This is a genomic window from Massilia sp. LXY-5 (genome assembly GCF_059801075.1).
On the sequence record NZ_JBNNEH010000008.1, the window covers coordinates 1 to 57,671 of the forward strand.

A 57,671-nucleotide genomic window follows, 5' to 3' on the forward strand; every position below is an offset into this window, starting at 1 on the left:
ATTCCGGCAGCAGGCGGGAAAGTCACGCCTGTCAGGCACGAATACGGTCAGCAGGACGGTTCGGGGCAGGAAGAGAGCGGTGCGTACTTTTGCGCACGTTTTTGATAGCAGTGAACTATTATGATTCTGGTACCTGCGGGGCCGCTATGGAGCTCGGCCATCTCGGGGTAGTGCTGAACTTTACCGACTTCAGTCCCATTGCTATTCCCGGTGCAGAAAAGCTGAAGGAAGGCAAGTTCTTTGAACGTCAGATCAGCAGCGGAACGCGGAAGATGTTTTCTGCGAGAGTGGTAGCGCCATGGTTATATGGAACAAAAACCTGCTACGTTAGCTGGTCATATATTCCCGCAGCTGACGCCGATTACGAGGCCAATATCGGATGGAGCGCGTCACAATGCTTCGTGCGGACCGACCGACTTGTCCGGGATGAGAACAATCGGCTAACGGCTTCGCCCGAGCCGTCTTCCAAGCTCGAGCCAAGATGTGCTCGGGGTTTCAATTGATCCGTAAGCTAGGACCTCAGCAACTGCCTGGCGCAACGCCATGGCAGGAACTCGTCAATGCGGTTGACGGGATGGTCAGCGATGTGCGCCAGCACATGGCGCAGCCAGGCTTCGGGATCGACCCCGTTCAGCTTTGCCGTACCGATCAGCGAGTAGATCGCCGCAGCGCGTTCGCCGCCGCTGTCGGCGCCACTTGAAGACCATATTGGTGTTCAGGCCGTGTTCCGATGCCAGCTGCGCGACCGGTACATTTTCGCCGCACGCCTTCTCGGACAGTTGCCGCTTAAACGCAAGCGGACAGTTGGGCCGCCGTTTTCGCCCCTGACCTGACTCTTCGATACTCTTCACAGTAGTCTCCACCAAAATCTAGTGGGCACTATCGTGGAGTGGGTCAATGTCGATGCCTAGACGGTGGTGGAATGACGCTGACAGTTTGCTCGCACTCTAGACGATTTCGAAGAGCACGACGCAATCCGTTTGCCGGACACTCAACGACTATCCTGTCGAGCGCATCTTACCGAAGCAAACCAGCTGTGCATGGCGCTTCGTTGCCCCGCAAAGCCCGCCTTATCGAAATCGGTCTGCGCGTCCTCGTTCACAATCCGCGTTGTGAAGAACTGGCTTGAGTGCGCCTTTGCTAAGTGTGACGACCCGTTCGATGCTTATCCCGCTTGCTGCTTCTAATCGGTGACGCATTTTGTCGCTGCTTAGGTCTATCCGACCTACTCAACAGCGGTACCCGGCCATCGTCCGGGCGAGCCCGACGTTGAATTCGGCGAACTAATTAGGCCCTTGTCAGCGCGCCGATTCGTGAGATCCGCGAGCGCTGCTTTGGGCTGCATGAGCGGCCGGTCGGCGACGATTCCACCCTGCGTGATACCTAGATCCCACGGTTATTGACGCATTTTTAAATACGCCACGAACCATCGAACCGCCTTCATGGAGTGAACGATCGCGCATTACGCGTGTGTCCTACAGGAAACCTCCGCCTGATGCGTATGGATAAAAATCAAGCTTTCTGATCGCTCATCCGGAGGGTTTGATCCAACTAAATATAAAAATTTCAACACCTGCCAAGATGTATAGACATTGCAACACGGCACTGCTGAAGAAGTTGAAGCAAGCAACCCAAGACATAGCGGCATCACGGGGCTTGGCCTGTGAAAGACACATAGACGTGGGCGATCCTGAGCGCTTGGCACGTCTCTCTATAAAACGTATGTAGACCCTACCGAGCAGCATCCTTACTTGTAAACCGGAGAAGTAACTAAATGAATATGTGCACGAGAGTTGGACAAGCCGTCATGAAAGTCCGGGGCCTGATCGCCGCCGATACGGTACGCAAGCGCGACACCAACCGGCGAGCAGCGCGCTCCATGGCGTGGATGGCCGTGTTCATTGCGACCCTTATTCCTGGCATTGCGCTGGCCGGGGCGGCCGGTCCCTGGGACACGATGGGCAATCAGGTACTGGCGATCTTTACGGGCGGTTTGACACGGACGATCGCTATCATCAGCGTCATCGCCTGCGGTATCGCCGCGCTTGCTGGCAAGCTTTCGTGGGATTGGGCTATCAAGATTATCGTCGGCATCGTGCTCATTTTCGGCGGCGCCTCGCTCGTCGACTATCTGATCGCAGCGGCCAGCTAAGCCAATGGACGACGGCGCGCAAGACGTTTATACCGACGAGCTTTTCGTCGGCTTGACGCGCCCCACCACCATGTGGGGCATCCCTTACACGGCCTTCGTCATCGAGTTCATGGCAACCACACTGGTGTTTCTTGCGGTGGGCAATCCCCTGTACTTGTTGCTGGCGGCGCCCATGCACGGGGTGCTCTATGCGGTTAGCGCCAGCAATCCGAAGGCGTTCGACGCGCTTTTTATTTGGCTTAAAACGATCGGACGCTGCCGCAACAGTCACTTCTGGGGCGCCGCCAGTTTTTCTCCGGTGTCCTACAAAAAATGGGAAAAGTAACCGTGCGTCCGCGACCACCTACACGATCGAGCATGGCAACCACCACCTTCAAGTACGCCGACGCTATCAATAAGGAAGAGTCAGCCGGTACAGATTTTATTCCGTACGCTGGGCACGTTACCGAGCAGGTCGTCAAGCTCACGACAGGCGACTACCTGTTGACCTTCCGTCTCCAAGGCGCCGCGCACGAGAGCGCGGACGTAGGGGACATCAACATCTGGCACGACCAGCTCAACAACCTTATCAAAAATCTGGCGTCGCCCAACGTGGCGCTGTGGACCCACGTCGTGCGCCGCGAATACCGTGAATATCCTGGCGGCGAATTTTGTCCAGGCTTCGCGCGCGACTTGAACGACAAGTACCGCGCGCACCTGGCCGGCCAGCGCAGTCTCATCAATGAACTGTATGTCTCTGTGATTTACCGGCCGCAGCCAAGCAAGGTCTTGAAGTTGTTCGACTTGATCGGCAGGAAAGCGAGCGCAGAGTTGGCCGAGCAACAGCGGGACGAGCTGGAGGCATTGCGGGAGATCGTCGACACCGCGCTCGCTGGCTTGGATCGTTACGAGCCGGACGTGCTTGGCTGCTATGAGCGCAATGGCGTGATGTTTTCCGAAGTGCGTGAATTTCTCGCGTTCTTGGTCGATGGCGAGTGGCGACGCCAACCGCTGACGTTTGCGGAAATGGCGGACACGCTGGCGACCGCACGTGCCATGTTCGGTAAGGGCGGTTTGCTGGCATTGAAGGGACCGACCTTGACGCAATACGGTGCGATTTTGGGCATTCAGGACTACGCATCGGTCACCTGTCCTGGCTTGATGAATGGCCTGCTGAGCATGCCGTTCGAGTTCGTCATGTCGCAGTCGTTCACTTTCCTCAGTAAGCCTGTAGCGCTGGGACGCATGAAGCGCCAACACGCCCGCATGGTGAACGCCGGCGACGTGGCCACCTCGCAGGTGGATGCGATCGAAACCGCGATGGACGAGCTCGTGTCGGGAAGGATTGCGATGGGAGTGCACAATTTTATTTTGTTCATCCGCGCCGGTGATCAAAAGACGTTGGCCGAGTCTATCGGCGAGGCCGGTAACGTCATGTCGGACGCTGGCATCAAATGGTATCGCGAGGATGTCGGTATCGCGGGGGCCTTCTACGCGCAACTGCCGGGCAATTTTGCGTTCCGGGTGAGCGTCGGCGACATCAGCAGCCGCAACTTTGCAGGATTCAGCTCATTTCACAACTATCCGATCGGCCACATCCGCCACAACCAGTGGGGGCACGCGGTAACGGCATTTCGCACGACATCCGGCGCGCCGTATTACTTCAACTGGCACAAGGGCGAGGACGGCACTGAGGCGAAGCGTGCGGCCGCACTCGACCCGAACCACAAGGACCTCGCCAATACCATCGTGATCGGCAAGTCCGGCACCGGCAAGACCGCGCTGCAGATGTTTCTCCTTGCGCAGTCATTGAAATTCGATAATCCCAATCAAAAGGGCGGTAACACGCTTGCGGCCGTATTCTTCGACAAAGACCTTGGCGCCTCGGTCGGCATTCGTGCCCTCGGTGGTCGCTACTTTCCCCTCAAGAATGGCGTGCCATCCGGCTGGAACCCTTTTCAGCTCGCGCCCACCGAACGCAACCTTCACTTCCTCGAGAAGCTGGTTCGCCGCTGTGCCTACCGCGCCGATTGTCCTTTCACGCCAAGTGATGAGAAAACGATTTATACCGCGATTCGCGGTGTGATGGGCTCGCCGCAGCCGATGCGTCGGTTCAGTGCAGTGCTGCAGTTTCTACCGATGGGCGATCCCGATGGCATTCATGCGCGCTTGTCGCGCTGGGCCGGCAGGGACGCGCCCTTGGGCTGGCTGTTCGATAACGTCGAGGACACGCTCAATGTCGACGACACGCCTATCTTAGGCTTCGACGTTACGGAGTTCTTGCCGAACGACGAAACACGCGAGCCGACCATGATGTACCTGTTCCACCGGATCGAGACGCTGCTCGACGGTCGACGCGTACCGATTTTCTTCGATGAGTTCGGTCAGCTCAGCAAGGACGCGAGCATGCGCGAACTGGTGGAGAACAAGTTGGTGACAATTCGAAAGCAGGACGGCTTTCTCATCATGGGTACGCAGATGCCCGGCCAGGTCATCAAGAGTCCGATCGCAGACGCGATCATCCAGCAGACCGCCACCAAGATTTTCCTTCCGAACCCGGAAGCGGACTACGACGACTATGTCAACGGCTTCAAGCTCACTGAACGCGAGTTCCAGATCATCAAGGATTTTGGTGAAAAATCGCGCCTCTTCTTGGTCAAGCAAGGCGGCAATTCGGTCGTCGCAGAATTCAGGCTGCGCGGTTTCGACGACGAGCTAGCAGTGCTTTCTGGGAACGCGGCTACCTCGAAACTGGTTGAACGACTAGTGGCTGAACTCGGTAACGATTCGGCACGCTGGTTGCCGGAATTTCACAGGATCAGAAAAGCAAGCGCAGAGCCGCAAGCCTCATTGGAGGGGCCAGATTCCGCGCTTATGCGAAGAGCGACTATTTAACAAAAAAGAGGAGAGCCACATGAAGAGACTGTTCAAGGTCGTAACAACTGCCCTCGTCATCGGTATTTCTAGCCAGGTTCAAGCGGGCATTCCTGTCATCGACGGAGCCAATCTTGCTCAGTCCGTCCAACAAGTAGTTTCCTGGGGCAAGCAGTACACACAGATGGCACAGCAGTACACGCAACTGGTCAATTCCTATAACCAGGCCGTTACGACGCACAACAGTCTGAACGGCGCCCGCGGGATGGAGCACCTCGTCAACAACCCGGCGGTGCGGCGCTACCTGCCGAACGAATGGGGGCAAGCCATGAATTTACTGAGTGCGCCAGGTGGGTACACCGGATTGCAATCCCGTATCAACGGCATCCGTTCAGCAGCGCAAATCACGGGTATTGGCGATACGAGCCTGGACCCCAACAGCGCGGCGGGTCGCGCATTCGTCGGCTCCCAGAACCAAGCTGCCATGAACCGGGCGCTCTCTGAAGAAGGCTACGCGCAAGCGAGCGAGCGCATCGCGGCCATTCAAACACTGATCGATAAGGTGGGTGATGCGCCAGATGCGAAAGACGTCGCTGACTTGCAGGCGCGCATTCAGGCGGAGCAAGTCATGGTGCAAAACGAATTGGTCAAGCTGCAGTTGATGGGGCAGTTGCAGCAGGCGCAGCGGGACATCATGGCGCAGCAGGCCCGTGAGATTTCGATGCGCGGGGCCAAAGGTCCAGCAGGTATCCCACGCTTTTAACGAGCAAGACGGCACAAGTAGCGTATCCGTTATTGAGGAGAAATCGATGAAGACCTTTGCATTTACCGCTGTGTTTGGCCTCTGCCTATTTGCTTGCAAGGATAATTCCGTCCCCTACGTCAAAGACCCGAAGAATGTTGTAGTGGATGGACAGCCGATGGAGCACCGCGCCTTCATCGAAAAATATTGTATCGGGAAACCGGATAACGAAACCTGTATCAAGGTGCAGAACGCTGGATCTGCTGCGGCTGTAAAAAGTAAGACTGGTATCCCGCGCTTCTGAAAGAAGGAATTATGTCTGCCCCGAGCGAATACCATTTTTACAGCGACACTTTCACCCAGCTAAATAATGCTTTGACCACATACATAAGCGATGTGGCGGGGAACGTCATCGGAGCGATCAGTGGCGTCGCGTATTCGATGCTGATGGTTTACACCATGCTATGGGGATGGAGCATGCTACGCGGCATGATCTCTGAGCCCGTTATCGATGGTGTCACGCGAATAGTTCGTTTGGCAGTGATCGTAGGTATAGCCCTCAACATTGGGAGATATTCGAGTTTTATCTCGACATTTCTTTGGAACACACCAGATGCAATGGCGGGGGTTGTAGCGAGTGGATATTCAAATCCTCACGATAACGTTCAGTTTTTGGACAAATTGATGTCGAGACTTTATGACCTCGGTAGTGCTTATTATGAAGCTGCATTCGCAAGCTCGGGAATGTTTCCAGACATTGGGAAATTGACAGTTGCATTCTTGATCTGGGTAGTAGCCGTGGTCGCTACGGCCTATGCGGCTTTTCTATTAGCTCTCTCAAAAATGGCTTTGGCGATTCTTCTCGGGATTGGGCCAATGTTTGTTTTGTTACTGGTTTTTGAGGGTACAAAACGCTTTTTCGAAGCATGGCTCGGGCAAGCATTGAACTATGTTTTTTTGGTGATCCTGACCGCTGGTGCAATCAAGCTGATGATGACCATCATCGAGCACTATCTGAACGTCGCCGCAGGTCCTGCGATGGCTGCACCCACGATTGAACAGGCACTGCCGGCAATTGTTCTATGCCTGATTTCCGCCCTCGTCATGATGCAGCTTCCGTCGATTGCGTCGGCACTCGGCGGTGGTGTGGCAATTAGCACGCTCGGTGCTGCGGGCTGGACCTTTGGCAAAGCCTCCGCAACGCTGGGGGCTATGCGGCCTACTTCCCTGAAACGCTCGATGCACCGGGTGGCATCGGACGTACGGATCGCGCGCGGCGCGGCCAAGGCGGTTGGAGGAGTTCCGATGAGCGTGTATCGAAAGATCACGGGAGGCCGCAAGAACACGATCAAGGCGATCGGCTGATCCATCTAAACGAAGCGGCGTCTTCGCGAGGCGAAGCGTCGCTATTTTTACGCGCCTCACTTTGCGAAACGTATCAATCGCAGCGCGCACTAGCCAGTTTTTTGCAGTCCCGTTGAGACCATAACAAGGAGTCGTACATGCGTTTGCCACTCGGTTCGATGGCCGCCCTTTGCCTCTTGGCTGGGTGTTCTCTGACCCCACCGAAGCCCCCGCACTGCCAGGGCGAATTCCGGCCGCTTAATGCGCCGGCGCATCAGGGCGGCACCCTGTCGATGAGCCGGGAAGACAGCCTGACATTGTGCATGAAGGGGAGTGGACATGCTTACCACGGTTGAGAAACAACATTTCCGGCAGTACTTGCAGGAAGCCCAGTCGTGGGAGACGAACCGGCTGATGCATGCCGAAAAGTCGAAGAAGCTGGCTTGGAGTATCGCTGCGATGGCGAGCGGTCTGGCATTCGTATCCGTGATCGCCATCGCCGGCCTCACGCCCCTCAAACAAACCGAGCTGCGTATTGTGCGTGTCAATGAGACGACTGGGACAGTGGATGTCCTCAGCGAAATCCCGAACGCAAAAACGACCTACGACGAAGCAATCAACCGTTACTTTGCGGGCCAGTACATTCGTTTTCGTGAGGGCTACTCGCGTAAGTTGGCGGACGAGTACTACGCCAGCGTGGGCATCATGAGCGCGGCGGCCGAGCAGCGCCGTTATGGCGAGGGTTTCAGTCCTAAAAATCCCCAGTCGCCATTGAACGTCTACGGCGACAACGCGCGGGTAAAGGTCCACATCAAGGGATATTCGTTCCTCAAAAAAGATGTGGTCCTTGTCCGCTACTGGAAGGAGGTCGAGCGCGGTGCGTCCGAACGGCCAACGATCACGCACTGGGCAGCAACCGTGGTCTTCAAATACTCGGGCGCCCCGATGGCTGAGAAGGACCGTGAGATCAATCCCCTCGGTTTTCAGGTGACGGAGTATCGCAACGACCCGGATACGGTGGTCACGGCGGAAGCCGCCCCGTCGATGCCGGTCGCGCAAGCAGCCCAGCCTGCCAGCAGCGTTCCCACGATCTTGCCGGGCGTGCCGCCCGTCGCCCCTGCGGACCAGGTACCGGCCATTGCGGTGGCAAACGGCGGCATGCGCTAACGGGAGGCGCCATGAAACGATTCCTGTGCATCGCCTTGATGTTCCCGACCTTGGCATGGGCTGAGCTGACACCTCCGAAAGGCAAGCTCGATAGCCGTGTGCGGGTAGCCGACTACTACCCCGCCGAGGTCTACAAGATCCGCACCTTCTATGGTGTTTCCACGCATGTCCAGTTCGACGACGGCGAAACCATGACCGACGTTGCCGTGGGCGACAAGGATGCTTGGGACATCGAGCCACGAAAAAGTCACCTATTCATTAAACCCAAGGCGCAAAAGGCAGATACCAACTTGACCGTCGTGACCACCAAACGCGTGTACCAGTTTGCCCTGATCGTCGAGCCCCGGGGTACACGCGACGACAAGGCGTGGAGCGATCCAGATTTGGTGTACTCGCTTTCATTTCGCTATCCGGATCAGGACACCGCACGTTTGACGGCGCAGGCCACGACGGCCGATGCCACGGCCGTCCGCAACGGGATCAAGGTCAAACTGGCCGAGGCCAAGATGCGTGACGAAAATCGCGACTACTGGGTCGCCGGCTCTGACGAGATCAGCCCAACGGCGGCGCGCGACGATGGCCGATTCATTTACCTGACGTTCAGCCTCAACCGAGACATGCCGGCGGTTTACGCGGTCGATGACGAGGGCAACGAGTCGCTCATCAACACGAACGTCGAGGGCAATGAAATCGTCGTCCAGCGCCTGGTACGCAAGCTCAGCTTACGCAAGGGCAAAGCGGTCGCTTGCGTGGTCAACAAGAGCTTTGATCTCAACGGCGGGCGCGACAACACCACCGGGACGGTCGCATCGGACGTCGAGCGCGTCATCAAAGGAGCGCCCTGATGCGTATCTGGGACAAACTGAAAGGCGGTGGCAAGCAAAGCGACCAAGGCACGGCTGAGCCGCTTGTGGAAGACGATTTGCCGAACATGGCGGCAGACGAGGCGAGCGACCCCAGCCTGGCTGATGCGATGCGGCAGGTCCGCGGCGCGCGCGTGCGCGCCACCGAGTCCGCCTTCGAGCAGCAGGTCGAGACCGAGGGATTGCCGTCCGTGAATCGACGTCAGGGCAAGAACAGGATCGTCAACGTACTAGGCATCGTCGTGATTCTGGGTGTCGGCGCGGCGATGATCGTCGCCGTCAATGCCAAGAAGCAGCCAGCTAGAAAGAACCTGGCCGACGCGCCCGAGAGGGTCGTCAATAACCTGCCGCCCTTGGTCGTTCCGCCGCCGCCACCGCCCATACATTTGGCGACTTCAACGCCAGATGGGGCCGCCATCGGGCTCACAAGCGGTCGCCATCTTGGCGTCCCTCACCAGAGTGGGCCTGGCGTTGCGGATGTGGCGGGGGCTGGCCAGGCGCAGCCAATCGCGGTTCAGCGGTCCGGTAAGGCGCCGATCGAATGGAGCGAACGCAAGCTGGTTGGTTCGCTCATTGTCGACATCGGCGCGGGCAACGCTGCAGCGGCGGAGCCAAACGGTGGCGCCGCAGTGTATCCGGTACGGACGAACAGCGCGCAAACAGCGCAGCCGGTCGGGCTTACGTCGCCTGCTGGCGCTGGCCGCAGCGAGCTCGCTGTCCGACTCGAGCCTTCGGAGATGAAGGGTGCCTCGGCTGGCTTGCTACCTGACCGTAATTTTCTGATTACGAAGGGAACGTCCCTAGATTGTGCCTTGGAGACGGCGATCGACACCACCTTACCGGGCATACTCACCTGTCGCCTGACCCGTGACGTGTACTCGGACAACAACCACGTGCTGTTGCTCGAACGTGGCACACAGCTCGTCGGCGAACAGCAGGGCAATGTGCGCCAGGGCCAAGCACGGGTGTTCGCACTGTGGAACCGTGCCAAGACCCCCAACGGGGTCATCGTGAACTTGAATTCCCCCGGTACCGATGCGCTGGGCCGCTCGGGTCTGGAAGGCTGGGTAGACAGCCATTTCGCCGACCGCTTCGGTGCCGCGATCTTGATGAGCTTTATTCAGGAAGGCTTGCGCGCACTCGTCGCGCGTCAACAAGCCAACGGTGACACGGTCGTCTACAGCGGTACTGGCGATGCCGGTGCCAAGGTGGTCGAAAAGATTCTGGAAAGCTCGGTCAACATTCCACCAACCATCGTCAAGAACCAGGGCGACCATATTCAGGTGATGGTGGCGCGTGATCTGGATTTTTCGACCGTCTACGGTTTGCGGAGCAAGTGATGAGCAAGGACTTGCAGACGCTACGAAGGGTCAGCGTGCACGGCACCGACGCGCCGGACATGCTGTACCAATACCTGTCGCCGCTGCGTCCCTATCTGGCCGATGGCGATAACACGGAAATCGCGGTGAACCGTCCGGGTGAACTCTGGACCGAGAGCCGCCGTGGATGGCTGCGCCACGACGTGCCCGAGCTGACCTTCGAGGCTTGCATGCGGCTGGCGCTGTTGATCGCCAATTTTAATAATAAGGCGATCGACACTGGCAAGCCGATCCTGTCTGCGGCCATGATTTATGGTGAGCGCGTCCAGGTCGTGATCCCCCCAGCATGCGAGGAGGACACCGTCTCGCTCACGATTCGGAAGCCGAGCATGATCGACAAGTCGATCGACGAACTGGCCGCGCAGGGCGCCTTCGATGAGTGGGAACCTAGCTGCGCAGCGCTGGCATCGTTCGAGCAGGAATTGTTGACCTTGAAGAAGGACCGTCGCATCAATCAATTCCTCGATCTGGCCGTGCGCAGGCGGCGCAATATCCTTGTGGTGGGCAAGACTGGGTCCGGCAAGACCACACTCGCGAAAAGCCTGGTGCGCAGCATCCCGGTGGCTGAACGCCTGATCACCATCGAGGACGTGCACGAGTTGTTCCTACCAATCCACCCGAACCGGGTCCACCTGTTTTATGCGCGCGAGGAGGAGGGGGGCGCGAAAGTGAGCCCGAAACAAGCACTCGCTTCCTGCTTGCGGATGAAACCGGACCGCATTTTACTGGCCGAGTTACGCGGTGACGAGGCCTGGGAATTCATCAAGTCGATCAACACCGGCCACCCCGGATCGATCAGCACGATGCACGCCAACGGCGCCTTTGAAGCCTTCGAGCAGCTCACGGCGCTCATCAAGGACTCGCGCACCGGCGCCCACCTCGACAGCGGCTATATCCGGCAACGCCTGTTGACGACGCTCGATGTGGTCCTGTTCTACGACCAGTACAAATTGCGGGAGATTTATTTTGACCCTGAGTTCAAGCGACAGCAGATGGCTTAAGGCGTCGCTGATCCTGCTCGGCGTGCTCGCGGCGTGCGTGTTGTGGGCCTACCTAGGCGGTGGCATCTTCATGGTCGCCCACCAACACCGGTTCGAGGAGGCGACACCGCTCACCCTGTACCAGTATTGGTTCCACTACGGTACCGAGCAAGCGGTCGTGCGTTGGCTGTACATCTCCGCAGCGATCGCCTTCGTGGGGACGGTGCTACCGGCCTTGCTCCTGTTCGCACCTGCGAAGCGTAGTCTGTTTGGCGACGCGCGCTGGGCCAAGCCGGGCGAGATCCGCAAGGCGGGATTGCTGGGCACCAAGGGCATCATCGTTGGCATGTACGCGCGCACCTACTTGATGTTCGAAGGCAGCCAGCATGTCATCCTGTCGGCGCCCACGCGCAGCGGCAAAGGGGTCGGCATCGTCATTCCGAACTTGCTGACCTGGCCCGACAGCGTCGTGGTGCTCGACATCAAACAGGAAAACCATGGGATCACGAGCGCCTACCGCCATCGCTATGGTCAACCCTGCTTCCTGTTCAATCCGGCCGCTTCCGACTATCGGACGCACCGCTACAACCCGCTCGCGTATGTCAGCGCGGACCCGAATTTCCGCATCGATGACATCCAAAAAATCGCCAACATGCTGTTCCCTGACCAGCAAGGCGTCGATCCAATCTGGACCGCGACACCACGCTCGCTGTTTCTCGGGATCGTCTTATATTTGCTCGAGACGCCGGGTAAATTAGCGACACTTGGCCAAGTGCTGCGCGAGTCGCTGGCCGATGGCGATGGCGCCAAGTATTTTATGAGCATCATCGCGGCACGCAGCCTTGGCGAGCGGATCGCGCAAACGAGTGCGCAGGACGCTACCACTCAGGCCGCGCGCGACCTCCAAGCAATTTTGGCGGACAAGGGAAAGGCGCCGGAGCACCATCCGCGCATGAGCGAGATCGCGGTCTGGATACGACTCAGTCCAGCCTATCGCGATGCACTTGCCAGCCAAGTCGCGCACATCCGGAAGGACCAGCCGAAGACGCCGGACCTCGTTGCGCTCGCGCAGGCCGTGCCAGTCGACACAGGGTCCTGCCGAATCGGCAAGGCCTTGTCGGGCGCCTGCGTGCGTGCGCTCAATTCCTACATTTCCATCGCGGCCGAAACGACCCGTGCCGGCATCATGACCGGTTTCCGCTCGCGTCTCGAACTCTGGTACAACCCGCTGGTCGACGCCGCCACCAGTGCCAACGATTTCGATCTGCGCGATGTGCGCAAGAAGCGCATGTCGATCTACCTGAGCGTCACCCCGGACAACCTCGATCGCATGGCGCCGCTTCTGAACCTGTTTTTTCAGCAGCTGATCGACCTTAATACGCGCGAGCTGCCGGAACAGAACGACGCCTTGCGCTACCAGTGTTTGCTCCTGGCCGACGAATTCACGGCGATGGGCAAGATTCAAGTGCTGTCGAAAGGCATCAGCTATATCGCCGGCTACGGCTTGCGCATGCTGCCGATCATCCAGAGCCCGGCGCAAATGGTCGAGGTGTACGGCAAACATGCCGCGGAAGCGTTTACGACCAATCACGCGCTCCAGATCGTGTTTCCACCGAAGGCCACTGAATCGGAGACCGCCGAGTCTATCTCTAAATGGCTTGGTTACCAGACCGTCAAAGGCGTGTCGGAATCGAAGGGTACAGCCTTGCTCTCCAAACGCGAAAAGTCCGAGAGTATTTCCGATCAACGGCGGGCGCTGCTCCTGCCACAGGAGATCACGAACCTCGGTAAGCGGTGCGAAATCGTCGTCGTGGAAGACTGTCCTCCGATCTTGGCGCGCAAGATCCGCTACTACGAGGATCCTACGTTCGTGGACCGCCTAAAGCGCGTCGCGCCTTCGCTGGCAGCGTTGGGACGCAAGCTGCCAACCCAGCAGCAGTTGAAGCGCGCGATCCGCAACGGCGAGCTGGCGGCACCGGTGCCCTTGATCGACCTCGACGTCCACCATCGCGCGCTCGGCGAGAGCGCTGGCACCCAGGGCCCAGCGCCGACCTTGGGCGGGCACGGCGCTGTTCTCGGCACGGTCGTCGAACGTCCTGCGACAGCCGACGATGTGCCGCGACTCGATACGCTGGCGTTGACGGATTTCGTCGTGGATTTTTCGGCCGTCGAGGTGCCGGCGAAGGGCGAACTCGATGAGGCGGCATTGGAGGCCTATGCCGACCAATTGTGTAAGGCCGCGGGCATTGCGCTGTAAGCGCCGCGGTTTATGAGGAGAAAACCATGGCGGTAAGCGAAGAGAGTGGAGAGCGTCACCCAAGCGATGGGCCGCCTGATGCGAGCAAGGCGTCCGCGGTTGGTATGCGCGATCGCCAAGCAAATACGGCGCTGGAACGCGATCACGCACAGGTGCTCACGGACGCCATCGCGACGGCGCTGAGGGGACGCACTAAGTCGGAAGCGGTCATCGTTCGCGGCATTCAACAGCGAGCCGACCTGTTCGAGCAAGCTTACGTGCAAGTCAAGCAGGCGGCAATCGACGCTGCGGCGAAGGACGCAATCCCGTCCGAGCGACAAGCACGGCAAGACGAGGAGTTGCGGAAGGTGGAGGTCGAAGTGTTGAGGCCTGAAATGGCGCGCAAACTGGCCGCGCTGGACGCGCGCCACTACGGCAAGTTGCACGACCCGCGACACCTGGACCAGGCCGCGCACGCGATGGCGCGCACCGCGCATTTAAGCACCGAGTACAGGGACGGGCTGGCCGAGAAGGCGCCTGACGTCTCCCACGCTGTGCAGATCGTCATGACGGCAGGCGAGCAGGGAAAGGAGGGCAGGGGCGTCCCTTCGATGACACGTGATCCAGATGCACTGGCGACTGGCGCGGCCGATCGCGCGCGGGTCACCAGCCCAGGCGCGGGGCAGCTGGGCGTGAACGCTGTCGAGCGGGTTATCGAACCAAAGGCGACACGGCCGGCGAACGCGGAAGAATTATCCGCGGCGCTAGAGAAAGCGGAAGCGGGTCAGGCGAAGGAGAAATCAGCGCGTGGGCCCGCCACCAATCAAGTAGCGTCCGACGAGATATTTACTGCTTCGAAAGACGATACCAGACCAATCGTGCCGGCCGAGGTCGAGAACAGGTACCTGCGGGTTGGCGCCAAATTCTATTTTCCTGGAAAGGGAAATGTCGTTGCGTTCGAGGACAAGGGAAATAAGCTGGAGACGCGCTCGAATAGCGAGCAAATTGCCGAGACGATGGTGGCGATCGCGCGGGCGCGCGGCTGGGATGAGATCAAGGTGACGGGGTCGGAGACGTTTCGTCGGGAAGTATGGCGAGAAGCCAGCAGCCACGGCATGCATGTGAAAGGGTATACGCCGAGCGACGTTGACAAGGCCGCTCTGGCAAAACGTAGCGGACACAGCGAGCTTGAGCCTGGGGAGCCGGGCAGGACAACGCGCCAGGGTGGGCGCCGCGCGCAAGGCGAAGCAACCGATATGAGCCCTCCCGTCTTCGACGAGGCGGACCAGGCGGATAAGCGCAACGCGCGGGAACAAGCAGAAATAGTCGATGGCACTGGTGTTCGACCGTCGACCTTGGATCAGCAGCGCGCCCACGCCTTTGCACACATGTCGGCGGCCGATGCGATCAAGGATCATCCGGAATTGGCCGGCGCCTATGCCGCGCTGGCGTCGATACAGAAAAAGGTCGAGGCCGATGGCCTTAACCCGCAGCAGCGGGCGGTGGCGATGGGGCGCGTTGCGGCGAACCTGGTCAACAGCATCGAACGCGGAGCACTGCCGCAAGCGACACTACGTGAACAAGGCGAGGTGCGCACTGAACGCACCCAGTCGAAGGAGTTAAATCGATGAAATGGACATCCCTGTTGACGACAGTGGCTGTTGCGGCGTGTTTAAGCGCGTGTATGGGGCTTCCGCTGTCTACGGAACAAACGACACGTGTCAGCGCCGAGTACGAAGCCCGCGGTGAGCTGTCAGGCATGGGCGCTTTTATTTATGGAAAGCGGACGGTGTTGGTGTTCCCGCGCCGTCCCTGGCGACTAAGGATCCACGACGAAAACGGCGTCACGGTGCCGTACGAGCGCGAAGGGCATTACTACCGCCTATCGCGCACCTTAGCGCACTTTACGGTCTGGGCGAACATGCGCGTGCTGTCGTTCACGGCCACCAGCACGCAGGCGCCACCTAGTGCATCGCCTTCAACGGTAACGGCTGACGCCGTACCGCTCGAGGTCGGGACAGCGGACGTATCGCGAGCCGACGTGTCTTCCGCGATAGTCGTCACAGAACGCGTATCCGACGGGGATGCGCACGGGTTGTTGCGCCTCGCGGTTATGCAGCTTGAACAGGTACGGCATGCGCTCGATGGCGCCAATCGCGTGGCCGAGGTCGACGCATTGAATGCGCGTGTGGATTGCATCGAGGCCCGGCTGATCACCGTCGCTTCGGTGATGCTGGGCCTCCACTACGAACCAAGAACAACCAGTCCCGCTTCGAACGAAGAGTGCGTGCGTACCGCGGTCCCGGCGGCCAAAGCCGCGCAGCGTATGCAAGTCGTGGAACCTACCGAGGCGCGGAGCGCGGAACGCGACGAGACGATCATCGCTCTTCGCCGCGCGCTCGCGGTGCGTCACGCCTGCCGCGAACATGAAGTCGCAGGCAGCAAGGTTGGCGTGTGCTCGCCGCCGGCTGGGGGCTGTCTTGCACCAGGCAGGATCGACGAGTGCACGGCGCTAAACAGTCGCATCGACTTCGAGCTGATGGCTCATCGTCAGGCGGAATCGACGCAGCAGGTATCGCATCATCGCGGGCCGACACTGTGAACGGGCCAGGCTTTGCTAGCGCGACGAATCAGTCGTCGACGCGGACGGCGCCAACGTCGCTATTGATCGCCGACGGCACACTGGAAGCGCTGAAGTGGCTTGCGCTCGTTCTCATGACGCTCGATCACGTCAACAAATACCTGTTCGGTCACGCGATACCAACGCTGTTCGCCTTGGGGCGTATCGCCATGCCGCTTTTCGTTTTCGTCCTCGCTTACAACTTGGCGCGTGCGAGAAGTTGGGAGAGCGGTGCATACCAGCGTACCGCCGCGCGCCTTGCGTTATATGGGCTACTAGCGTGCATACCCTTTATCGCACTCGGCAAAGTGCTGGGCGGTTGGTGGCCCCTGAATATTATGTTCACGCTGCTCGTTGCGACGGGTGTCATCGGTTTGCTCGAGGGCGGTGGCCGGAGGTATACGATCGCTGCCATCGCCTTGTTCGTCATCGGTGGTGCATTGGTGGAATATTGGTGGTTCGCGCTTAGCTTGGCGATCGTCAGCTGGCGCTACTGCAAGCGGCCTTGCTTGGCGCGTCTCGTAGCGCTGGTAGGCTGCATTGCCGCGCTGTTGATTGTCAATCGAAGTGGCTGGGCGTTTGCCGCCTTGCCGCTCATCCTACTTGCGCCGCGCATGAAATTGTCGGTACCGCGGGCTCCGCTGCTCTTCTATATTTATTACCCGGTACACCTTGGCGTGTTGTTCGTCCTTTTCACTTACCTGCACCATTGAGCCTAGGGACTTCTGCATGAATTCGCCAAGTCGGCCGAACCTTTATGCCTCAGCTTCAGCTAGCGCTTAACCCGGAGGAAAACACGAGTAGCGCGCAGCAGTTGTCGGACGCCCACGATGCTGCCGTGTATCGGCCGCAGTGTTTTGGCCTGCTTCTCAATCGCGGGGAAGGGGCGGCCGTTGCGACATCGGCCATCCGTCTTTGGAAGAGGCGATCGAGACTTTCGTGATGGCCATCGATATGTTTGGCTAGTCCAGCGGGTGATGCCACGCGTCGTGCAAGGAGAAAAGGTGATGCTGCAGCTCGACACGGAGAAGGGCAACAAAGGGGCGCCTTTGTTCGGTGGCGGGGGACGTGCATGCCATCTACAAGCACGCGCTGGAAAAGGTATCGCGCGTGCTGTCGGCCATGTCACCGCCAAAGCCGCCCGCCTACCCGCCGGACGCTACGGTTGAGGAAGCAGTTCGTACAAGCCGGGCCGGGGCCTAGACGCTGCCTGGCTCGGTCGCTGTCAGATCTCCTCTGTGCCGTGATTTCCTCTAATGTCTTCGACAATGCAACAATTGGTGTCAACAGCAAACCTAGCACGACAAGAACCAAGTGTTGATTTTTCATCATCTGCCGCCCAGGAGCGGGTGGTGAAGCCGCCGATGGACACTTGCCCGGACTGAAAAACCTTATTTTGAGGACGATTCTATAAAAAAGAAGTGATATTTCGGCATCAATCCCCTATGCTTTAGCCGCAATATACGTTGAGCCATAACGAGAATCATCACTACAAGGAAGCGTCCATGCGTAACATCGCGGCCATCTGCAGTGCGGTTATTGTCAGTGTTCCTTGCCATGCGCAGTTTGCAGGGTCTCGCGAGCTGGATTATCCCATCGGAGGCGTTCAGCTGGGTAACGGCTGGTCCAGCCTCGACGCGGCCAAGACAGCCGGAGGATGCGTCGAATTTTCGGAAAAAATAGACTTGGCAGAAGACCGCGATTTGAAGCTGAGTCGTGTGGCGGATAAGGAGCAACTCAACCGAACGCTGGACATATCGGTTGAGATCCAGGCGAAAGCGATTTCCGGTGTAGGTGCCTCAGCTAAAGCTACGTTCGCAAAAGCCATTGAAGTGAAGAATGAAGGGCTCAACCTCGTCGCCACTGCAAGGGTTCGCCAAGGCGCCCGGGATGTTGCACCAAAGGAGGGGACCGAGGGCGTTCGGCTGACGGAGTCGGCGTTGACGACACTTTCCAGGGGATTGAAGGAATTTAAAGCGGTCTGCGGAGATGGCTTTGTATCCGCTATCTACGGAGGAGGGGAGATGCACGCAGTGCTTCAATTCAAACTCGCCTCGACTGATGAACGCGAAACCGTCCACGCACAGGTCAAAGCCACGGGAATCACTTATTCCGGCTCCGCTGAAGTCACCAACACGTTAAAGAAGTATCGCGAATCATCCCGGCTGAGCATACTCATGCACGCTGCGGGTGGGACTGGAATACCGCTAGCAGTCGACGAAGTGGGGTTGCTTGAGCGCATTAAGAACCTACCGGCAGATGCGAAGACAGCTCCTCGCAACTACGCCATTTCGATTACCAGGTATGACAAGCTTGCGAATTGGCCGGGGCAAAGCCTCACGACGTTGCGATTTGCCGAAATTGATATTTTGGTGGGGCAGTATCTCCGCTATCAGTCCCTGTATCTAGACATGTTTGACATGATAGAGCAACCAGGCAATTACTCCTACATTGGGATTGCGCACGCGGCACGTGTGAAGGCCCTACAGGACCAACTTCGCACTGCAGTGTTGCCGGCATTGGAAAATCGGTTGAAGGAATGCCTACAAGGTGAGTCATGCGCTCTCCCGGAAATTGCAAGGGGTACGGACTATGGGGTGCGAGCTATCTTGCCCGTGAAAATGGCGGGCATGCCGGCAACCGTTGCACTGCAAGAGGCCCAAGTCGAAGCCGGAAAGGCGGATCAGGCTGTGAGCCAAAATCCCCCGGTGAAACGAGTTCGTGTGGGGCCTCGGTACGTCCTTCGGCCTAATCCTGCGCATCCTGCAGCGCTGCAACGTGCCGACGCAGCGCGGCAGCGGGTGAATGATTTATTTATGAAATACCCGCAGGACGTTGCAGCAGAAATGTATCACCAGTGGATTCGAATTCCTTCGTATATCAGGTGTGTGGAAACCGGCACCTCTGATTACTGTTTGTCTCAAGCAGAGCTGAGCGCCTGGAGGGAAAAAATAACGGAAGATATGACTGCGGCTAGCCAGGGAGTCGGGACGCCAGGCATTCCGGCGTATGAAAAAATTGAGTTTCCTCCACCTGCTCAATGAGGAGGCGGTGTGCTTCAGCGATCGCTAGCCAGAGGAGAGTTGAGGCTTTCTTGGGCAAAGGTGTCCGCCGCTACAGAGCCCACTTACATCTGATTCAGGAAGGACTCTGTCTGTCCGCTAATTCCAACTGTGGCCTTAAGCATCTCGTCGCGACGTCGGATGTCTTCCAATGCTTTATTCGAGAAAACAGAGGATATGTCCAAGGTGCCGAAAGCAGCTTTCATCATATTTCCGGGACGTTGAGCGTCCTGTACCGCTCGCATGGCAGCTTTACCACCGAAGACTCGCTCGATATCGACTACAGTACGAGAGCCTCTTTTTGCAGTTTCTGCAATGTGCTTCATGGAAGCTCTTCTCGTCTCTGCGAAATGAAGTAAAGCAGGTGCCAGTCCTTCTCGACCGGACGGAAAGACGGGTACTGCTGGCGCTGGAGGGTCGCCGTCCGCGGTAGCCACCAGGCGTAGACGTCCCTTGAGCAGCTTGTCACAAAACTGGTCAAGCGCATCCAAAGAGAGAGCTAAGACTTGTTCATCACTGAACTTGTCACCGCCGCATTTGGCATCGATCGCTACATCGTCAGGGCGCTTGCGTGCAACGGTCTTAAAAACGTTGCGTGCCAGGCCGAACTGTCGACAGCGCCCGCCCGGATGCTCTCTTCAAACTCCGCAAATTTCTTCTCGGCATTGAGATGGCGGCAACGGATTGGGCCTAGCGTGTCAGAGTCCAGGCCGAAATCCCAAAGATGAAGAGTAAAGGTCATAGCAGGGGTCACAGTCGTGAAGGCGAGGTAACGCGCAATTGTTCTACCCGAGACAAACAGGCTGTCATCGGGCGCGGGACCGAGTAGCCATTCCACATAAAAATAGTAGCGTGAGAGCTTGACTATAAAAGGGGAAAGGTGCTGTGCAGAAAGGACCGTTTATGAACGGCTCGGTTTTGCCTCAACTCAATACGAGCAAAAATAACCTTTTGACTTTTGAACATGTTCATATGTAATCTAATCGTTATTGAACACAATGTCCCGTTTACTACCCGAAGCATGGCAACCTTATGACAGCAGAATCCCCACAGAGACACGCAAATCACCGGACGGATACGCGAGCAGTTAGAGCATTGTTGAGCTTACTACCTGATGACGTGATCATACGTGGGCTAGACGACACCGATTACGGTATAGACCTTCGCGTTGAACTGTTTCAGGGTGAGGAACCCACCGGGAACATCGCATGGATACAAGTAAAGGGCACAGCAAAGCCTTTTGACAGTACAGAAGAAGAGTCGTATCAGCTTTCGAAGAAAACCATTACATATGCTCAGAAGTTTCAGGCACCTTTTTTTCTGATCTACGCATCTGTTCCTTACCCAAAAACGCCACAATGCAAGCCGGAAATCCGCTTTGTTTGGCTGCAGAAGTATTTGGAAGTAACTGATTACGATCCGAATGAAGAAAGCGAGTCGAAAGCAATTCGGTGTCCAGTCGAAAACGTGCTAACTGAAAACTCGGCGAGCATGGAGAAATTTGTGAAAATCATAATGGACCAGACTCGTCACCGTGAGGCACTAGAGGTCATGAAGATTGCAACATATTTCTACCGAAACGTCGAAGGGTTCCTAGAAGGGCACACGCAGTCATACTTAGAGATGGGTAAGCGACTTTGCCATATGAATGAGTTTTTTAGGGAATTTAACGACGGAGGAACGTCTCCCCATTTCAATCCAATAGTAATCTATACTACGCTCAATGTTTGGGCTAAGAAATTAAGAGATGAGCCAAATCCAAAGCAACCTGAGAATGCTCCAAAAGAAAAGATAGATGAATATGCAAAAAGGGTTAAGGAGTTTACTGAATTTTTGAATGCAAGCTTTGAAATCCCCTTAAATACTTATGCTGAGGAAGGTTTCCTTCATAAATATGAGGCAAAACAGGAAGGCAGGCTTCCATACTAAAGGCAGCGATGGTGCTACTCTCGGCGCAAGTCTTCACCAAACTCAACTGATTTGTGCGTGAGGTACTTAAAACCAGATCGCCTTCTTCATCACTTCTGTAACTTTGCGCCTTATCGAATCCACGTTACTTAGTACGTCTAGCCAAACCCCTTACTTGCTGTGGTGACAACATCGTACACTGAGCCGACGTCCGTTATCGGCCCAGGCTGTGTAAAACGCGAAGGTGCCGGCACGCCGGCGACACTCGACCTCTTAAAACGCTCGCTATGGGGTTTTCTCGATGGAGGGAATGGTAAGGCGACCCCTGAAAACACGCGAATCCCGCGTTTTTACAGAGCCTGGGCCAAGAGCAGACGCACGCCACACACATTGTAAGGCCCAGGTAGATTCAATCAAGGCAGGTATAAAAACGGGCGCGTTTTGTAAGATTTTTCTCGACTAAAGAGTGCAAGGAACATAGGACAGGTACATCTGATGCAAACGATAATGAAATCCTTTACGTCTTTCTCGGATGCCAAGGTATTAGCTTGCTTAGCGGCCGAAACTTTTAACGAGAATATTCAGTGCATAACTGAAGGTGGCGTGACTAATGTAATAGCACCACCAATAGGATTGGTAAATGATCCTTTTAAGACAGCACGTCAGTTGCACCTAAACGAGTGGTTTAGAGAAAGGTTAATCAATATTCTTGCATTCAGAGATGTTGAGCAATTTCGTACTAGTACTTTAGTGTGGCTTGATAAAGACACTGGCTTAACGTGGGATATGGTTCGTTCACTTACAAGTGATAAAGAAACCGAATATCCATCAGTGTTTTGGGAAATAATGAGTGAGTGGGAATATGGCGGATCAATTGGTTGGCGCATGCCAACTGTAGCCGAACTGATGACCCTTACTTCAGAAAAGCAGAATTTACTTAAACTTTCGTCTCAGGCGAAAAAGAGCCTCTGGGCTGAAGAAAACTCTCGGTCGAAGCTAGTCGATTTAACAACGATGACAAGTAGCTGGCAGATTTTCTATTCCGATACATGTAACGGCGGCCGTGGTCGAGATCCAGATGGTGGTTATAACATTGCAGTAACAGATGCAAGGTTTTATAAGTAAGTACTTTGAAATCCGACTACGCGTCTTCCAAAGAATTTGTAATGCCGAATTGCTTGAGGCGCGAGTCGGTTGGGTTTTCCAAAATCTCTTCAATCTACTCGTTCAATAACCGATCATACTTCTTATAGTTTCCTTCTAATTTGTTGCCTTCGTTTATAAGCCATAATCACGATGACTCGTCGGGCCGACAGCCGACATGGTGGGCGCACAGTTCTGCACAGTCATTCGTTCTCGCTAGCATGAGTTCACAGCGATCCGCTTCGTCCGCTATGGGTCGTAAGCGGACGCTACAATAGGTCCGCAATCGGCCAAAAGCGTACTTACAACAATTCCAAGAACACCTAAATTGGGTTGCAGGCATCTGGTAAGATGTTGCCCTAAATCAACATTGAAATTCCCATTAAACCAATTCGCCTCTCCCTTAGCACTTTCGCCGTCGCTCTGCTCTTCGCAGGGCAAATCTCCCACTGCGCGGCTTCTGACAATCCAGACCGCGAAGCCAGAATTGGCGCATGGTGAAATCGCAACTTGCTTCTGCGATGCGCGCGGAGAATCTTCCAGCAGCAGCCTCTACTCTGCATTTTGTACGTCAGACCAATCCAAGCCTCACCGAAACACAATGGAGCGAGATAATGGATGAGGTGAACGATGTGATGACTACCGGTATGAGCCAGGGCGGAAATCCGATGTTTTCAGCTTACGAAAAATTGCTGGGCTCCTTTTCGGATGCCGAGCTATCAAAGCTAGAGGAGCTTCTTAGAAATCCCATCTATCGAAAATACAGTAGCGCATTAGTTTCACCTGTCGCCCAACAGACGTTGATGCAGGGGTTTATTGAGAACAGTCCCTGGATTCTTCAAGCGTAATCCTCGCATTGCGAAAGCGTGGTCTCAAAGAAGTTCACTGACCCAGTAGTCGATCGCTGCGAACTTTGCGCCTATTAAGGTCCGCTTCGGGTCGTAAGCGGACGCTACAATAGGGGCGATACGAACTACGGTGTCGCCGCAATGTTGGGTTGGCTGGTTAATGAAAAAGGGATCGTCCCGCACGTGCCAGTCTGGGACAAATCCGAGCATCACGACGGCACCTTTAGCCGTACCGATTTCATCTTCGACGTTGAAAACAACCAGTATGTTTGCCCTGCTGGCAAACACCTCAGGCCGCCCCGGCAAGCCGATGCCAGAACACCGCTTCGCTATCGGGCCAAGGTGTACGACTGCCAGGTTTGCGAGTTGGAGCGGAAGTGCTGCCCCAACATGGCCGCGCGAAAGATCGACCGCAGTCCCCAGGAACCTAGACGCGATATCGCTCGTGCCATTGGCAAAACCGAGGCGTATCGCGTGTCACGCCGGGAGCGAAAGAAGGTGGAGATGCTGTTTGCCCACCTCAAGCGCATTCTTAAACTCGGCCAATTACGCCTGCGTGGCCCCAGCGGTGCCCATGATGAGTTTCTTTTGGCGGCGACGGCACAAAACCTTCGACGGATGGCTAAAAAACTGCTCGTGCCGAAGCGAGAACTCGAATTAGCGATGAGTTGACCGAACACAGCGTTGGCTACGCCGCGATTCTTTCCTGTACAGTTACTTAACAGGACCGTTCTTGTCTGCGAGTTTTTCAACGCAATAGGTCTTAAGCAGACGTTTAGCTCGGGGCTACTTAGCTAAAAAGGAGTTCTTTGCTGGCAACGCAGCCAATACACTACAGGTTCGTGAACGCCTGCAATCACTCGGGCACAAGCGGTAGATCAAGTGAAAACAGCTACAAATCCAAAGTTTAGAGTTAAAAAGAGCATTCCTTAAAGGGGTTGACATCTACCTCGTCTCATCATCCCGCAAGCCCCTTCATACAGCGCTTCTATGCTCCGTCTATAGTGTTCAATCCAATCTGCACTATATCTTGCTTCAATTTTCATAAAGGCCGAAGAATTATTTGCAATTTCTAATTCTTCTTTTGCCCCCTCAAGGGCGTTTCTAAGAAACTCGATTTCTCGATTCTGTTTTTCATTACGCGCCTTTTCTTCGTCGCGAGCCTCTTTTATTCGACCCATCAGTAAGCTTGCCCTGCTGCGGAAAGTGTTAGCTTCTACGCGCAGCGTCGATTTGCTATGTAAGAGCATATTGCTATGAATCAGCGCAGCCTGCAGCTGTTCTTTGAGGGTAGCAACTTGAGCCTCATACGCATGGACCGCATTGGAAGTCATACTGTAACTTCCGTCACTCACAGCTTTCTATTCTCCATTGAGCCTCGGTTGATTACTAGGAGCAGCAATCTGCTCAGCTGTCGAAAAAATTGCTTTTTTGAAATAGCCATGCACGCCACCCAATTGTTGTGTTGATTTGAATACGGTACTACATATCTTAAAGGCTTGCATCGAGGCAACGACATGTGTGTGTTTACAGGCACCAGGATTCTCAGCAACTCGAATCAGACGGTATGTTTTACTCTTGATAAAATACATTATCAAGAGTTAAGTGTTTAACAACGACCTTCCAGTCTTGGCATCGCATAGCTTAGTCCGAGCCGAAAAGATGTGAGAAGACCGGAGCGGTAGGCCCGTGCCGGGATTTTCGTCAGGGCGACCATTTCTGTCTCAGACGCGACGATGCTTGTCACCAAGGCAGGCACGGGCGTCGCCATGCCGATCTTGTCCCTGGTTCCGGGGCAGCGTTCTATTTTCTGGATGACCCAAATTTCGTTCATCGCACTACGCACTGCGGATAGTTACTTCGAACAGTAGCCGGCTCGCGGCCGCGTCTGTCAGTGAGACCTTGCTTTCAGTGTTTCAGAATTTTCACGTTCCGTGAAAAGCCGAAAAGATTGAAAATCCTGCTCGTCAACGATGCAGCCGTTGCGCCGCCAGCACAGGGTTGTTCTGGAGGTCGAAGGCCGTACGTGCCCACTCCTGTGCTAGCGAGTGGCGTGGAGCGTCGAGCAGCTGCTCAATGCGCTCGACTACCGTCATGACCCCATGTTCGCCCGGCAGGTGCAGCTGCGATGCCATGTGTATGCTGCGGCGGTCTAGGCTGCAGACGTGGACGCCGCCTTCGCCCAGGCTCCAATACAGCAGCGGGGATAAGCCCTTGCCGTTCTCCGTCGGGTAGATGACCAGCCAGCAGTGTCCTTCTTCTTCTGGGAACCGATAGTTAGCGTCCAGCGTTGGCGCCATGCGGGAAGCGCACGACTCATCCCGCTTGTCTCCTGGCGCGCGGATGCGTGCGTCAGCGGTGGCCAGGGTACGAACCTCGGTCAGTGTCGACTGCGACTCGTACAGCGTCGCCATCAATTGACCGACGTCCTCCGGCGCTGGATCTGGTGCGGTAACCCAGCTCGGGATGTAGGCGACGCAGCCCAGATAGGCGCGCGGAAGGTAAATTAAAGCCCTGAGCGAATCGAGCGGCGGGCACGACATGTAGCGGTAACGGGGATCGACCGGGTCCAGCGTGACATGGGGTTGGCCGTCGGCGAGGTCCCAATAGGGAGCAGGGAGAGCGTCGATCGCCACCGGCTCGTCTCTGCTGGTGTATGGCCACCAGGCTGATGCCGATCCCGCCCGCAGCATCGATTCCTTGACGTGCGCCGTGCGCGTGAACAGTGCGGCAAGTCCGGCGCCAGGTGACACGCGTTCGACGAGTTTATCGGTCTGGGCCACCAGCGCGTCAAGGCGTGCGACTAGGCGTTCGCAGCGCTGCGATTCGGCTGTCGTCGTCGCAAGCGAGGTGCCTGCAAAGATGCGGTAGCAGATCTGTTCGGGACTCTCATTAGTGAAGCGGAACAGCGCATCAATCAAGGCTGCGTAGTCGCGGGCACTGGCGCTGAGGTGGTTGACGCGCAGCTCCCATCCCTCGGGGTCCCAGGCATGTCGATTGGTCTGGCCGTAGGGCGTCAGCACATATTCGCTCATGCGCTTGCTCGCGTTCGCTGGCTCGCTGGCGAGGCCGGCGGCGCGCATCCATTCTGCTCCACTAAAGGGGCGAGGAAGCGCGTGCGCGCTTCTTAAACGGATCGACTCGACGTGCAGACCCAAGGCCAGGCGCTCACGGTCGACCTTGTCCAGTTTCTGGCGGGCGCGTTTCCTCAGTAGTTCCAGGCTGTTCAAGCCACTGACTCTTGGCGTACGTGCCAGGTGATCGCGCCAGCGCTTGGTCCACAACAGGGTGGGATCCGTCAGTGTGTCGACGAAGCCGCTCATGTTGGCGCTCGCAGGGCGAGCAGATCCGCGTAGAGCGCGTCATGGCGATCGTCGTGACCAGGGAGGCCTGGCCGCGTCAGGCAGCCGCGCGGAGCGATGTAGCTGTCGATGCGCCGTTCGGGCGTCGTATGCCAGCCGATATTGAAAGCCGCGAGCTTGGGGAAGAAGCATAGCGATGAGTAGGGCAGGTGGTCGTGGATCCACCATGCCAGCGCACGCCAGTCGCTCCCTTCGGCGTAGCGGTCGGCAAACCAGGGGAGCACGACGCAAGCCATGGCGCCGTGCCCGCCGCTCGCATCGGGCATGTCCCAGATGTGCCGCGCGTAGTTGCTGGCGTTGGAGGCGCAGTTGAAGCCTCTACTGTTGCCAAACTCGTTGACTGCGCTCGATCGGTAGGCAGAGCGAATTGCAATCCTACCGAAGCGCGCTTGCAGCGGTTCCAGCAGCTCTTCGCATAATCGCTTGCCGACTTGGATGGCCAGGTCGGGATGGTTGGGGTAGTTGGGCAGGCCGTGCATCGCCGCGATCTCGCTGTAGAGGAAGTCGCGTAGGTAAAACGACGGCGACAGGCGCACGCGTCCAAGCTCTTCGAGCGCCGCCAGCGTTTCCGGTTTTTTCCTCATGAACCGACCCTTAAATAATGAAACTGGACTGCGTTTCGGCTCGCTTGATGACGCAGATTTTCGAGCGCGGCTTCCGTCACAGGTACTTTCCTATTATCAAGTGCGATCATAACGTAGTCGGGGTGCTTGGTCAGCCCGCCCCCTGTTGGAAGATAGCCGCTGGCGTCGAAGCGGGCACGCCACGCTGCGAGCTTATCGATGTCGGCGGCAATCTGCGCAATGAAGGTGCGTGTGCTGGCACGCGCGGCGCCATTGCTTCCCTTGATTTCGATAAGTGCACGTAAGTTGCCGATCTTGATGCCGTCATTGTGGCGCTTGCGATCCCCGTTCCGGTACAGGTTAAAGCGGCCTGCGACCTGTTCGTCGAAAACGCACAGGTCCGGTCGCTGCTGCATTCGCCCTGCGCCCTTCGCGCAGCGGAAATAGGTCTCGAGCGAGATCTGCACTGCGCCAAGGCCAGCTTGCTGTAAGGCGTGATAGACGTGGCCAACTGCGGTGTCTTCCGTAAAACTGGCTTGACGCAGCAAGGGCGCCAAGCGCGACAGGCTCCCATCCCAGCGCGCGTGGCGTGGCCCCACCGGGCGCGAAGGTGGCAGTGCGACGTGTACTGGACTGCCGCCGGCGCGGGTGATCATGTATTGCGCGTCTCGCTGGGCGTAGTAGACAAAGTGAATGCCGCGGCGCGCGCACTGCGCCGCCACGCGTAAGCGGGCTGCGTGCGACAAGGCGGTGCCGAGTTCAACCATGTCGGTGCACACGAACCAGCATTCGATACCACGGCGGCGCAGCGCCATCAATTTGTCCAGGTCGCTGCAGTAGCCGTTTGGATCGATCTCGTCGTGCAGCGCGTTGCGCACGTTGTAGGCACCGCCCTTGAATTCGAACGCCACGGTGACGGTGCCGCTGGGGACCCAAGCGTCGCCATGCTGATTGGCGGACAGCACGAGGTCGATGCGCTTGCCGTCGATTGGAAACTCGCGTTCGATACAGGCGCCCGGCACGCCGGCCAGCAGCAACTGGTGCATGAAGTTGGCATGCAAGGTTGCTTCGTGCCCGCATACGTTTGAAACGTCGCAAAAGAAATTGGTAAATATCGCGTCCATCATGATAAGCCTTTCTGTCGGCGCGCCATCGTGATCGGTAGCGCTGCTGGTTGAGTTCGGCTTACTTTAGAGGCAGCTTGGCAAAGAGACTACCAGGATATTTTTGGATGAAACCAGTCGAATTTTTCCGGTAGACCCTTGAGGTAGGTGCCTCAGCAGTGAAAGGGATTTGCGCTGACGGCACCGTGTGTCCATCAATGTGGGGAGTCCGCTGGTGCGCAACGTTGCTGATGGCTGGATTCAATCGGTCGGTGCAATCCGTTCAAGGAAGCGCTGCGCTGGTGTTCGGTCGCTACTGTTCGTCGACAAACGATTTCCGGTCCGTCAACGAGGAAACGAAGGCATCGAGCTGCGCTGACAATCGCGATCAGATGCGCCGTCCATGCGGTTCTCTCACTTTTTATTATTGACAGTGCTACTGTCGCAATGTACTGTGTATAAATTGGCGCGGTGGAGGCGATGTGGAAATGGATGAGAGACCTGGATTTTCCTTGGACGAGCTTTGTTCGTTGACAGATCTGACCAAGCGTACGGTTCGCTATTACATTCAGATCGGCTTGATTGCGCGGCCCGAGGGTGAAACACGCGCGGCCCGCTACGGGCAGCATCATCTGGAAGGGCTCCTGACAATTCGGCGCTGGACGCAAGCTGGTCTTTCGCTCGAACGCATCCGTGAGTTGATGGCCGGAGCGGACGCGCCAGCACCGCCGCGGCCACGCCGCTATGGGGAAGTTGAAGTCTGGAGCAAGGTGGCGATCGCCGACGGCGTGGAAGTGAGTCTCAATCCTGAACGTGCCAACCTGACACCTGAGCAAGTACGTCAGTTCTTCGCAGACGTGATGTCTGCTTTTGAAAAAATTCAGCAATCGGATCCCCGACCATGAGCAGAATCGCGCCCACGACCTACGAAAACGCGCCCCTTGCACGGGTGTCGACACGCCCTGCCTTCATCGCACCCGTCTTACAGGCCGTTGACGTTGTCGGCACAGTGCACGGCTTGTTGTTGGAAGTGTGTGTCGAGCAGACCTATGTGAACCCAGGTGGGACAAACATCGAGGCCGTGTACAGCTTCCCGATTCCGCACGACGCGGTGTTGCTTGGCCTGGAATTCGAACTAGGCGAACGCACGCTGCAAGGTAAGGTTGTCGAGCGGGCTGATGAACAGTATGAAACAGCGCTGGAGTCGGGGCACACCGCGGTCATGCTGGAGCGCGCTGCCGATGGCCTATATACGGCCAACATCGGCAACCTGCTAGCGCATGAACAAGCCGTGGTGCGGCTACGCTACGCTCAACTCCTCTCATTTCGCCAGGGGCAGGTCCGCATCACGCTGCCGAATGTGATTGGGCCGCGATTCGGGGATCCCGCCGCGGCGCAGCTACGTCTGCACCAGGTTCCGGTTCAGGACATACGCGCAGCCTATCCGTTGCGTTTGTCGCTGCACTTGCATGGCCCGATCGCTTGCGGACGAATCAGTTCGCCGTCGCATGCGCTGGCAGTGCGCCATGCCGGTGGGTACGTCGACGTCAGCTTGGCGCAACCTAATGCGGTCATGCTGGACCGGGATTTTGTACTGCTATCCGACGGCTTAACGGGCACATCGATTGCGACGATCGGTCGCGATGGCGCGGGCTATATCGCCCTCGCCAGTTTTTGTCCGGCCCCGGAGTCGAAGGACGCTGAATTACCGCTCAAATTAAAAATCCTTGTGGACTGTTCCGGCTCGATGAACGGCGACAGCATCAAAGGAGCGCGCAAGGCCATGCATGAGATCCTGGCGCAACTGAATCCGACCGACCGTTTTAGTTACAGCCGCTTCGGCAGCGAAGTGGCGCACCACAGCAACTCCCTCATGTCGGCCACGCCGCGCGCCGTGCTCGAGGCGAGCAAGTGGATTGCACAGACCTCCGCGAATCTGGGTAATACCGAGATCCGCGCAGCTTTGCTGTCGACCTTCGCGTTGGGCCAGCCGGTTCAGGCGGACATTCTTCTCATCACCGATGGCGACGTGTGGGACACCGACCCGATCGTCGCCAGCGCCATCAAGAGCGGACAGCGTATTTTTGCGGTCGGCGTTGGCGCGGCGCCTGCTGCTAGCCTGTTGCAGCGGCTGGCCAGTAGTACCGGCGGCGCATGTGAGCTGGTGAATGCTAACGATGACGTGCATGCCGCTGTCGTGCGTATGTTCAGGCGTATGCGCCAGGCCCCCGTCAGCGAGCTTGCGCTCGCATGGGATGGGGACTGCGCGTGGCAATCAGACCCGGTCAAGGTCGTCTTCAGCGGCGAGACGGTGCACGCGTTCGGAGGCTTTACAGACACGCTCCCATCGAACGCGCTGATCACCTGGAATGACGGGACTGGTACTAAGCATGAGCAAGCGATGTCGCTCGGCAGGGAGACTATCGACGGCAACACCTTGGCGCGGGTAGCGGCAGCGCATCGCCTGCCTACGCTGCCTGCCAACGAGCGCCATCGACTCGCCGTGCAGTACGAATTAATCAGTGACACGACGAGCTTCCTGATTGTGCATGAACGTGCCGAGGGCGAACGCCCAGCCAATTTGCCGGCCTTGCGCGTCGTGCCGCAAATGCTCGTCGCCGGCCGCGCCGGTATTGGTAGCGTGCGCGGCGTCGCACAGCCGGCAGTGTGGCGGCGCGAGAGCGCGTCCGAGCAAGTGCAAGCGATGATGCGAAATCGGGTGGAAAGCCATGAGGGACCGGCGTTTCTGCGCAGGCAAAGCGATATTGTTCCCTTCCTCTACCGCGAGCAACTGCGCGTATTCCTGCATACGTATGCCGCTGCGCTGCAAGGCGGTCCCTGTCCAACCGGTTTTATAGAGGTCGAGGACGCGTTGCCGGATTCGGTGCTGGAAGAACTGCGCGATATCGCCGAGCTCGGATATGCGGTACAGGAGGTGCTGCTGCGGTTCATCCTTGCATTGCACCGTTGCTTCTATCGCGGTGGTCTCGTCATGCGCTTGCTGAAACGGATCGGTCGACTGGGCATGTCGCCTCAACGCATGGATATGCTCGACCGGCGCGTGGCCGAGGTAGCCCAAGCTGCCTTCGACGCTCGCCATGCTGGTGTCGAAGCTTACGATATCCCGGCTTTTCTCCGTAAGCAAGCGGACTAGCATGCATTTAGCCAATCCTTGACGAAGGGGGGAGTGGCGTTGCCCGCGATCTGCGCGGCAGCTCTTGGCACGGAGTGGAGTTCCTATATTGTTGAGTTATTGCAAGGTTGCGTTGGTCGCCGTTGCGTCGACAGGCCTAAAAAGTTACCATACATAAACTATGGAGGCATTTATGCAATTTCAACTTGGCGACCACTTAGTGACGCCTCGCCTCGGGTATGACCATCACGGGATTTACATTGGCCAGGGCAAGGTCATCCACTACTCGGGCTTGGCTAACGGTCTGAATGCGGGGCCGGTAGAGATCACAACCCTTGACCTTTTCGCTGGCGGACGGAAGGTCACCGTGCGTCGCTATGAAACGTCGGCCTACAGCGGTGAGCACGCTGTCGCGCGTGCGCATGAGCGTCTCGGCGAAGACCGTTACGACGTGCACGCGAATAACTGCGAGCATTTTTGTAGTTGGGTTAGGACGGGGGCCCACGTTAGCAACCAAGTCGAATTTGTGGAAACACTCGTCGGAGCTGTAGGCAACGTGGTGGGTGAGTATCGCAAGCAGCGCTTTCATCAAGCGACAGTCAAGGAAGCCGTTGTCGAGAGCGGAAAGGCAGCCGTGAAATCGATCGCAAAAGGCAATAAAGTATTGCTCATGGGCGGACTGGGCCGTTTGATTAAGTAGCGCTCCGCAAAGCGACACTTACTGTGGGTGGGCCGTGCCGAGACAACAGGCTTGTCCACCCAGACCTATCCATTCAGGTCGCTGCTGCACACGTGGACCGAAGTCATGTAGCTACGTACATCAGGCTTCACGCTACAAGGAGGCTTCGTTCAACCTGCGCTCACTGGTTTTGCCGCGCCTCGAGTTCAGCACAGGCGTGAACGTTCAATGCAACATAGACAGGCCAGGTCAACCGATCTCGGAATTGCGTCTCGTAGGTCTTCTCGACGTTGCAGACGTCGGGACGCTGCGCATAGATGCGACAGCGACGCTCGTCATCGTCGTAGTGGTGGCACGTCCCGTCACCCCGGTCGAGTCCGAGTGTCTGCGTGGAGAGCCTGACAGACTTGCAGCAGGCTCCACAGTTATTGCACGGGAAAGCCTGCCTCATATTTCGATGCTGGTCCCCTCGGGGTTACGTAGGTCCAGCAGCAATTCACGGACGCCTGCTAGCGGTGACTGCTTGGTCACGGCGACGATTGCGGCCATGGCGTCTGAAGCAACCTGAGCATTACCTTCGGCTAGACCCTGGTCGAGCCGTTCGAACATGCCGTCGATGATCCCAGCCCGTTCCTTGAACATACCTTCCTGGTAAGCCTTCAGGATGGCAGCGTTCTCCTCGATCATTTTGATGTTGACGTCACGCGTCGCCCGGATCGATTCGCGTTTCGTCTGCTCGACTTCGGCGGTTACTTTGTATTGCTTCCACGCGTCGACGATGTTCTCGAGCGCTTTACCGGCATCACCGACGACGGGGCCTGCTTTAGCTAGGGTACTGAGCATGGCTGACCTTAAGACAATTCGGCAAGACCGGAGATCTTGGCTTTGATGTTGGGGATCGCGGCGCCGTCTTCTCCCATGATCGCGACGTCGAGCAGGTTTTTGAGCCCTTTGCCAACCATGACCATGGTCGCGAATGCTTGCGGATCGCTGTCGTCGTCGACTTTGATGGCGTCGAAACGTTCGACGAGTCCGTGTAGCGCGGTCGACAATTCCTTGGCATTCGAGCGCAGCGCTCCGAGCGCGAGTACGATCTTTTTCATCTCCGCGGCAGCGGTATCGGCCTTGGCCGCATAGGCGCGCGCCTGGGTCAGCGCTTCTTCAGCTTTGCTAGCCATCATGAAGCCGCCGATCGCCAATGCAGGTCCGAGTACGATGGCGCTCACGCTGTTTGGTACGAATCGACTAACGACGGGTAATGCCAGACTCGGCCATTCAAAGTCGTAGGCGCAAATCCTCTAACCCTGTGCCAGTACGGCTACTCACAAACACGACCGACGATGACTGCAGCCCAACAAAGCACTGGCAAAGGTCTCGCAGGACAGCTTGGCGCTCGGTCTCATCGAGGGACTCGGCACGGCTGCGCACCACAATTGGCGTGATGTCATCGCGACAAATGGCTTCATAGATCGCGATGTCAGCAGCGTGAATTTTCCCGTGGACCACCAAGCAAATCTTTCCAAAGTTCGCAAATGGAAAATGCGTGACGAACGCAGACACCGGATGTGCGCTCGTGTCATACCCAGGCACGTCGGCGGCGACGCGTTTGCCCCACTGATACAACAGGTCAACACCAGTGCGTTCTGCCCAATTCGTTGCATCTGTGTGCGTTCCGATCACGGGGGCGGGGCGGGCGCGTCCCTTCGACAACTTGGAAACGATCGTCGATTTACCTGCACCGGGTTGTCCTAAGAAGGCCACCCGGCGCGGGTCCGGTTTCTCAGTCAATTCCCGTAACGCGCGTAGATTTTCGATGAGTGGGGTGCCCGGGGGCGGCGTCGGTTGGGGAGGGCGGTCGTCCACCACCGCGTTATAGATGAGCTTTCCCAAGCCGATCGTGACCGGGACGGCGAGCCACCACATGACTCAGCGCTCCAGCTGGTCCTGCAGGATTTTCTCTGCAAGCATGTAGCAGTCGTCGAGATAGCTGGTGCCAACGCCATAGGTAATCGCAAAGCCGACAGAGGCGGCGATCGCCTGGCCAACCAGAGGAACATACTTGACCACCGATTTGAGGGCTTGACGTCCGAGGAATTGTTTTAGTAACAACAGCAAGCCTTCCTTGGCGGCATAGCGGATCACGTTGTTCGCGACCGTACTGACAGTGGGGATCGTTGATTCTTTTAGTGAATTCAGCGTCTTGTCAGTCAAGCCGAAACACTCGCGCAATTCAGCGAAGAGTGCGAGCAGGACTGAAAAGTCGACGGCAATATCGGCGCCTGGAATCGGATTAAAACCGTTGGCGGCCGACGCGCCGGCTGCGATCGTTACGCGCTTCTCAGCGGCCTCGCGCTTTTGTTTGAGGAATTCAATACTGTAGGCCTTCGCACCTCGAAGCCAGCGCTCACGTTTTGCGGCGTCCAGGTTTTGCAGGATCGTTTTGTTCAGCAGGCCTAAACCACTACCCTTGCGGCAGCTGGTAAAAATCACCGTTACCGCTTTACCGACTTGCTTGACGATGTCGTCGCGCTTGCGTTGTTCGAGTTCTTCGATTGTGGCGCCGTCTTCCCACAGTTCGTCATGTTTGTTGACGACAAAGATGCATACCTTCCCCATCGAATCCAGTTCGCGGAATAGCTCGGTGTCTGCCTGATGGAATTTACCGCTCGTCACGCACAGAAAGAGGTCGAATTTCTCGAGTTTGAAATCTTTTTTATAGGTCTCCTTCGGGAACCGCTGCGTACCGTAGCCCGGCAGATCGACCAAAGTCAGACCGTTGTGCACATATTCCGCTTCCTTCACCGTCTTGTCCGTTTCGACACCGACTTCCGCTACTTTGGCGCCCACGATTGCATTGATCAGCGAGGACTTGCCGGCACCGGGTTGACCGAAGAGGGCGACAGAAACCAGGGCTGCATTTTGTTTTTCAAGCTCGCCACGCAAGCGCTGAGCATCGTTATGAATTTGCATATTGACCAGTTAATTAGTAAAAGTATATTCAAGCCAGCATAGCAGTCTGATTTCTCCGATACAACTCAAGGTGCATGGGATGACATCGATTTGAATGTTGCGGCTGGCCATACAGATCAGCTGAACTGCGAGGCTGAGAGATCGAGTGTAGTGGGCGAAGCGACAACGCATGTCGCTAGCAGCATGGCTTTACTAACTTGCAAGCACTTTCGTTTACGGCTTTTTGCTTGTTGCGGGTCGCACCTGGATTGCAAGACGCCGTCAGTAATGAGGCAGGTGCGTCATGGCCTTCTTCTCTTGTTTCTTAATAGTGGTTGGCCGAGGGTGGCGGTCGTGGTGCTGCCTGCCCTCTCCTCAGGTGTCGACCTGCCCGTACAAGGTCACGGAACGATCGATACGAGGGACGCGTGCGCCGGATGCGCTTAAGGTCATTCGAACGAATTGACGCGCCGGCGTGGCCGAGTAGCTAACGTGGATCGGGTGATCCTTGCCGTAAAAATAAAGGCGATCGAAGGGGGTGTTGGCCGCTACCCAGCGGGCCACTTCTTCCATATCCTCATCGACGACGAGAAAGTCACAGGCGGCGCCGAGGCGTTCGCAAATCGGTTTGCCGCGGCGGTTCAATTCGTGGCCGGCATGCTGATCCAAGTTAGGCGCGATCCGCCCAGGAATCGCACGGGCCAACTCCGCCGAGCAGAAGCCATAGCTCAACTCGATCATGCCGAAGTAATCGATGACAGGATCGAGGACCTTGGCGGCCAGTTCGTACAAGGCCGTGTACGTGTCGGGCTGACGCGGAAGGTTTGACAATGCAGTGCGCCCTTGCGTTTCGCCAGACTCGATGAGGTCGCGGTAGACGAGGTAGCGTCCACACGGCGCGTCCAATCGAGGCGTATGTTGGCTGCGTACGAGTTGATAGCCATCGATCTCGCGCCGGGACGCTTGCAGGGCCGCATCGAAGGCCGCTGCACTGGGCTCATGCTCGGTCAGTGGCAGTAGCCCCAGGCGCTCGCATTCGGCTTCGAATTCGACTTGTTCAGGGTAGTAGGCGCATTCTTCGTTGATGAAGCGTGATTTAAAGTACAACAAGGGAGCGGGATGATCAGCGCCACCATATTCGTATAGGTCGAGGTCCAGTTCCCTGAAGTTGACCTTGACGCGCTGAAGTAGTCGCGGCATGGGGCTGGCGTCGAACTCTTCGTATTTCAACAGCGTTACCTTGCCCGAGCGGATGTGAACCTTGACGATATCGAAATTGGAGATGTCGCCGAGCAGGACAGTCGCGCAAGCGACATAAATACGGAGCAGGGCGGGAAGCTTCGGAACGAGCTGCGCGTGCAGTTGCAGCGAATGGCTGTCCTTGAGCCAGCCGCGGCCGCGCGTGCTCGCTTCGCTACAGGCGGCGTTGAGCTTCTCTGGCTGACTTAACTGACTTAATAAAGTCTGGGCAGCATTGTGTAGAGCTCGGTAGTCGCCGAAGTGGTAGCGGATGTCTCGCTGCAGTCCGACGTCCAAATCACGATAGGGTTGGCGTCGTCGAAACTGCTGTAAGGCGGCGAACACGATGAGGTCCTGGTGTTTTTGCTGCTCAGCACGCACACGTGTTTCGCTGTCGAACTTGCCGACCGCCATCGCGCACAGTTTGGTCCATCCGCCACCGGGGCGAAGCTGTTCGAACACGTCAGGTGCGAGTTCGTCGGGCGTGGGGGGCCGTCCGAGCTCGACATGGGCGCGCCACAGCGCCTGTAGTTGGGTCAGGTGGGCGGCGATGAAGACCGCGTCGCGACTTGGCTTCGGTTGGCGCAGGCGTTGCGGTTTGGGTGCGCGGGCGGCCCGGACTGTGTTTATCCAAGCCCCTTGCATTGCATGCGCGGCCCGCGTGCCATAACGCCGTTGCAGAAAGCGCTGCTCAAGCAGCTTGTCCTTGAAGACGAAAAACACCCCTGGTCCGACAGCGATCGCTGTCTCATCCAACACATGTTCAATGAAGTCGCGCAGCTGAACTTGGGAATAGTATTTTTGGAAGGTGTTGCGTGAGGTAAGGTAGCCGTCGCGGTGAGCGCGTCCATCGGGCGGTTGCTGGCTGGCCAGCATGGCAGCTACTGATAGCACCCCGCGGGTGAGCGCATAGGCGCCTCGCAAAGCCTCAGTGCGCTCATCGAGGTCGTCGATCACATTGATGACGAAACCAAGGTTCACTGTATCGGCTGTTTGCCGCTGCGCATCGGGACGAAAGTGGGGATCCCATCCACCGGCCGCGATACCGTTATCGAGCAGGGCGCGTACATCGTCGCCTTTGCCGCAACCGTAATCGAAGAAGCTGCGCTCCGATGTGATGAGTTCATGGCGCCATAGTGCTTGGACTGGCGCCGATAGGTTCGAACGTGACAGGGCGGTCAAATGGCGCTGGACGGCGCCGGCGACAACGACCTCGGCGTCGAGCGGTTCCACCACATTAGCCAATGGAAGGAACGCGTCCCCCTCCAACGTGTAACCCTTGGCTGCGATTTGCTCGGACCATTGTTCACGAAAGCCGATGCGGCTCGTGTCATCGAAAAGGCCGAGGGCTTCGGCGGTACGCGTGAGCGCAGCCCATTCGGCAATGCGCGGATCGCTAGGTGGCAATAACAATTCTTTGCGATGCAGGATCGGTGGATTGCGCGATTGGGTGTAATCCCGAAAGACGACGCTCTCGGTCTGCACGTTGATGCGCCAGCTTTTACTCAAGATCGGGAAGAGCGCGTCGTCGAAGTCGTCGTAGGCGAGCAAGGACAACTGCTCGGCAGATGTATGAACCTTGACGACGTTGAAATGCACCCCGGGCACTAGATGCGCGCGGGAGGCTGCTTGGTCAAGTAGTCGACGCAGCGTGTCAGGCCATGAAGTGAGTGCCGCGACATGTGTATATAGATGGTCCGCGACACGCTTGCCGACTGCCCCCTTCAATGATTCCTGCATGCCTCTACTCCTGGTAACGCTTAGGAACGCGGGCGCCAGCGGCGGACCCGCCAGGTGGTAATAGAAGCACCGATTGTAGCGGAATGCAGTGAAGGCTTGACCCGAACATTAGCGATTGAGCGTTGCCTCCGCGGCGCCGCCAATGACAGCCTTGCGGTCAGACGAGCTAAACTACTCTTATCCGCCGAACAATTCGCGCTCCCATTGATTAGGTGGTTCCTATTTCCTTGGAGTGCGGACGCAGCGCCACGTAAAGCGCTAACTCGGGCGGTACGCAGCCACGCAGGACTGTGGCAAGCTTATCGATTGCCTGAATGGGAAATACTTTGAAAAAACCGAAACGTGCTATATCCCGGGAGTCCAAGTGTCCTACTTGCTCCGCTACCGTTCTTGGCACCCTGGATGAACTTTTCCTGCACTATAAGTTGGAGCACAAACGTGAGCCGACAGAAGGGGAGCGTTACCAGTTCCGCTCATTCAAGCGGAAGAACTTCCATCCAAAACAATACACGACCGGACTAAACAGCCATCCACGGGAAGTTAGTGGCGGACTTCCTTCCCTCGGAAAGCGGCGTTAGTGATAAGCCTCCCGTGGGCATAGCAGTGCCTACGACGAGTGCACGTGGAAGTGGCTAGCCGACGATGATCTATGCGCGGACGACGCAATCGGGAAATGGTTCTGCGAGGGTTTGCTATATGTCGCCTTGGTCGCCCCAGACCAGCATCTAGGCTTGTGCAAGAGACCGCAAACGCCCGGAAGTTGTATCGCTGATGTGGCACTGATGCCGGTTTGTAGTTAGCGGAAGCGGCCATTAAGCGCGGCGCATTTTCACGGTAGAACAACGAAATTCTCAGGGCAGAGGCTAGGGCAACTTTCCATGGCAATAGTTACTTAACGCAAATGACTAGATTCAGTTCTATTGTTTGCTCTCAATTTTCTCAGCGTCAGCGCTTGCGTTCCGTTAGAAGTAAGCAAAAGGAGAGTATGGATTTTTTAGGGCAGGATAGGCTTTACAGCGGCGTTTGTGGAACAAATTTTTGCGAACGCTCTCAACTTTTCTAGACGAAATTAAGACTTAAGGCGCGCAATTGGAAGGCGTGGATCGCCTCTGAGTACGATCCTACCGTGCCAGCAAGCACCGCCAGCCAAATCCGCCCCCTATTATGGAACCTCGGTATCGATAAGTACAAAGTTACGCGGACCCATTAAGTCGTTAAGGACATCGACCTTTATGAAGTCTAGAGACATAGTGAAATCTTGAATAGGTTACCAGCACAGATACGTGCCCCCAATCTCAGTGTGAACTCAGAAGCTGTCGAACGAGCGATTGCTGATGCGGAGCACCTGCTCCCCAAGGGGAGGGGACGCCAGCGCACTCGATCATGTCCATACGGCTCTCCACCGCTACCCGATTGAGCTTTGCATTCAGGCCAACCTCATGAGCTCGTCGAACAAATCCGCCACCGATAACGGCGCTGTTCAAATGCTTCGGAAACAACATCCAAAGTTCGGATAGACAGGTCCGCGGACTCAGAGGCAGGCTCGGCCCCTGATGGGCTCACCGTCAATCATCGGAGCGATCAGTACTCTTCAAAACAACGTAAGCGTGGCTCATCCGAACGATACGGTTGTACCAGAACTCGAAGCTATGTACCTGGTCAATCTTGCTGAACCAGTACTGCACTATCGTGAAATGAAGCGTCAAGCATGAACCAGGGTATCCACAGACTTTTGCTCGGTTTATCACCGAGGCTTTCGGTGAAAAGATGAGGTTAGTATCTGGACCGACAAGTTCAGACGTCGCCGGGACTGGCCAAGGCGGCTTAGCCGTTCCGTTAGTCGCCCTGCTGTAAGGCGAGCGCCTCAGTGAGGAATGCGTGCATCTCCTGTTTAAAATCGGCCGGCGCCAGCACTTTGACTTCGCGGGCCATGCTTTGCAACATGCGACGCAGCGTCGAGGTATTGGTCACGGTGGCCATCAATTCCCTTTGTCCGGCCGCGTTGAGGAAGATGGTCTGATCGTCGGACAACGGCATCTCTTCCAGCGCGCGCGCGAAGACGTCCGCGTCCTCGCCGCCGGCGAAGCGCAAGTGCAAGTGCAGGATAACCCGGCCCTTCGACCACATCGCCAGTGCACCGCCGGCGAGCGCCTCGTCCAACGTGGGCACCCTGATGTTGCGCGCGAACGGATCGCCCAGGGCCACTTCCTGCATGCGGTGCAGGTGGAAACTCTTGACCGTCATCGCCGATGGATCCAGGGTGACTTCGGCCTCGTCGACAGCGAGCAGACGCAGTGTACGTTCATGAATCACGAGGCCGACGGGATACACGCGATGAATCTTATTCACCTCGGACTTGGCCGCGCGATAGACGAGACTCAGTATCAGGTTCTTCATCAAAGCGTCGTTGACGGTCTGCAGATGCGCCGGAGCCACCTTGCTAGGAGCCATCGGCCGGCCATCCGGTAGACGGCGGATCTTGTCCTGGTAAGCAACGGCTTGCCGATGCGCGTCGGTCAGGTGCAGATGCCGCTGTTTTCGTTCGATTGTCGCGACCTGCTCGTCCAGCGCCTGGCGTGCGTCGCGCGGCAGGAACGGTCCTAGTTCCTGGCGGGAAAAGCTGGCCACCAGCGCGTCGATGGCCGTCACGGATTTGAACAGCGGGATCTTGCTGTGCGCGGTCGTGAACCATTCGTTGATCCTTCCGTCGCGCACGCTGGGACGGGGCTCCACCTCGAGGCCGAACTGTCTCCGCCACGGACCCTGCGGGTCGGCGAGGTCGCGCAGGTCACGTTCAAACGTGCGCCGATCCACAGCGTAGGTGTCTCCGAGCCTGCTCATGAGCTGGTCGACGGTCGCTCCCTGTCCGGTACCGTGGTCTGGCAGGAGCGGCAACAGGTCGATGATTGCCAGCCTGCGGGCCAACTGTCGTTCCGTGGAATCTCTGGGCATGGTTTCCGACCTATTTTGTCGATAATTTGTCGCACTATATCGGTACCGGTGCCAGGGGACAAGGCGCCAGGATCGGATAGTCGAAAGGAGAACGCATTGAAACAGACGACCATCAAGCAGACGACGAGTGCCCCATACCTGCTGCGCGAACTGACCGAGCTGGGCAATCTGGTGTTCGGCATGTTTGCCGGGCCGCACGTGGCAGTTCGCCACTGGCCAGTGTATTACCGCGTGTACGTCGAAGTCGACGGGCTTTGCCGTGAAGTCAACCGGCTAGCAGGGCATCTCGGGCGCGGATTTATCGACGCTGACGGCACGGTTGACGCGGACCGGATCGCGGACGCGAATGCGTGCTTCGCCCGCGTCGATGGACACGTACGCGCGATGGCGGCGCTACTCGCGGACGTCGTACGCGACCGGCTGGTGATTCCTGGCAAGCCTGCTCTGGTGCAAATCGTGGACCGCCATTTCGCGTCCAAGAGCCAGTGGTACCGCGCCGTGCAGGCGCACTACCGGTCCGGATGCATCGCGCCGGATGGACGCACGCTGGTGCGCACCGTTCTGCCGATCGATCCGCGTCCGACCCAGTGTCGTGGGGACGAGGACCCGGTCGAACAGCAGCAGTTCGAGCTAGCGCCGGATTACGCGCGCACGCAAAATGGGCGGACGATCCGCCAGGTGCAGACGGCGCTGAACCAGGTGTACGCCGCACTCGGCGCGTATTTCGCCCAGCATTGCCCTTCGGTGGGCGCCTTGCTGCATCCCCGTTCGACGCCCGGAACTGCGTCCATGGGTTTTTTCTACAGCGCGAGAACGCTGCACGAGGTGCACGAGCCAGTCAGGGATCTGCCGGGTGGGCTAGCCGTATATGTCAGCCGCGACCACACGTTCGCGACAATCGGCACGCGCGGGATCCGGCCGGTGGACGGGAAGTCCGGGCTGATCATCCACGTGAGCGTCGACATCACGGATGACGATCCGGCAAAGTCATCACGCGTCATTCCCACGCAATCGCGTCATAACGGCGAATACACGACGGCCAGCGAGGGTGAACTTAAGGCCCTGCTCTTCCGCGCATTGATCGACGCCGGCCTCGTGCCCCCAGGCACCAGGTTTGATGACGAACGCTGGCGTTATTTCTGAGCCACACGTGGGTTGAGCTCTATTGCTAAAATTCAGTTATGGTTTCTTTAAAGAAAATTACTATCACATGAACAGAAACGCATTCATCGCATCCTCGGACGTCGCCGCATTTACAGACTGGCTGGCTACACACTACCGTAGCTTATCGATCCGGCTCGACATCAAATCGTCGCGCTTTGCCCCGGGCGGCATCCGTACCGAAGTAGTCGGGCTGGACTTACTGCGCCGTTACCGCTGGCGTACGACGGATTGCGAAACGGGCAACTGGCAGGAAACGCGAGATTACTTGCACGAGCTGGGTGATGCGTTGAAGCAGGCGATCGCTGGCCGCAACGAGGACATGGTGCTGGACGCCTGCCGCCGGGTCCTCGCTTGGGGCGGTAACCGTAACGATGCGAAAGGCGCCATGCCGTTTTTGAAAGCGTTGCACGCGGAAGGAAAACTGGCGGACTACCTAGACACGTCAAGCCGCGCATTTGGTCTTGACGTCGCCGTCATCGACGCCAGCAGGCCGCAGGCTGCGAAAATGAATTCGATGTTGACCAAGGTCCACGCCCTTTCATCGCACGATGGACTGCCGATTTACGATTCACGGGTCGCGGCGGCGATCGCTGCCCTCGTCGAGTTGTGGCGCTGCTCGCATGGCAAGGCAGGCGCACGGCTGCCATCCGAACTGGCCTTTCCAGCGATAGCGGCGAACCGCTCCGTGCACAGGTTGTTCGCTGATGCGCAGAGCCCCGGCGTGCTATCGTACGCGCCCGCCGCGGCTACCGCGACGGCTGCCGCCTGGTGCAGCGCAAAGGTCCGGCTTGGCTGGCTGATGGCGGCGGTGTTGGAGAAGGCGCCTGGGCTGTTCGCGGCTGAGGCGGCGGAGGACCGCATGCATGCGTTCGAAGCAAGCCTGTTCATGATCGGCTACGACGTCGACTGTCTAAAGGAGAGCGCGCCGGGTGCTGGCATCGGCGAGCGGCAGCGTAAGCACATTCAGCGGGCGGGCGCAGCGCGGCTCAGGCGCGATCATGCGGGCTTGCCGCACACTGCGATCAGCACGCTGAACGGCAAAACACTAAACATCAGCTACGCGGGCGACGTGCACATCGGGTTCTCGGGGGTTTGGAGCGAGACGCCGTTTACCTTCGACAGCGACTTCCTGCAGGATTTGCTGAACGATTTTCCGGCGGGCGAGGAGGCTGGTCTTGGTGCCAACATGACCGGCGATGTTGAGCACGATACGCTTGGCTACTGGATCAATCAACACTACCCGGCCAAGCCGCGCAGATTGGCATCCATACTGGCGCCGATTCTGGTCGCCGAAGGCTGTGCTGAACCTATCGCTGGCGCTTACCCGATCCGCCTGCGTTTTCTCTGAACCCAGTGAAGTCAGCGCGGGCGCAGCGCAATTAAGAGTGCAGCGGCGCCGAGGTACACGCCCAGCAGCGTCACGAGCCGCCCCAGCGGCCCGCTCCCATCATAGTTCAGGATTCAAATGTGGCCGGAAATTGCTGACGCGAAAATTGACTAAAGAACAAATCAAAGTCCTTGAGGATGACGTTGTCTCTTGCCGACATGGGCTCTCGCAGAATATTGCGCGCCCGACTACTGCTGGCGATGATTTGCGATGCCACGCTTACATCATGCGACGCAGAACCTGACATACTTGCGGCCAATCGACCGCGGGCGTCGAATGGGACCACGACAGGCGTAAAGCGCTGTCGATACGATCCGCGTCGAGCCCCATCGCTACCAATACGTGACTCGGTTCGTAGCTTGTCGAGGTGCAGGCCGAACCATTGGACAGGGCGAGCAGTCCCTTAAGTGAGACCATCGCTGCCTCGGAATTGAGACCCGGCAGGGATACATTGAGCACGTGGGGGAGGCAATGCTCTTGATCGCCATTGATCTGTCCCCCCAGCTGGGCAATCGCCGTCAACGCCTCATCGCGAAAGCGGCGACATGCTGCTTCACGCTGCACGTGATCACGCGTGGCCAATTGCGCCGCCATACCGAGGCCAGCGATCAGGTGCACTGGATGCGTACCAGGGCGAATGCCACGCTCCTGCCCGCCACCAAACATCAATGGCGTGATCGGTGCACGTTGACCTTGACGGCGACGGCTGATCAGCGCGCCGACCCCTTTGGGGCCGTAAACCTTATGGGCAGAGACACTGATCAGGTCGATTCGGGGGTTTTGGAGTGGGGCTATGAGCTTACCGAACGTTTGGGCGCCATCGACGTGAAACCAGACCTCGTCGGGCAAGCCAGCGGCGATCGCCTCAATCGGCTGTATAACGCCGGTCTCATTATTCGCGTGCATGACGCTGACCAACAATGTGTCCGGTCGAATGGCTGCCAAGATCGCCTGCGCGTCGATCCTTCCCGACTGGTCAGGCGGGACCAAGGTCACCTCGACGCCTTGGCCACGCAGATGTTCGAGAGGCTCGAGCACGGCTTTATGTTCGATCGTCGTTGAGACGATGTGACGTCGGGCGGCGTTCTCAGGATGCCCGGCAAGGCCGAGCAACACAATGTTGTTGCTTTCCGTTGCGCCACTGGTGAAAATGACGTCATCGCGCCGCGCCCCCACGACTGCGGCAACTTGTTCACGGGCGCGTTCAACGGCTTGTTTGGCACGTACACCGAACTCATGGGTACGGCTACCCGCGTTCCCAAATTCTTCGCCCAAGTATCGCAACACCACGTCCAATACCTCAGGTTCGACAGGGGTAGTGGCGTTGCAATCGAGGTAGACGGACATAGTTTGCGTATTGGAAAGGGCTTGTTTGTGTTATATTACCACAAACAACGACTTACCCATCCATGAACGGCGCCTTCGAATACGTTTTTCCGTCTATCAAAGGGGTGCAGTCGGGACGTGAATATTACGTCTCCATGTGCCCGCTACGCTTGATCCCTAAGATTTTTCTGTTTGACGACGATGAGCTCAATCCTGAACTGCGCGCGCAACGTACGCTCAACAAGGGACGGGTGCCAGAGATCGCCGAGTACATTCTAGGAAATCTCCAGAGTTACACGTTCTCGGCCATTACGGCGTCGATCGATGGGGACGTGCGCTTCGAGCCGGCGACCGGTACCACGCACGGTAGCCTGCTGGGGACGTTGCACGTCAACATGCAGTCGCGCTTCATCATCAATGACGGTCAGCACCGTCGCGCGGCGATCGAAATGGCTTTGAGGTCGGAGCCGGGCTTAGGCGATGAGACGATCGCGGTCGTGTTTTTTGTCGACCGCGGTCTCGAGCGCTGCCAGCAAATGTTCGCCGATCTGAACCGCTATGCGATCCGTCCGAGCCGTTCGCTCGGCCTGTTGTACGACCATCGCGACCAACGCTCCCAGCTCACCAAGCTCATCGTCTTGAAGTCGAAGTTCTTCTGTGACATGGTCGAGATGGAGAAGAACACGCTGTCGGAGCGTTCCCGTAAACTGTTCACGTTGAGTGCGATCTATTCGGCGAATGCCGCTTTGTTGGATGGGTTCGACACCTCCAATGTGGACGAGACAGCCCAAATGTGCGCGGACTACTGGGACACGGTCAGTGCCCATATTCCGGAGTGGCAACGTGTCAAGGAAGCGCGTTTGAGTGCGGGCGACGTGCGGCGCGACTGCATCCACTCCCACTCCGTGGCATTACAAGCGATCGGCGCGATCGGCAACCATGTGTTGCGCCAGCCGATCGCCACATGGAACGACGTACTTTACCCCCTGCGCACGCTCGATTGGTCGCGCTCAAACGCACGCACCTGGGAAGGCCGTGCAATGGTAGGGGGAACGATCTCGAAAGCGTCGAACAACGTCGCGCTCACGATCAATCAACTTAAGAAACATTTGGATATTCCTCTGGGGCCGGACGAGCAGCGCACCGAGGATGCCTTCCTTCGAGGTCAACATGGAAAGTCTTAAACCTGCATCCACCTCGGCTTTCGCCGACAAAGGCTTCAAGCAGACCGTCAGTGAACGGATGGAGGTCGTCAAAAATCTGTACCTGAGCGACCCCATTCCTTGGGTGATCGGGTATAGCGGTGGCAAGGACTCGACCGCCACGCTGCAGTTGGTATGGAAGGCCCTGCGTCAGCTCGCGCCTGAACAACTGCACAAAGACGTCCATGTCATTAGCACCGATACCTTGGTTGAAAATCCTATCGTCGCGCAGTGGGTCGCTCACTCGCTCGATGTGATGGGCAAGGCTGCCCAGAAGCAAGGGTTACGGATCAAACCGCACCGTCTGACGCCGGAGGTCAAGGACCGCTTCTGGGTCAACCTCATCGGTAAAGGTTATCCTGCCCCGCGACCAAAGTTCCGCTGGTGTACGAGCCGTTTGAAGATCAGTCCTTCAAACAATTTTATTAAGCAGCTCGAACAGCAGAACGGGGAGGCGATTGTCGTTCTGGGCACCCGCAAGGCCGAGAGTACATCGCGTGCGGCGTCGATGAAGCGTCACGAGGGCAGCACCCGCGAGTGGCTCAACCGGAACGGTCAGCTCGATCGTAGTTGGGTGTTCACGCCGGTCGAAGACTGGACCAACGACGACGTCTGGATCTATCTGATGCAGGAAAAGAATCCCTGGGGATTCGACAACAGCGAATTGCTTGGAATGTATCAAGGTGCGACGACCGACGGGGAATGCCCATTGGTGGTCGACTCTACAACGCCTAGCTGTGGCGATAGTCGCTTTGGTTGTTACGTGTGCACGATGGTGTCGCAAGACAAGTCGATGGACGCCATGATCCAGAACGATGGCGAAAAAGATTGGATGGCGCCACTCCTTAAGTTGCGCAATGAAAAGCTCCTGACGACGAACGATCGCCATCTGCGAGAATTTCGTCGCATGGATGGTCGTCTCACCTTGATGGAAGTGGCGGGCAAGGACGACGGTGAAGATGACGTTTCATTGGCGGCAAACGGGAAGTTCTACCGCTTGGTCCACGGCCCCTATAAGCAGACCTATCGCGAAGAGCTGCTCGCCGAGCTGTTAAAGACGCAAAGGGAAGTCCACGACAAGGCGCCAGACAACATCAAATTCGATCTGTATACGATTGAAGATCTGGAAGAAATTCGGCGCATTTGGTTATTTGAAAAGCACGAAATCGAAGACAGCGTGCCCCGGATCTATGAGGAAGTCATGGGCGTCCCATACCCCGCCGACCGAATGGACGAAAGCCAAGTGTTCAATGCGGGCGACATCGACATCTTGCGTCAGATTGCCCAGAAGGATGACGATCCGGACCAGTTGCATTTCCATTTGGTGCGGCAACTGTTGGCGGTCGAAGGAAAATATCAGCATGCGGCACGACGCGCTGGTTTGTTCGACGAGTTGAACGAGGTACTCGAATACCACGCATTCAATGGCGAGGAAGAAGCGCTGGAATTCGCTGTGCAACGCACGCTGAGCGTCGAGAATGCGAAGAAAGATATCGAAGTAGAGTTCGTTCGACGGGTGATCTCCATCACGCCGCTAAGTCAAAACGATGCCGAGCTAACCGTAGAAGAAGAGTAAACAATGCTGTTCAAAGAATTCGTCCTGCATAACTTCGGGATTTATAAGGGACGTCACGCGGTCGATTTGATGCCTGACGCGGGTCGTCCAATCGTTTTGTTCGGTGCGCTCAACGGCTCGGGCAAGACCACTTTCCTCGACGGGTTGCAGTTGGTACTGTACGGTAAGCACGCGCGCTGTACGGGACGCGGCAACATGGCCTATCCCGATTTTCTGCGCAGTAGCATCAACCGTTACGTCCCGCCTCACGAGGGCGCTGGGCTTGAACTGGAATTTATTCATCACCATGAAGGCCGCTGGCAGACCATCCGCGTTATCCGCCGCTGGAATGGTAAGAATGACAGCACCCGTGAAAAACTGGAAGTCATGCGCGATGGACTGCTCGATGCTGTGCTGTCTGAGCGTTGGAGCGAGTTTGTTGAAGACTTCATTCCCTCGCAAATCTCGGAATTGTTCTTTTTTGACGGTGAGAAGATCGAAGCCTTGGCCGAAGAGCAGTCTGCCGCCGCCATTATTCGTACTGGCATTCACGCACTGCTCGGCCTGGACGTGGTCGATCGGCTCGCGGCGGATCTTAAAATTATCCAGCGGCGCCGTCGCATCGATGAGCTCAACCCAGAGGCGCAGGCTTTGCTCAAGGCAAACCAGGACGCTTTGCAGTTGCTGACAGAGCGTGCGCGCGCTGTTAGCGCCCAGGTCGAGCAACAAGAGCACGTGGCAAGTAAACTGATGGGCGACTTGGCGACAGTTCAGGACAGCTACCGTCAGCAAGGTGGCGAGCTGGCCGAGCAGGCGGCTGTCGTTGAAGCCCAGCTGAAGGAAGCGCGGGAACAAAAGGAGTTCCACGATAAGCATCTCCGCGACAAGGTCGCAGCTGGGAACGCGCCTTTGCTGCTTGTACAAAATCTGTTGCGTGGCGCCCGTACCCAGCTCAACTTGGAAAGCAATGCCCAGTTGGCAGCGTCCATGCTCAACGAGATTAGCGCGCGGGATGCCGAAGTCCTGAATGTACTAACCCGAAACGAGGTCGGTAGCGCTGCGCGTGCAGCGGTGGCAGCGCAATTGGAGCAGGACCGTGCTACCCGCGCAGCCGCGGCGCAAGCTCCGGCCTATCTACGCATGCGCCCGGACGCGCTCGCGGCGTTTGCCGATGCGCAGTTTACCGACTTACGTACCGATCTCGCGGACGAGCTCGTGCGCGAGCAACAACTGGCCGAACGTGTCAACGATTTGGAACGGATTCTGGCTGCCATGCCTAATCCGGAGGTATTGGCGCCTTTGCGCGCACGTTTGCTGGAGCAACGGCAGCAGTATCAACAAGCCGAAGGTGCGATCGCGCTGCTCAAGCAGCAGCGGGAAGACGCTGAGAAAGCGGTCGAGCAAGCCAAGCGCGAACTTCAGAACCGCATGCTCGAGTTGGCGGACCAGGACGCAAAACATAAGACCAAGACGCGTGTGCTGCGCCATGCCGAGGCGGTGGAACAGACCTTACACCGCTATCGGGCGGCGGTGCTTCAACGCAACGTCGAGCGTCTATCGGGCTTGATCTTGGAAAGCTTCCAGAGCATCACGCGCAAGCCGAAGATGTTCAAGCGCATCGAGATCTCGCCGGTGGACTATCGTCTCGCCTTGTTCGATCACAGCGACAATCAAATCCCTAGCCATCAGCTCTCGGCCGGTGAGCGTCAGCTGTTGGCGGTGTCTATTCTATGGGGCTTAAGTCGGGCGTCCGGACGCATGCTACCGGCCATCATCGATACGCCGCTGGGACGGCTAGATGGCCAGCATCGGCACAAGCTTGTAAAAAATTATTTTCCAAAAGCGAGCCACCAAGTCATCTTGCTGTCGACCGATCGGGAAATCGATGAGGAGTTATACGGCAAGCTGGAGAGGTCGATCTCGCACGAATACTTGATCGAGTACAGTGAAGAGCGTCAAACGTCGGAGATTTGGCCGGGTTATTTTTCGTTTGCTGAGGCACCATTATGATCATCGATGACGTTCGCGTCTCCGAGAAGGCGAAGCATCAACTGCTGACCCTGAAGCGCCGTACCGGCATCCTCCAATGGAACGTCCTCTGCCGCTGGGCTTTACTGGCGTCGCTGGCCGAACGTAACGTGCCGCCGCACGAGGAGATCATCACTGACAGCAATGTCGAAATGAGCTGGAAGACCTTCGCAGGGCCATTGGACGACGCGATCACGGCCGTCGTTTTGCAGCGTGCGCATCAGGATCAGGTGCCGGACGACCAGTTGCCACAATTTTTCAAGATTCACCTACATCGTGGAATTGCGTACTTGCTCAACAGTGCGCAAGACCTGCGGGGTCTGATCACGATGGCCAGCGTCGCCGATCAGGCCTAGGTTGTGATGCTTGGACGTGCAGCTGTGCCATTACCATCGGCACGTGTCCCTTCCAGTGTTGCGCCGAGGGACTCTACAGCACGAACGGTCGTGGCCGCGGTACCGTAGTCGGTAACGCAATCAGAGAAAGATTTTTGATAGTCACGGCCGTGCATACTTCAGGCCCGTCGTGCGCAGCCATCTGGGCTCGTACGAAACGTATGCAATGAAGGCGGTTGGTTCGTCATGCGGATCTCGCCGAGCTGAACGGCGTTACACAACAATGCACTTGGTGCGGAAACTTTGGCACGCTCAGCCGCAGTTCGATGGGCCGCGATCTGCCGCAGCGAAGCTGTCGGTGATAGAGGGCGCGCTCCGGCACGCCTTAGTCCGTCCGCTGGCTAGGCCCAGCGCATAGTGCGCAATGCCTGCGCGAGTTCGGGGCGCATCACGAAGTGAAAATGCGGGTTCTCGCCGGAAGTTACTCCTTCGCCAGCGACCGATAAGCTTGTCCACCAGCATAGGCTCCCGTCCGCGTGCCGCAGCTGCGGGGTGAACCCAATTAGCCCGGCAAGTTTATAAGCCAGCGTTCCGTACTGCAGATTCGCCGCATGATAACTTTCATAACCGGCTGCTTGGGCTAGCTGTGTCGCGGTGATCGCTGTTTCTGGCGCGCGGCACTGGGCGCGCAGCATCGCGAAATGGCTGTCTGGTAAACCCTTGTCGCGCAAGGTCAGCAACGCCGTGGTGAACTGCTCGACGCTTGCGATAGGTAAGTCGGTACTCATCACTGCTCCAGTGAATCGCGCCGGTCAAAATGACCGGACGCAGGATTAACGGCGAAAGAAGACCCGGACGGGGGAGGTTGCGCCGCCGTCAGTCAAACCAATCCGCTAGTTTTTGTTGTGCCTGGGCTTTTACCTCCGCCGTGATATACAACGAGACCGTGCCAACGGCCGCGGCCAGCGTACCGAGGTCATCCGTGTAACCCGCAACCGGAATGAAGTCAGGGATCGCATCGAGCGGGAGGACAAAGTAAGCGAGCGCGGCATAGATAGCCGTCTTGGCCCATACCGGCGTTGCTGGTGCCTGCGCGGCATAGTAGAGCCACAAGGCTTTTTCGATCACTTCCCTGCCAGCCGCCAGCGCAAAGTTTTTGATCTTGTCCCAGAAACTGCTGTCGTCGAAATCGTTGGCCATCGTAATTACCCCTTTATGTAAAAGATCTTCGTTACCGCGCGCGAACGTGGCCGGCCCAACACGTCAAAACAGCGCTGAGGCTAAACGCGTGCTCGGCCGGCGCCAGTTGCATAGCGTACCTACCCTTGGCGACACGGTCTGTCGCGTCGAGCGATGGCGCTTCACGCCATTGCTTCTAACAGCATTGCAGCAGCCCGTTCGCTCAATACCAACACCAATTTCAAGCGTGCCCGTGTCATCCCGACGAACAGCTTGCGCCAGCATAGCGCGTCGAACGCCGTGAAATCGATCTCCGTTAGCACGACCGCTGCCGCTGTCTGTCCCTTGAAGCGATACACCGATTCCGTCTGTAGTTGGCCGTCACGTAGGATGGGTGTGCCAAGGTCGTTAAATTCGCCCGTAAACGAACGCAGCGTGTATGGGCCGAGGCAATCGAGACCAAGTAGGGCCGATCGGCTACGCCCCTGGAACGACACCAGGGCGATATCCGCCAGGGAGAAGCTGCTGCCGAGGCAACTCGAGAGCGCGCGTTTGGTTTGCGCGTACATGTCCGCGCAATCGTCGTCGCGATACGTTAGGAATTCGACCTGCGCACTTTCGAACGGGCTGGCGGCCGCCAGATCAATGTGTTCGTCGTGGGCTGCGCCCAGTTGCATCAACAGAGCGACGACGTCGCGTGGACAACGATAGTTCGTATTCGCGTGTAGCGTCACCCAGCCATCCAGGGCTACCTGAGGTCGGCCATACAGGTTTTGCATGGGATCCTCGAGCCAGATTACCCGACTATTCCCATTCAGCAGACGAAACACGGCGTCGCGCCAGGCGGGCGTAAAATCCTGGCCCTCGTCGACGACGATGACGTCATAGCGCCAATCGTCGGGCAGTGCCGCGTGCGCCATGTGCTCTTCTAAGTAACGCCACACTCCCGGGGCGCGGTAATCCGGAGCAATGCCATGCGCGCGCATAAAACGGTCGGCGAGCAAGTGAAAGGTCGCTACTTCAACACCGGCTGGCAGCAACTGGCGAATGTGATCCGCCAACGGACGGTTGTAGCAGACGTAGAGCGGGCGTAATCCGGCGCGTAAGGCCGCCTGGCACTCGGCTAAGGCCAATTGGGTTTTGCCGCTTCCGGCTGTGCCTAGGACCCGCAAGCGAAATGGAGAAAAGTCGAGCTGACGCGCCGAGGTCGCCAGGCCGCCGGAGAGGCGCGCTACCATGCGGGCGGCCTCGCCGATCGCCGTGGCTGGATCCGGTACCAGCTCGAGCACGTCGTCGAGAAAGCGCGTCACGCTAGCGCGCTGCGGCAAGGTTTCGCCCGTCGGTAGGATTTCCTGGATGATCGCAGCCAGCTCCGTATGGCGCGACGCGTCGACGATGCGAGCAGGCTCTAAGCCTGCGAGCGCGGGGCGCTTGACTAGATAATCCGGACAAAACAGCAAATAGTCGATCGACAAGCGTTCGCCCGTACGTCCGTAGCGATTGATCAAGGCGCTGATGTTGCGCATCATCTGGTTCGCCACGTGTTTGTGCTTACCCAGATAAGGTTTGACCAGCCCGTCCTCGGTCTCAGTTAAAAAACCGGATTTTTGCTCGATCAAAAGCACACGACCACTCGGCGCCACCACGATAAAGTCCACTTCCCCATAGGTGGAGACGCTCTTTTCGATGCGCGTCCAGTGCACGCCGTGGTAGACCGTGTAGTCGTCAGATAGCTGAGCCGCTAAAGTCGACAAGGTCTCGATTTCGCGCTGGGCGCCGCCGCTGGCTTGCAGTTCGCGCCACCCCGAAGGAATGATGTGTGCCATGTTCAGTGTGTCATTTCGTTCGTCGTCAAGCGGCGCTCAGGCGGCCGGCTAGGTCATAGCTGGCGGCCATGGCGGCGACGGTATCGCGCATCCGATCACGCAAGCAGGGCGGGCCGAGGACCGTCACTTGATCACCAAACCCCAACAACCACCAGCGCAGCTCCTTCGTGTCAAGCACTGTTGCGCTAACCCGAACCAAGCCAGCATCGTCGGGCACGATCCGTTGGTCCGGCGCCAATGGACACTCAGCTAAATGGGCTGCGCTTTCGCTCGTAAACAGCGCTTCCAGAACGATCGTGTCGCTGCTTTCCAAGTAACCGAATGCGCCTGCCGCGATGTAGTCGTCCAAGCAAAACCCCTGAGGTCGGCTGCACGTCTGATCGGACACGGTGGCCGACTGCATGCGGTGCAAGGCGAGCTGACGCACGTCGCTAAAGTTCCACATCGTGCAGACCAGATAGATGACGGTGTCGCGTACCACGACGCCGAGGGGATGCACCAGGTATTCCTTCGGTTCCCTTGCTTGCCGCTGCAGATAGCGCACCGAAACTTGCCGCTCTTGCAGCAATGCGTCATAGAGCGTCGCGTGCACGATGGGATCGATGGGTGGCGCTTGCAGGCGCAATCCGCGCGGCAGGACGCGTATCTTGTCGGGCCAGCGCGTCACGCCTTTGTCGTTCGCTTCGAGCACAGCGGCGGCGGTTCGAAACCATGGCGCCAGGTAGTTCAGCGTCGATTCCGGAAGCAAGGTGTTCAGGTGGCGTTCGACCAAATGAAAGGTCAATGCCGCCTGCGGCTCGAGGAAGGGCAAGTGGAACGGATCGGCATCGGCTTGCCACGACCAACCTTGCGGTCTGCCGCTGTCGGACACGAGCGGCAGAATGCCTGATAAATCGTTGAGGTCACGTTGGATGGAGCGTAGGGAGATGTCGTAGCCGGCCGCGTCGAGCCGCCGAAGTAGCGCATTGGTGTCAATCTTGCGTGGGTAACGCGGGATGTGGCGCAGCATCGCCATCGTGCGGGACAAGGTATTGGACATGGCGAATAGGTGGATCAAGCGACAAAAGTTGTCGCTTCGCCATATTAAACTGACGTCTCTATATTGCCTACACTCAATTGCTCTGTTTTTTGCAACAATTCGGTGGCATGATGCTAATTTCCAACAAGTGAAAATGTGTGAGTTTGTTGACGTAACCCAACGGTTACACTGCGCAATCGGCTTGCCCTATCTCATGCGTAGACCCCGCGTTCCTTCCGTTATTAACAACTTCCGTCTTCGCCAATGATCCGTTCACTGCCGCAAGGGCGCACAGCTCCGTGCGCGCAAACAGGTTTGGCTTGGGGATACGTTGTGAACCGCCGGGATGACCACCTCAAAATTTTCACGATCATCATCTGACAGGATATGACATCCATTACGTTTCGGGACGCGCTCTCGGTCCTTTCCAAGTCGTCGCCGTTCTCCGTCAAAACCATGTCGACCAGGGCGCCGGACGGCTTCGACGCTTTGAAAAACTGGTTATATATCCAACAAGATATCGAAAGGGATTTGCGTGCATGCTTGGCGCGCGCACAGCCCGGTGACATGATTTTTTTATGCGGTAGCAGCGGCGACGGCAAGTCCGAGATCCTGACCCGGGTCCATCAGGAATATTGCAATAGAATCACGTTTCACCTGGATGCGACGCATAGCTTTCAACCCAATCAGTCCGCCATCGAAGCGCTCGACCAGGTATTCCGCGCCGCTGTAGAGCACCAGCAAATCCTGGTGGTCGGTATCAACATCGGGATGATTGGCAACTATGTGCAGGAAGGGCACGCGGACTTGCAACCCGTCCGGGAGGGAATGCGCGCGTTTCTCGAAAACCTGGCGCCACCCGCTCCTTACTATTTCTTCAATTTCGAAAATTATCCGAAATTCCAGATGAAGGACGGCGTTCCGGTCGCGCCCTTCGCCAAAGACATCATGCGCCGCCTCACGACTGCCAGCGCAGATAATCCTTTCTATGTAGCCTACACCCGGGGTGAAGTTCAGCAGCGCGAGCCGCTGCTATTTGCGAACTTCCGCTTGTTGATGCTTGAGGCGGTGCAAGACGCCATCGTCGCCAACATCGCAAAAGCGCGCTTGGCCAAGGACCAGTTTGTCACCGCCCGGGGCTTGCTCGACCTGTTACACCATTTGCTGACCGGCCCCGGCTACCTGTTCGATAACCTGTTCACCGGCGGTGACAACGAGCTGGCCGCACGGGTGGCGGCATTTGATCCGGCTTTACTGCGCACGCGCGAACTCGATCAATTGGTCTTGCGTTATGAACTCGGTCTGCCCGAGCAGGAGCGGGATGATTTCTTGGCCGAACTGGCGACTTGGAATATCCGCTTGACTGCCGACCAGCAGCCACAGGCAGCATCCCTGATTCGCCTTCTCTATGTGTTGCAGCGCGAGCCGCTGAGCAACAATTACCACCTCCAGTTTGCGAATGAATTCGCCGATCGGGTGATGGTGGACTATGCCGGCGTCTGGAAGATGCATGCGCAGTTCGATGGCGGTACCGAGGCAAAGGCCGCGTTGCGCAGGTTTTATACGTCGGTGTTGACGGCGGGCGTGTTCCGATACGCGAACCGCAATGCGCCAGAACTCGGCAAGGGCGAATTGCTGCTTGGCGAATTTCACGGCGTCAAAATCGCTGGCTTGGCTGACTTAAAACCCGATTTTTCGGCACTTCAGGAGCTCGCCGCACAGACGTCGATCGCGTCCTTCAATGTCGCACTCAAGGTCGGCGATGACGCCCTCCAGCCGATGCCGTTTAATATCAACCTATTTGGTCTCTTGCTCCGTCTAAATCAAGGTTATCGACCCAATAAATACGACAAAAACGCCATCGTCCTGCTCGACGAATTGGTCGAGCAAATCAAGGCCCTCGTCAAGCGTGGCAATCGCCTGAAATTGTATCGACAACGACAACAGATTACCCTGAGATACGAAGACGGTATGATCGATACCGTTGGAGAAATGTAATGTATCCAATCACAAACGACCTGCAAGTATCAGACAAGAATAAGTCACCGAATTACCTTCCAGTTAGACAAAAGGGCAACGAATTTTCATGGGCTTCGGTGACCGGGCTCGTCCTCAGCAACGTACTCCAGCAGGGCTTGCAATACTATAGTGTCGAGGCCTTCCGCGACGAGTGCCGCGATAAGTTCAAAGACTTGCTGAGTGAGCCAGAGGTATGGTATTGGCTCGACCATATGTATTTTTCGACCAATGCCGTGCTGCAGGTTTCGCCCTTGTTCTTGCTGTTCAAGGCCCAGAAAGCGGCGCGTGAGGACCATGAGGACGCCGCTGCCAATCAGCGCATGAGCGATATGTTTTCGAATTTGCTTGGTGACTTCAAGCTCGACGACAAGCCGGACGACAACCTGCATTTTCTCGAACAGGTCATGCTCGACGTTCTCGTGCAGCATATGCGGCCGCTCGGAGGCAAAGGACGTCACCAAGAGCAACCCTATTTACCTTTCCTGACGGCGGCGTTTCGGCGCGATATGCAGTTCCTCGCAGCGTATCCGCAGTACTTGATGGCCGAACTGACGAACACGTTGAAGTTGTACGCGTTTAGCTATTGTTCGCAGTTGTCATTGGCCGTGCGCGATTGGCGCCTGGGAGCGCCACAGCCGAAGGAGCTGTATTTTATTCTCGACGTCGAAAAAGCCTCGACTGAGCGCGACAAGATCCGCGACCGCGGCTACAAGTTGTTATCGTCAACCTCGAAAGAACTGTTCCCCGTGCTGTCGGCAGCCGAGGTGCTTCAAACCGACGGGACGCAGCGGCCGTTGTGGCAAATCTTTGCCGACGCGCGAGCGCATCACGACCAACCCGCCTTGATCGATGACTTCAATCGGTATATCGGTCAGTTTGCAACAGGTCGGAAGTTACAGGCACCGGCACTCGCAGAGACCGTGGAGGAAGCATTCAAGCAATTCATCGTTTTGGCCATTCGACAGTTCGACCCAGGACAAAGCGAGCGCCACAGTGTCAACCAACGCTATGTGCGTGAGCTGGAGAAAAAAGTGTTCGCCGATTTTATCCAGTTTCGAGGGCGGGCCGGCAATATCTTGGCCCTGAATCAGGACCAGCTGTTGCTGTTGACGAATCTGGCGATCGGCCGTCACGACAAACTGCGGTTTTTTGAACTGCTGCGCGAGTTTCAGCAGCGCGGGTTCTTTTTTGATAATCAAAGTCAACAAGTACTGATTGAATTCTTCGAACGTATGGGGAATGTTGAGCGAATGAGTGATAGTGGAGAGGCTGTGTATGTCCGCAAGACCGTATGAAAGCTACCTGGTTGACGTGTTCATGGAATGGGCGACCGACAAGGCCCAAGCCGGCTTCCGTTACCAATTCCAGTCTCCGGATCATACCAACGCCAGCAAGTTACACGCCGCCTATCTAGCGCTGGCAACCGGCGCGATCGTGCCTGGCGAGGTCACATTGCCTTGCATTCCATGTGGCGCCGTCAAGCTCATTCCGGTACTGCATGGCGAGAGCGGTCAAGGCTTTTCGGAAAACTATATTTCGCACCTGCGCGACTGTGTCGCCAGCCGTACTGCCGAGTTTGCTGATTGCGCTTTGCTCATCATTCACAACAGCAAGC

The 57,671-nt window shown here is 57.3% G+C and carries 48 protein-coding genes and 2 pseudogenes (1 of these 50 running past the window's edge); 31 read left to right on the forward strand and 19 right to left on the reverse strand.

All coding sequences use genetic code 11. From position 1 onward, the window contains the following. Positions 1-511: 511 nt before the first annotated feature. Positions 512-697: pseudogene (locus ACI48I_RS22490) on the reverse strand (transposase domain-containing protein); the annotation flags it as partial. A gap of 1,110 nt (positions 698-1,807) precedes the next feature. Here ACI48I_RS22490 and ACI48I_RS22495 point away from each other — a divergent pair. From ACI48I_RS22495 to ACI48I_RS22565, 15 genes are all read left to right on the forward strand, one after another. Further along, entirely contained in the window at positions 1,808-2,152 is a 345-nt protein-coding gene (locus tag ACI48I_RS22495) for a TrbC/VirB2 family protein (RefSeq protein WP_498575457.1), read from the forward strand. 4 nt (positions 2,153-2,156) lie between these two features. Then, positions 2,157-2,477, forward strand: a complete 321-nt coding sequence (locus tag ACI48I_RS22500; protein ID WP_498575458.1) for a VirB3 family type IV secretion system protein — start codon at positions 2,157-2,159, stop codon at positions 2,475-2,477. Positions 2,478-2,509: 32 nt separating this feature from the next. Next, positions 2,510-5,026 carry a VirB4 family type IV secretion/conjugal transfer ATPase gene (locus tag ACI48I_RS22505; RefSeq protein ID WP_498575459.1) on the forward strand — a complete coding sequence of 839 codons (2,517 nt, stop codon included), beginning with the start codon at positions 2,510-2,512 and terminating at the stop codon, positions 5,024-5,026. 19 nt (positions 5,027-5,045) lie between these two features. After that, complete coding sequence (gene virB5, locus ACI48I_RS22510; RefSeq protein ID WP_498575460.1) at positions 5,046-5,768, forward strand: P-type DNA transfer protein VirB5; 723 nt, start codon at positions 5,046-5,048, stop codon at positions 5,766-5,768. 46 nt (positions 5,769-5,814) lie between these two features. After that, positions 5,815-6,051 carry a hypothetical protein gene (locus ACI48I_RS22515; protein WP_498575461.1) on the forward strand — a complete coding sequence of 79 codons (237 nt, stop codon included), beginning with the start codon at positions 5,815-5,817 and terminating at the stop codon, positions 6,049-6,051. Between the two features lie 11 nt (positions 6,052-6,062). Further along, positions 6,063-7,112, forward strand: coding sequence for a TrbL/VirB6 family protein (locus ACI48I_RS22520; protein ID WP_498575462.1), 1,050 nt, complete (start codon positions 6,063-6,065; stop codon positions 7,110-7,112). 318 nt (positions 7,113-7,430) lie between these two features. After that, positions 7,431-8,258 (forward strand): VirB8 family type IV secretion system protein, encoded by an 828-nt coding sequence (locus ACI48I_RS22525; protein WP_498575463.1) that lies wholly within the window; start codon positions 7,431-7,433, stop codon positions 8,256-8,258. An 11-nt stretch (positions 8,259-8,269) separates the two neighbouring features. Next, on the forward strand, positions 8,270-9,103 hold the full coding sequence (virB9, locus tag ACI48I_RS22530; protein WP_498575464.1) for a P-type conjugative transfer protein VirB9: 834 nt from the start codon (positions 8,270-8,272) through the stop codon (positions 9,101-9,103). Next, entirely contained in the window at positions 9,103-10,461 is a 1,359-nt protein-coding gene (virB10, locus tag ACI48I_RS22535) for a type IV secretion system protein VirB10 (RefSeq protein WP_498575465.1), read from the forward strand. Before virB9 ends, virB10 begins: the two co-directional genes overlap by 1 nt. Next, the gene (gene virB11 / locus ACI48I_RS22540; RefSeq protein WP_498575466.1) at positions 10,461-11,501 is read left to right on the forward strand and encodes a P-type DNA transfer ATPase VirB11; all 1,041 of its coding nucleotides are present in this window, start codon (positions 10,461-10,463) and stop codon (positions 11,499-11,501) included. The genes virB10 and virB11 overlap by 1 nt, the downstream gene beginning before the upstream one ends. Next, positions 11,467-13,737 (forward strand): type IV secretory system conjugative DNA transfer family protein, encoded by a 2,271-nt coding sequence (locus tag ACI48I_RS22545; RefSeq protein ID WP_498575467.1) that lies wholly within the window; start codon positions 11,467-11,469, stop codon positions 13,735-13,737. Before virB11 ends, ACI48I_RS22545 begins: the two co-directional genes overlap by 35 nt. A 26-nt stretch (positions 13,738-13,763) precedes the next feature. After that, on the forward strand, positions 13,764-15,347 hold the full coding sequence (locus tag ACI48I_RS22550) for an LPD7 domain-containing protein (protein ID WP_498575468.1): 1,584 nt from the start codon (positions 13,764-13,766) through the stop codon (positions 15,345-15,347). Further along, positions 15,344-16,318: a hypothetical protein gene (locus tag ACI48I_RS22555; protein WP_498575469.1), complete on the forward strand. Its 975-nt coding sequence runs from the start codon at positions 15,344-15,346 to the stop codon at positions 16,316-16,318. The genes ACI48I_RS22550 and ACI48I_RS22555 overlap by 4 nt, the downstream gene beginning before the upstream one ends. A 62-nt stretch (positions 16,319-16,380) precedes the next feature. Continuing rightward, positions 16,381-17,049 carry a TraX family protein gene (locus ACI48I_RS22560; RefSeq protein WP_498575470.1) on the forward strand — a complete coding sequence of 223 codons (669 nt, stop codon included), beginning with the start codon at positions 16,381-16,383 and terminating at the stop codon, positions 17,047-17,049. A gap of 792 nt (positions 17,050-17,841) precedes the next feature. Beyond that, positions 17,842-19,380 (forward strand): hypothetical protein, encoded by a 1,539-nt coding sequence (locus ACI48I_RS22565; protein WP_498575471.1) that lies wholly within the window; start codon positions 17,842-17,844, stop codon positions 19,378-19,380. An 83-nt stretch (positions 19,381-19,463) separates the two neighbouring features. Here the strand turns inward: ACI48I_RS22565 and ACI48I_RS22570 are convergent, their stop codons facing one another. Next, positions 19,464-19,724 (reverse strand): hypothetical protein, encoded by a 261-nt coding sequence (locus ACI48I_RS22570; protein WP_498575472.1) that lies wholly within the window; start codon positions 19,722-19,724, stop codon positions 19,464-19,466. Between the two features lie 706 nt (positions 19,725-20,430). Here ACI48I_RS22570 and ACI48I_RS22575 point away from each other — a divergent pair. The 4 genes and pseudogenes from ACI48I_RS22575 to ACI48I_RS22590 all read left to right on the forward strand — a co-directional run. Then, positions 20,431-21,327 (forward strand): DUF4365 domain-containing protein, encoded by an 897-nt coding sequence (locus ACI48I_RS22575; RefSeq protein ID WP_498575473.1) that lies wholly within the window; start codon positions 20,431-20,433, stop codon positions 21,325-21,327. Positions 21,328-21,801: 474 nt separating this feature from the next. After that, positions 21,802-22,431, forward strand: a complete 630-nt coding sequence (locus tag ACI48I_RS22580; protein ID WP_498575474.1) for an Lcl C-terminal domain-containing protein — start codon at positions 21,802-21,804, stop codon at positions 22,429-22,431. A gap of 512 nt (positions 22,432-22,943) precedes the next feature. Continuing rightward, positions 22,944-23,297, forward strand: coding sequence for a hypothetical protein (locus ACI48I_RS22585; RefSeq protein WP_498575475.1), 354 nt, complete (start codon positions 22,944-22,946; stop codon positions 23,295-23,297). Between the two features lie 114 nt (positions 23,298-23,411). Further along, positions 23,412-23,969: pseudogene (locus tag ACI48I_RS22590) on the forward strand (transposase); the annotation flags it as partial. A gap of 257 nt (positions 23,970-24,226) precedes the next feature. On the opposite strand, the gene ACI48I_RS22595 reads toward ACI48I_RS22590, so the two are convergent. The 4 genes from ACI48I_RS22595 to ACI48I_RS22610 form a co-directional block, all read right to left on the reverse strand. Next, entirely contained in the window at positions 24,227-24,631 is a 405-nt protein-coding gene (locus tag ACI48I_RS22595) for a hypothetical protein (RefSeq protein WP_498575476.1), read from the reverse strand. 633 nt (positions 24,632-25,264) lie between these two features. Next, complete coding sequence (locus ACI48I_RS22600) at positions 25,265-26,620, reverse strand: hypothetical protein (protein WP_498575477.1); 1,356 nt, start codon at positions 26,618-26,620, stop codon at positions 25,265-25,267. Then, a complete protein-coding gene (locus ACI48I_RS22605) occupies positions 26,617-27,243 on the reverse strand; it encodes a hypothetical protein (RefSeq protein ID WP_498575478.1) in 627 nt (208 codons plus the stop codon). The genes ACI48I_RS22600 and ACI48I_RS22605 overlap by 4 nt, the downstream gene beginning before the upstream one ends. Continuing rightward, positions 27,240-28,349: a hypothetical protein gene (locus tag ACI48I_RS22610; RefSeq protein ID WP_498575479.1), complete on the reverse strand. Its 1,110-nt coding sequence runs from the start codon at positions 28,347-28,349 to the stop codon at positions 27,240-27,242. The genes ACI48I_RS22605 and ACI48I_RS22610 overlap by 4 nt, the downstream gene beginning before the upstream one ends. 464 nt (positions 28,350-28,813) lie before the next feature. On the opposite strand from ACI48I_RS22610, the gene ACI48I_RS22615 reads away from it, so the two are divergent. From ACI48I_RS22615 to ACI48I_RS22625, 3 genes are all read left to right on the forward strand, one after another. After that, positions 28,814-29,230: a MerR family transcriptional regulator gene (locus tag ACI48I_RS22615; protein WP_498575641.1), complete on the forward strand. Its 417-nt coding sequence runs from the start codon at positions 28,814-28,816 to the stop codon at positions 29,228-29,230. Continuing rightward, a complete protein-coding gene (locus ACI48I_RS22620) occupies positions 29,227-31,479 on the forward strand; it encodes a VIT domain-containing protein (RefSeq protein ID WP_498575480.1) in 2,253 nt (750 codons plus the stop codon). The genes ACI48I_RS22615 and ACI48I_RS22620 overlap by 4 nt, the downstream gene beginning before the upstream one ends. 172 nt (positions 31,480-31,651) lie before the next feature. Further along, positions 31,652-32,158 carry a lecithin retinol acyltransferase family protein gene (locus tag ACI48I_RS22625; protein WP_498575481.1) on the forward strand — a complete coding sequence of 169 codons (507 nt, stop codon included), beginning with the start codon at positions 31,652-31,654 and terminating at the stop codon, positions 32,156-32,158. Between the two features lie 160 nt (positions 32,159-32,318). Here the strand turns inward: ACI48I_RS22625 and ACI48I_RS22630 are convergent, their stop codons facing one another. The 7 genes from ACI48I_RS22630 to ACI48I_RS22660 form a co-directional block, all read right to left on the reverse strand. Next, complete coding sequence (locus ACI48I_RS22630; protein WP_498575482.1) at positions 32,319-32,588, reverse strand: YkgJ family cysteine cluster protein; 270 nt, start codon at positions 32,586-32,588, stop codon at positions 32,319-32,321. After that, positions 32,585-32,980, reverse strand: coding sequence for a hypothetical protein (locus ACI48I_RS22635; RefSeq protein WP_498575483.1), 396 nt, complete (start codon positions 32,978-32,980; stop codon positions 32,585-32,587). Before ACI48I_RS22635 ends, ACI48I_RS22630 begins: the two co-directional genes overlap by 4 nt. Positions 32,981-32,988: 8 nt before the next feature. Continuing rightward, the gene (locus ACI48I_RS22640; RefSeq protein WP_498575484.1) at positions 32,989-33,363 is read right to left on the reverse strand and encodes a hypothetical protein; all 375 of its coding nucleotides are present in this window, start codon (positions 33,361-33,363) and stop codon (positions 32,989-32,991) included. A gap of 49 nt (positions 33,364-33,412) precedes the next feature. Further along, the gene (locus ACI48I_RS22645; RefSeq protein WP_498575485.1) at positions 33,413-34,060 is read right to left on the reverse strand and encodes a GTPase; all 648 of its coding nucleotides are present in this window, start codon (positions 34,058-34,060) and stop codon (positions 33,413-33,415) included. A 3-nt stretch (positions 34,061-34,063) separates the two neighbouring features. Next, positions 34,064-35,107 (reverse strand): GTPase family protein, encoded by a 1,044-nt coding sequence (locus tag ACI48I_RS22650; protein ID WP_498575486.1) that lies wholly within the window; start codon positions 35,105-35,107, stop codon positions 34,064-34,066. A gap of 354 nt (positions 35,108-35,461) precedes the next feature. Next, positions 35,462-38,065 carry a DNA phosphorothioation-associated putative methyltransferase gene (locus ACI48I_RS22655; protein WP_498575487.1) on the reverse strand — a complete coding sequence of 868 codons (2,604 nt, stop codon included), beginning with the start codon at positions 38,063-38,065 and terminating at the stop codon, positions 35,462-35,464. 1,836 nt (positions 38,066-39,901) lie between these two features. Next, entirely contained in the window at positions 39,902-40,990 is a 1,089-nt protein-coding gene (locus ACI48I_RS22660) for a helix-turn-helix transcriptional regulator (protein ID WP_498575488.1), read from the reverse strand. Between the two features lie 123 nt (positions 40,991-41,113). Here ACI48I_RS22660 and ACI48I_RS22665 point away from each other — a divergent pair, with 123 nt between their 5' ends. Together ACI48I_RS22665 and ACI48I_RS22670 are read left to right on the forward strand one after the other, a co-directional pair. Then, positions 41,114-42,160, forward strand: a complete 1,047-nt coding sequence (locus tag ACI48I_RS22665) for a hypothetical protein (RefSeq protein ID WP_498575489.1) — start codon at positions 41,114-41,116, stop codon at positions 42,158-42,160. Between the two features lie 67 nt (positions 42,161-42,227). Continuing rightward, complete coding sequence (locus ACI48I_RS22670) at positions 42,228-43,529, forward strand: hypothetical protein (RefSeq protein WP_498575490.1); 1,302 nt, start codon at positions 42,228-42,230, stop codon at positions 43,527-43,529. Between the two features lie 106 nt (positions 43,530-43,635). Here the strand turns inward: ACI48I_RS22670 and ACI48I_RS22675 are convergent, their stop codons facing one another. After that, positions 43,636-43,785: a hypothetical protein gene (locus ACI48I_RS22675; RefSeq protein WP_498575491.1), complete on the reverse strand. Its 150-nt coding sequence runs from the start codon at positions 43,783-43,785 to the stop codon at positions 43,636-43,638. A gap of 2 nt (positions 43,786-43,787) precedes the next feature. Continuing rightward, positions 43,788-44,915: a cysteine desulfurase DndA gene (gene dndA, locus ACI48I_RS22680; RefSeq protein WP_498575492.1), complete on the reverse strand. Its 1,128-nt coding sequence runs from the start codon at positions 44,913-44,915 to the stop codon at positions 43,788-43,790. A 62-nt stretch (positions 44,916-44,977) separates the two neighbouring features. Here dndA and dndB point away from each other — a divergent pair, with 62 nt between their 5' ends. From dndB to dndE, 4 genes are read left to right on the forward strand one after another with little or no spacing between them, the layout of a single operon-like run. Continuing rightward, complete coding sequence (gene dndB, locus ACI48I_RS22685; protein WP_498575493.1) at positions 44,978-46,078, forward strand: DNA sulfur modification protein DndB; 1,101 nt, start codon at positions 44,978-44,980, stop codon at positions 46,076-46,078. Next, positions 46,065-47,672, forward strand: coding sequence for a DNA phosphorothioation system sulfurtransferase DndC (gene dndC / locus ACI48I_RS22690; protein WP_498575494.1), 1,608 nt, complete (start codon positions 46,065-46,067; stop codon positions 47,670-47,672). Before dndB ends, dndC begins: the two co-directional genes overlap by 14 nt. A gap of 3 nt (positions 47,673-47,675) precedes the next feature. Then, complete coding sequence (dndD, locus tag ACI48I_RS22695) at positions 47,676-49,661, forward strand: DNA sulfur modification protein DndD (RefSeq protein WP_498575495.1); 1,986 nt, start codon at positions 47,676-47,678, stop codon at positions 49,659-49,661. Beyond that, complete coding sequence (gene dndE, locus ACI48I_RS22700; protein ID WP_498575496.1) at positions 49,658-50,035, forward strand: DNA sulfur modification protein DndE; 378 nt, start codon at positions 49,658-49,660, stop codon at positions 50,033-50,035. The genes dndD and dndE overlap by 4 nt, the downstream gene beginning before the upstream one ends. 380 nt (positions 50,036-50,415) lie before the next feature. Here the strand turns inward: dndE and ACI48I_RS22705 are convergent, their stop codons facing one another. The 4 genes from ACI48I_RS22705 to ACI48I_RS22720 all read right to left on the reverse strand — a co-directional run bounded on the left by ACI48I_RS22705 (position 50,416) and on the right by ACI48I_RS22720 (position 54,058). Further along, positions 50,416-50,802: a hypothetical protein gene (locus ACI48I_RS22705; protein WP_498575497.1), complete on the reverse strand. Its 387-nt coding sequence runs from the start codon at positions 50,800-50,802 to the stop codon at positions 50,416-50,418. Positions 50,803-50,890: 88 nt separating this feature from the next. Continuing rightward, the gene (locus ACI48I_RS22710) at positions 50,891-51,214 is read right to left on the reverse strand and encodes a YkvA family protein (RefSeq protein ID WP_498575498.1); all 324 of its coding nucleotides are present in this window, start codon (positions 51,212-51,214) and stop codon (positions 50,891-50,893) included. 161 nt (positions 51,215-51,375) lie between these two features. Next, entirely contained in the window at positions 51,376-53,019 is a 1,644-nt protein-coding gene (locus ACI48I_RS22715) for an ATP-binding domain-containing protein (protein WP_498575499.1), read from the reverse strand. Positions 53,020-53,044: 25 nt separating this feature from the next. Beyond that, a complete protein-coding gene (locus ACI48I_RS22720; protein WP_498575500.1) occupies positions 53,045-54,058 on the reverse strand; it encodes a helix-turn-helix transcriptional regulator in 1,014 nt (337 codons plus the stop codon). Positions 54,059-54,424: 366 nt separating this feature from the next. Between ACI48I_RS22720 and dptF the strand changes: the two genes are divergently transcribed. The 3 genes in view from dptF to dptH are tightly spaced (each overlapping or abutting the next) and all read left to right on the forward strand, a layout consistent with a single transcriptional unit that may run on beyond the window. After that, positions 54,425-56,035, forward strand: coding sequence for a DNA phosphorothioation-dependent restriction protein DptF (dptF, locus tag ACI48I_RS22725; protein WP_498575501.1), 1,611 nt, complete (start codon positions 54,425-54,427; stop codon positions 56,033-56,035). Beyond that, a complete protein-coding gene (gene dptG / locus ACI48I_RS22730) occupies positions 56,035-57,351 on the forward strand; it encodes a DNA phosphorothioation-dependent restriction protein DptG (RefSeq protein WP_498575502.1) in 1,317 nt (438 codons plus the stop codon). Before dptF ends, dptG begins: the two co-directional genes overlap by 1 nt. Further along, positions 57,332-57,671: the 5' portion of a DNA phosphorothioation-dependent restriction protein DptH gene (gene dptH / locus ACI48I_RS22735; protein WP_498575503.1), read on the forward strand. Its footprint extends 4,697 nt past the window's final position; 340 of the gene's 5,037 nt are visible here — the first part of the coding sequence; it begins with the start codon at positions 57,332-57,334; its stop codon lies off the right edge, out of view. Before dptG ends, dptH begins: the two co-directional genes overlap by 20 nt.

What these genes read in the sequence shown, in the direction of transcription:
- ACI48I_RS22495 (WP_498575457.1), top strand. Translation starts at nt 1,808, where the DNA reads ATGAAAGTCCGGGGCCTGATCGCCGCCGATACGGTACGCAAGCGCGAC.
- ACI48I_RS22500 (WP_498575458.1), top strand. Translation starts at nt 2,157, where the DNA reads ATGGACGACGGCGCGCAAGACGTTTATACCGACGAGCTTTTCGTCGGC.
- ACI48I_RS22505 (WP_498575459.1), top strand. Translation starts at nt 2,510, where the DNA reads ATGGCAACCACCACCTTCAAGTACGCCGACGCTATCAATAAGGAAGAG.
- virB5 (WP_498575460.1), top strand. Translation starts at nt 5,046, where the DNA reads ATGAAGAGACTGTTCAAGGTCGTAACAACTGCCCTCGTCATCGGTATT.
- ACI48I_RS22515 (WP_498575461.1), top strand. Translation starts at nt 5,815, where the DNA reads ATGAAGACCTTTGCATTTACCGCTGTGTTTGGCCTCTGCCTATTTGCT.
- ACI48I_RS22520 (WP_498575462.1), top strand. Translation starts at nt 6,063, where the DNA reads ATGTCTGCCCCGAGCGAATACCATTTTTACAGCGACACTTTCACCCAG.
- ACI48I_RS22525 (WP_498575463.1), top strand. Translation starts at nt 7,431, where the DNA reads ATGCTTACCACGGTTGAGAAACAACATTTCCGGCAGTACTTGCAGGAA.
- virB9 (WP_498575464.1), top strand. Translation starts at nt 8,270, where the DNA reads ATGAAACGATTCCTGTGCATCGCCTTGATGTTCCCGACCTTGGCATGG.
- virB10 (WP_498575465.1), top strand. Translation starts at nt 9,103, where the DNA reads ATGCGTATCTGGGACAAACTGAAAGGCGGTGGCAAGCAAAGCGACCAA.
- virB11 (WP_498575466.1), top strand. Translation starts at nt 10,461, where the DNA reads ATGAGCAAGGACTTGCAGACGCTACGAAGGGTCAGCGTGCACGGCACC.
- ACI48I_RS22550 (WP_498575468.1), top strand. Translation starts at nt 13,764, where the DNA reads ATGGCGGTAAGCGAAGAGAGTGGAGAGCGTCACCCAAGCGATGGGCCG.
- ACI48I_RS22555 (WP_498575469.1), top strand. Translation starts at nt 15,344, where the DNA reads ATGAAATGGACATCCCTGTTGACGACAGTGGCTGTTGCGGCGTGTTTA.
- ACI48I_RS22565 (WP_498575471.1), top strand. Translation starts at nt 17,842, where the DNA reads ATGCGTAACATCGCGGCCATCTGCAGTGCGGTTATTGTCAGTGTTCCT.
- ACI48I_RS22570 (WP_498575472.1), bottom strand. Translation starts at nt 19,724, where the DNA reads ATGAAGCACATTGCAGAAACTGCAAAAAGAGGCTCTCGTACTGTAGTC.
- ACI48I_RS22575 (WP_498575473.1), top strand. Translation starts at nt 20,431, where the DNA reads ATGACAGCAGAATCCCCACAGAGACACGCAAATCACCGGACGGATACG.
- ACI48I_RS22580 (WP_498575474.1), top strand. Translation starts at nt 21,802, where the DNA reads ATGCAAACGATAATGAAATCCTTTACGTCTTTCTCGGATGCCAAGGTA.
- ACI48I_RS22585 (WP_498575475.1), top strand. Translation starts at nt 22,944, where the DNA reads ATGGTGAAATCGCAACTTGCTTCTGCGATGCGCGCGGAGAATCTTCCA.
- ACI48I_RS22595 (WP_498575476.1), bottom strand. Translation starts at nt 24,631, where the DNA reads ATGACTTCCAATGCGGTCCATGCGTATGAGGCTCAAGTTGCTACCCTC.
- ACI48I_RS22600 (WP_498575477.1), bottom strand. Translation starts at nt 26,620, where the DNA reads ATGAGCGGCTTCGTCGACACACTGACGGATCCCACCCTGTTGTGGACC.
- ACI48I_RS22605 (WP_498575478.1), bottom strand. Translation starts at nt 27,243, where the DNA reads ATGAGGAAAAAACCGGAAACGCTGGCGGCGCTCGAAGAGCTTGGACGC.
- ACI48I_RS22610 (WP_498575479.1), bottom strand. Translation starts at nt 28,349, where the DNA reads ATGATGGACGCGATATTTACCAATTTCTTTTGCGACGTTTCAAACGTA.
- ACI48I_RS22615 (WP_498575641.1), top strand. Translation starts at nt 28,814, where the DNA reads ATGGATGAGAGACCTGGATTTTCCTTGGACGAGCTTTGTTCGTTGACA.
- ACI48I_RS22620 (WP_498575480.1), top strand. Translation starts at nt 29,227, where the DNA reads ATGAGCAGAATCGCGCCCACGACCTACGAAAACGCGCCCCTTGCACGG.
- ACI48I_RS22625 (WP_498575481.1), top strand. Translation starts at nt 31,652, where the DNA reads ATGCAATTTCAACTTGGCGACCACTTAGTGACGCCTCGCCTCGGGTAT.
- ACI48I_RS22630 (WP_498575482.1), bottom strand. Translation starts at nt 32,588, where the DNA reads ATGAGGCAGGCTTTCCCGTGCAATAACTGTGGAGCCTGCTGCAAGTCT.
- ACI48I_RS22635 (WP_498575483.1), bottom strand. Translation starts at nt 32,980, where the DNA reads ATGCTCAGTACCCTAGCTAAAGCAGGCCCCGTCGTCGGTGATGCCGGT.
- ACI48I_RS22645 (WP_498575485.1), bottom strand. Translation starts at nt 34,060, where the DNA reads ATGTGGTGGCTCGCCGTCCCGGTCACGATCGGCTTGGGAAAGCTCATC.
- ACI48I_RS22650 (WP_498575486.1), bottom strand. Translation starts at nt 35,107, where the DNA reads ATGCAAATTCATAACGATGCTCAGCGCTTGCGTGGCGAGCTTGAAAAA.
- ACI48I_RS22655 (WP_498575487.1), bottom strand. Translation starts at nt 38,065, where the DNA reads ATGCAGGAATCATTGAAGGGGGCAGTCGGCAAGCGTGTCGCGGACCAT.
- ACI48I_RS22670 (WP_498575490.1), top strand. Translation starts at nt 42,228, where the DNA reads ATGAACAGAAACGCATTCATCGCATCCTCGGACGTCGCCGCATTTACA.
- dndA (WP_498575492.1), bottom strand. Translation starts at nt 44,915, where the DNA reads ATGTCCGTCTACCTCGATTGCAACGCCACTACCCCTGTCGAACCTGAG.
- dndB (WP_498575493.1), top strand. Translation starts at nt 44,978, where the DNA reads ATGAACGGCGCCTTCGAATACGTTTTTCCGTCTATCAAAGGGGTGCAG.
- dndC (WP_498575494.1), top strand. Translation starts at nt 46,065, where the DNA reads ATGGAAAGTCTTAAACCTGCATCCACCTCGGCTTTCGCCGACAAAGGC.
- dndD (WP_498575495.1), top strand. Translation starts at nt 47,676, where the DNA reads ATGCTGTTCAAAGAATTCGTCCTGCATAACTTCGGGATTTATAAGGGA.
- dndE (WP_498575496.1), top strand. Translation starts at nt 49,658, where the DNA reads ATGATCATCGATGACGTTCGCGTCTCCGAGAAGGCGAAGCATCAACTG.
- ACI48I_RS22705 (WP_498575497.1), bottom strand. Translation starts at nt 50,802, where the DNA reads ATGAGTACCGACTTACCTATCGCAAGCGTCGAGCAGTTCACCACGGCG.
- ACI48I_RS22710 (WP_498575498.1), bottom strand. Translation starts at nt 51,214, where the DNA reads ATGGCCAACGATTTCGACGACAGCAGTTTCTGGGACAAGATCAAAAAC.
- ACI48I_RS22715 (WP_498575499.1), bottom strand. Translation starts at nt 53,019, where the DNA reads ATGGCACACATCATTCCTTCGGGGTGGCGCGAACTGCAAGCCAGCGGC.
- ACI48I_RS22720 (WP_498575500.1), bottom strand. Translation starts at nt 54,058, where the DNA reads ATGTCCAATACCTTGTCCCGCACGATGGCGATGCTGCGCCACATCCCG.
- dptF (WP_498575501.1), top strand. Translation starts at nt 54,425, where the DNA reads ATGACATCCATTACGTTTCGGGACGCGCTCTCGGTCCTTTCCAAGTCG.
- dptG (WP_498575502.1), top strand. Translation starts at nt 56,035, where the DNA reads ATGTATCCAATCACAAACGACCTGCAAGTATCAGACAAGAATAAGTCA.